The organism is Klebsiella planticola ATCC 33531, from assembly GCF_000735435.1.
GTDB classification, from domain to species: Bacteria; Pseudomonadota; Gammaproteobacteria; order Enterobacterales; family Enterobacteriaceae; genus Klebsiella; species Klebsiella planticola.
Map to the genome: position 1 here is coordinate 1 of NZ_JMPP01000054.1, position 53,759 is coordinate 53,759.

Genomic DNA, 53,759 nt, shown 5'->3' on the forward strand with positions numbered 1-53,759 from the left:
GCGGGCTTTTTTTTGCATGTTGCACCACCAGGGGGGATGAGAATCCCCGACCGGGGTTCGACAGCTGGCGCAGTCCTGCGAGCATCAGGGATCGCGCTGCGAGCAGGCCTCTCTTCCCCGCAGCAGATCCCCGTTGAAAGCATCATCAGTCATAAACCATAAACAGATTAACGGTGCCGCTGACTGGCCCGGTATAATTGACGGCAGATCGCGTGATCATTGCTCGCTGGATATAGCGTGCCTGGAAGGTTATCGGCACAAAACTTGTCGATGGCACAGCAAACATCTTATCCCCTCCCACAGACGTGGCCCCCGAACCATAACTCCCAATATTGACGGCCGACCCGTTGACATCAATATGGTTACCGTTGTACCGCAGCTCAATTTCCAGCCCATCAATTTTATGTCCACCGGCGGCATCGTAAAGACCGATGTTACTCACCGGAAGAGGCGACGCTCCCGCATCTTCAAATCGCATTCGGATATTCTCCGCCATCCCATTACACTCCAGTTCCACCGGAACCGGAACATCAGGCCCGAAGGCAGGGGCTCCCTCCCGGGAAATGGTGTTGGCATCCCACGTTCCCATGTTGACCGAATAATCCGTTGGACGCTGTGAGCTCAGTTTGCAGGTCGGCCGGACCAGCGTCACCCCCGTCCCCGTCAGAAAATGAATGGAAGGAGGCAGGACAACACTCGCCGAACCCGATGGAGATGGCGTTATCCACGAGTTAAACAGATGACTGAAGGAGACTGGACCATAATTCTCTACATAACCGGTTTTAATCAGTTCAGCCCGCAGGGAAATCGATAAACTCCGCGTTGGAATATACCAGAGGGTCGTTCCATTTTCTGTACGCGACCGCAGCATACTCATGGCCAGAGCCGCCTGCCCTACGGTAGGGCCAGCATACGGATACTCCACACCACTTGCGGCAAATACAGCTGAACCGGAAGAGTCACCAAACCCGGCCAGACGAATATAGGCAGGCGTATCAATCCCGTTCCCGAGGTCCGGCGTATCTGACTGTACATAAAACCGAATACCGATACCGGGGACGGTGGTGTTCAGGATCCCTGAATCCACTAATGACCCCGCAATATTATATCCCATAACGGTGAGGCTGCTTGAATTGGCAATAATCCCGCCATATGAAGAAGAGACGAGCGGGGTCGTACCTTCAATACCGCTCCCGCTACAACTCACCGACAGAGGGACATTTAAGTCAGCGTAACTCCACGAAGCAAGAATCGTTCCTGCCGGTACCGAGTTATCGGCAACAACGGAACGGGGAACAGAAAAAGGCTGATTATCCGGATAGGTGTAAGAACATTGTCCTGCCAGTTTATTCACATTTGGGTCACTGGCGGATGACCAGACGTAACTGATGGTATACGTCGTTGCCCTCGTTACTGTTGTAGTAAACATAAGCACGACAGCCATCAGAAAAAGGGACAGACCCCTTATTCTGATGAGTACGATACATGTGCCTGCCGCCCTCTTCATGGTATTAGCTCCGCCCGGTATTCTTCACCCGCACCGCCCCAGTCATGGATCCCACTCCAGGTCACGGTCACGCTGGTATGGTTAACTGAAGCAGGCAGACGGTAACGTTCGCTACCAAACGGCGGAGGCATACGATGACGATCCTCCAATGTAATCCCCTTGCCGGCCCCCACACTCAGGCGGGCAAAGCTGACAAAATAAGGCGTGGGATTGCTTGCTTTCAGCCAGACGGCATTACCGTCTTTCTCAAGACTCCAGCGAATTTGCTTTACCGCATCGCGGGCACCGGCAGAGTTAAGTCCGTCAGGACGGACAAAAACTTTAAGTCTGCTGCGTACGGCAATCACCAGCTTATTTGCACTGCCGGCTTTTGGCGGTATTTCCTGCAGCGATAGCCAGTATGCGGACTCTCTGTCCTTCGCAATCCCTCCCCTCAGAACCACGAGTCGGAATTTCCCCTGTTTTTTAGCCTCAAGCTTCATCACCGGCGGAGTCAGCACCAGCGGAAGATCATTGTCATTCCCCCGAAGATCTTCCAACCAGGCCTGCACCATATAGGTCTCCTGGCTGTCGTTTATCACGTCTACCGGAGTTTCTCTGTCCTGTGCATAGGCAACAATGCGTGTCAGTTGCGGCCTGACGCCGGCTGTCGCCGTACCGGCGAGGAAAATGACCGTCAGAAGCCCGGTGATATATAATTTCAGCAATTTCATTACGTTACTCTTTTTATGCAGTTTCATGGTGAAGAATCAGAGACACTCCGCTCTGATTTTTTTATGCCAGTTATCGGGTTTAAGCTGCTCTTCAGTGGGTGCGGAAAGCGCAATCTGGCATCGTTCTTCAGGCCGCTGGCCCCAGATCACATTCAGTACCTGCGCCCTGTGGGTATCCAGCCCGGTCAGCCAGACAAGTCCTTTCTGACCCACGATACCGGCCTCCTCGGTCTCATTAACACCGGGAGCACTTTCGGTGTACGCCAGCGCACCCAGCGGAATACTTTTTCGGCTGTAAATTTCCACCAGCGCTCTTCTACCCGACCGGGTGGCAAACCGGAGCAGCACGGCAGCACCTTCTGTAGGGACGATTTTGCGGGACGACTCCTGCAACTCAGCACCATCAGACTCCCCGGCGTCCAGGTTAATCTGGTTGTAGCGATAAGGCGTCAGCCAGGTCACCACCGCCCGGCCAGCTGAATCGGTCCGGGCATTATTGATACCTGAAACCCTGATATTTTCCGCGCCAGGGGTTTCAACAATCGCCACGGTGTTACCCAATGGCGGCGACATAATGACCCCTCCGCGGTACAGCGTCACACCGCCGGACATCCCGGCGGAGTACTGGCGATAATCCCTCGCGTGGCTAATTCCTGCGGTGATATTTGCCCTGCTGCTATTCCAGCCCAGAGATCCTGACTGACTGTATTCCCCCTGAGTATCCCGCTGGAGACTGGCCGAATAACTGAAGTCGTTGCCAGCGCTGTTGCCCGCATACCCCAGAGACTGGCCGTACTGGTTGTTTTTGTTGCGGCTGAGGCCATAGCTCAGAAAACCAGCATCCTGCCTGGCGGGGAGCCATACTGACAACGGCAGACTGAGGGAAAGAGTGAGTTGATTATCGCTGAGACGTTGGTAACGATTGTGCGTCAGAGCCAGGGATACGCTGGCCGAACCGACGGTGGTACCCGCTCCGGCACTCAGCGAGCTGTTTTTATCCCCCGTGCCGTAAAAGCTTTCCTGACTGATGGTCATATACAGATTGCCGACAGAGTTCATATTCTGGCTGACGGTCATCTCCATCCGGTTACGCCGGCGCCTCTGCCAGGTCGTCGTATCCGGAGCATATCCGTCAATCCAGCTCTGGTTCTGACGTGCAAGAAATTCCCCGGCATCAAGAAAGGACTCGGACTGATACTGGTAGCCCAACAGTTGCAATGATGTCCCGGTGACATCAAACTGACGGGCATAAAGCAGCCTGGCTGCCGTACCTTCGCGCTGGCGGTTATCTCTCCAGGTTTCGCTGTGGCGGGCATACGCCAGGTCGGCAGAGAAAGCCCCGATTGCACCGATATTCCATGCCGCTCCCGAGGAGAACATCTGATAATTTTCAGTCATCACAGATGCACTATTCAGGGTGAAATGTTCAAAACCGTATTCCAGAGTACCGGATAACAGCGCAGGTTCGGATGTCCCACCGTCCGGACCGCGCCAGGTACCGGCGGCCAGACTGTAGCGTATCGCGCCGGCACGAATCATGCCCGGCAGGGCCGTATAGGGAACCCGGAAGGACTGAATTTGCCCGTCCGATTCCTCCACCATAACGTCAAGATCGGCCCCCACCTGAGCGGTATACAGATCATCAATTGCGAATGCGCCAGGGGTCAACAACGTGCTGTAAATCACCGCATCACGCTGGCGCACAGTCAATCTGGCGTTAGTGCGCGCCACTCCCCGGATAACCGGTGCATAGCTGTACTGGTTATCGAGCGACATGCGTTCACTGGTTGCCAGCGAGATCCCCCGCAGAGGGATGGCTCCGGTCATCGTGCCTGAGGTTCGGGTGTAGATTTCACCTACCTGCAGGCTGCTGCGCAGTAACGCAATATCACGTGCCAGATAGGCTCTGTCATGATTGGATTTCCACTGATGCCGGTCATTACGATAAAACGAATCAATACTGTAGAGACGCCATGGGCCGGCATTTCCCGTGGTATTCAGGCTAAGCCAGGCACTCTCGGTGGTACTATCATCTACCTTCCAGCCCGGCCCGGATGCCCCCTTCAGCCGTGACGAGTAAAAATAGCCGCTGTAGGATGAGCGCAGACTGGGAGTGCCGTGATCCCATTCAGCTGGCGAGATCATGGTGAAGCGCTCGTTGTCCATGGCCTCCTGCGGTACGGTAATGTTCAGCACCTGGTGGGTGTGGTCATACTGAACAAAAGCAGCAGGTATTCGCAGCGCGAGATCTTCACAGCGGGAAGGCACGGAGGTTTCCGCGTCAGACGAACCAGCCGCTTCCCCTTCGCGGGTTTCCCAGCCGGAATAGTGGCTAACCCTGATGCCTGAGGCTTTCAGCTGGCGGTATGAAAGACAGGGGATAACCTTGTTATTGCCATTGCTGACGAAGTCAATTTCGGTCTTTTCCCTTAACCGATCGTTAATAACGATATCAGTCAGTCTCCTCCCGGGCATAACAGGATCCTGGTACATAAAAACATCCTGAGATACACCGTTTTTATCGCGCCGCAAAAACGCTTCCTCAAAATCGTTTCCGGCAAAAACACTGACGCTGACACTACTGAAAAGCACCGGGAGAATCATCGATATCCGGGATACCTGACTCCGTGGTTCTTCCGTGTGAATACAGCGCAGTAAAAAACGATACATATAATGATATTCCCCGGTATAGCGCGGTAGAAACCAGATACTGTCGTTACCCAGAAAAGCCGGTCGACCCGGCTTTAATCACAAATACAACAGTTATTCCGTATTATCAGAAATAGGAAATCACGTAGTCGGCAATGCCAGTGACAGGACCGGGGGTGACGGCTGTGCTGAGGGATTTGTATGCCGCCAGATAATTAAGAGTAACCGGACCGGCCGCCGCGGTAGGGAGCGCGGCACCGGGATCGAGCAATGTGCCACCGTTCAGATGAACCGGTGCACTTTGCGCGGTCAGAATCGCAACTGCCACGTCGGCCGCACCGGAAGGGGCGGTATTGCCCATTACCGTATTGTCTCCGGCAGCCGGAGAAGCGGTAGAAAACGTTGCGCGCACGCTGTTCAACGAACCGGCAGCCTGACATCCGGTCAGCTGAATGGTGAATGCGGTATGTCCGGCATAGGTACCGGCCAGGGCGTTCAGCGTGTCGGCAGATACCGGAGGAAGGTTAACGGTTGTGGTACTCCCGGCAGTCCCTCCAGCCGGAGCCGCCCCAACAATGGTGGTACAGGCGCTCGATGTTACTGTTCCCTGAAAGTTGATGGTACCGTCGGCAGCGTTTGCATTGGCTGACAAGCCCCCCACAATCACGAAAGCGGAAATTAAGGCTTTATATAAAGTATTTCTTTTCATACAGGTCCCTTTACTACTTAACTATGAATAATATTCACCTTTTGACAGATGATGTTGAGATGGCGGTACTTCAGCTTTCGTTACGTTATGCCTCCTTAATAAGGTCAATATGTCTCTGCAGAGAAGAACTTCATGATCCGTGGTTCCGGTAAGACCGCACCTCTTCAGCAATGCCGTTCGCTGGTAATAGAGTTTTTTCGCGGTCCAGCCCGTCGCCATGACCAGTTCATTAATTGTTTTACCGGACGTCAGAAACCCTATTGTTTCCATATGTTTATCGGTGATATTTCTTTTAGAGTATGTAGCGGTTTCCATTTTCTTCAGGAGAATAAAGAAAGCATCTTCTGTTACAGTACTATTCAGGACCCAGGGTAATGAACCCGTCGTTTTTTCAGATACTGTAAAAAAAGGCATAAATAATATTCGCCCAAACAATACGCATGATAACTTCAGTACATTCTGCCTAAGAATAATATCATTGAGTGCACAAACCAGTACATCACCAGGTTTCAGATGACCATTGATATCACGCATCAACTCCAGCGTAGACTGCTCACAGCTGTAATATATAAATGCAAACAACCCCTTCCGGTTAAATAGTCCTCTGACCCCCAGGAGAAAATATAAATTATCTGATACAATATGATATCGCATTTTCTCTCTGTTTATTCAACGCACACGAAATCAACGTGTCAAACAGACACATTCAAAATTGTTTAGTATTGTTTTCTTACACCTTTATTTAAATCATACCACCCAAATTTTTCCTAACAGTTTTTAACTCAAATCAACATGGGTTTTGATAGATAAAACAAATCATTTTTCAGCCTGTAAGCGCCACTGTATTCCAGGCCAATGATTAAATATGAAGTTTTCATCATTGTTTTTTTGAGGAAAAATCTTAATAAATAATGAGCAACAAAAAAATAACTCTTTGTTTATGCGATTCATTATAAAAATGACTTGATTTGAATCAATAAACAATCATTAGCGACTTTAAATAAAATGGCAACCTCCCCTTTAGTGACGAATAAGCAATCAGGCCCTCTCTGGTAGAGCGTCTCAGACATGATGCACGCTGAATTTTAGAAAAAAAACTCTCCGCTACAGAAAATTGCCAGCGCCGGCATAGGAATATTCCCCAATTCTTAGCGGACTAACCAATGTAAAGTTAAATAAAGTTATTGTCAGAAATATCTTTCCCGCCCCCTGTTTATAAATAAAGCCAGATGACAATCATGTGCATTTCATATGCGACAGAAATTAAACCATCTAATAAAAATCACAAAATCACATAAACTATCAAAACCAACATTTTGATAGTTTATTCCTATTGAAAAGTATCCCGCGGATCTTTTTATTAGCACGCATGTAACATGAGGAAATTTAATTTGTATATAATTCAATGATCTTCACTTCAGAAATACAGCACTACCGCAATGATTTCGTAAGTTAATTATAATAGTTGTAATATTTATAAAACAAACTAATTTGCTGGTGTTTGAATTCCGTTTAAGTTTCAAATCAAGCCAAATCTCAGTGTGAATGAAGCGCGCCTGGCAGAAAAAGTCAGACCCATAATGCGGGGACAGGATCATGCAATATCATGACGACAACGAAGTCGATTGTAGGGGTTTGTCACGCGCGGTCGCCGTATAGTTAAAAAGCGTGTTAGTAGAACCTGTACTATTTTTTCACGATATAGCAGATTTGGTCCTCAAACAGTCGAGTGGATGACCGTCCCTTTATTCAGCTTTTCGCGAAACAAAGTGGTGGCGTGAGTACAGTATTTTTCCTGCATTGCCATTGCCACTTCTACCCTGCTAATTCAATCAACACCACCCCCCCTTTTGTTAATACCAATGTCTGGAGTGTTAATTATATGTATGCAGCGGTTGCAACGCAGTTCTGCTTTAGCCCATCAGATACGGAAAGTTTTATCTTAAGTTTGTTTATCTCAGGTTTACCCGACTTCGTTAATATTAGAATTAAAATCTAAAGCATTGCCCCACCTCAGTGTTGATATATTTACTCCTTAAAGAGGATGTCAAATAGCGGAGCGCAGCATAGCAGGAATATCTGTTCTTATGACCGATGGCGCAATGATACATATCCTTAAAAGGAATAACCTTTATGCGGAAAAGAACTGTTCTTGTGGTCCCCTTCTTGATTGCCGGCTGCGCATCGCTTCAGCCGTACGGCAAGGATACTGAGGTCACCCAAAGCTACTTTTACAAGGATTCAGCAAAACCCAGAGCGATATACTCTTGCATGCAGGATAAGCTTTTTTCTCAGGGATACCTTCTGGAGTACGGAAAACTCAACAATGAAGTCGGCGTAAATCGTTTTGACGTGACGCGTCATGCAGAAAGCGTTGCCAGCCTTGAGATCTACACGGGCGGTTCATCGGTATCAAGCCAGGCATTTGCCAAAAGCCACCGTGTTCGCAAAGACCTCGATACCGCGCAGTCATATTGCTTGGAACATACCGGCCACAGTTCCTCAATGGCTGCCGCGATCGTTGAAGGACTATGGGAGGGGCTAAAATAACACTCAGTCCTTTCAGGGGTTGCCAACCTTAAGGCACAAACAAGATGGATGCGCGTACCACCTCATCGTCTGCAGCAAGTCCATACGCAGCCACGTTTTTTCCGCCTACCGCATCGCCCTGACCGACGGCAGCGCGCATGCCTTTTCCTGCGGTCGGCATTCTTGCCTTGCCCGGCCCCTTTTACCCCGCTTTGCCTGTAGATTGCGGCCGCCGACAAACTTATACTTGGCGCACAATTTTCACTCTAAGGTCTGGACATGACGTTCTCTTCTCCACTTAACAAACGCGGCGTCACGCCGGCGAAAGCGATGGTCGCGGCGATCAGCGGCTACGCAATGGATGGCTTTGACCTGCTGATCCTCGGTTTCATGCTGCCTGCGATCAGCGTTTCGCTGGCGCTCAGCACTTCTCAGGCCGGTTCCCTCGTGACCTGGACGCTGATTGGCGCGGTACTGGGCGGGATTTTTTTCGGTCATCTCAGCGACCGCCTGGGCCGTATTCGCGTCCTGACCTTCACGATCCTGATGTTCTCGGTCTTTACCGGCCTCTGTGCGGTTGCGCAGGGTTATTGGGATCTGTTGGCCTATCGTACTCTTGCAGGTATGGGGCTAGGCGGCGAATTCGGTATTGGCATGGCGCTGATTGCTGAAGTCTGGCCCGCCAGCAAACGCAATCGCGCCTCGGCATGGGTCGGTATCGGCTGGCAGCTTGGCGTGCTGCTTGCCGCCTTTATCACCCCTCTCCTGCTGGATATCATCGGCTGGCGCGGAATGTTCCTCGTTGGGCTGCTGCCCGCCCTGGTCTCATTTGCCATTCGCCGCGGCATGGGGGAGCCCGACGCGTTTACCAAAGATATCGCAGTCACCCAACAGGTCTCCTTCACGACCCGTCTCCGGATGCTGTTTGCTGACCGCGCCACCTCGAAGGCCAGTATCGGGATCCTCATCCTCTGCTCGGTACAGAATTTTGGCTACTACGGCCTGATGATTTGGATGCCCAGCTATCTCTCCTCCAGTTTTGGTTTTTCGCTCACCAAATCAGGACTCTGGACCGCGGTCACCGTCGTGGGGATGACCTTCGGCATCTGGCTGTTCGGCGTGCTGGCGGACCGTTTCGCCCGCTGGAAGATCTTTCTGATTTACCAGGTTGGGGCCGTCGTGATGGTCATTATCTATGCCCAGCTGCGGGACCCGACCCTGATGCTGTTTACCGGGGCGGTAATGGGAATGTTTGTCAACGGCATGATTGGCGGCTACGGGGCGCTTATTTCTGATACCTACCCGCTACAGGTCCGCGCTACGGCGCAGAACGTGCTGTTTAACCTTGGTCGCGGCGTCGGTGGTTTTGGGCCGCTGGTGATTGGTCTGTGCGTCAGCCACTGGTCGTTCACCGCTGCCATCACGCTGCTGGCCCTTCTGTATCTGCTGGATATTTTCGCCACCCTGTTCTTACTGCCGAAAACGCAGGGCAGCGAAGATGCGCTGGGCGCGATAGGTTAACAGGGGTTAGCGCTTCGCTGCCGGCCTCGTCGCCGCATCAAAATAACAAAGCCCGGGTTTCCCCGGGCTTTGCACACAAGATAGCGATCAGTAGTAGGCTTTCAGCGTTCGCTGGCAGAGCATCGAACGGACGCAATCATCGGCGGTAAAACGCACAATGCCGATCATCTCGTCTTCCTCAAAACGCGCCAGCGCATCGACCAGCCCGGACTTCACGCCAGAGGGTAAATCACACTGGGTAATGTCGCCGTTCACGATGACCGTCACGTTTTCCCCGAGGCGGGTTAAAAACATTTTCATTTGCGCAGCCGTCACGTTCTGGGCCTCGTCCAGAATCACCACGGCATTTTCAAATGTACGTCCGCGCATATAGGCGAACGGCGCGATTTCCACCTTGCCAATTTCCGGTCGCAGGCAGTATTGCATAAAGGAAGCGCCCAGCCTCTTCACCAGTACGTCGTACACTGGTCGGAAATAGGGAGCAAACTTCTCGGCGATATCTCCCGGTAAGAAGCCGAGATCTTCATCGGCCTGCAGAACGGGACGGGTAACAATAATCCTGTCCACATCTTTGTGAATCAGGGCTTCGGCGGCTTTTGCTGCGCTAATCCAGGTTTTACCGCACCCGGCTTCGCCCGTTGCAAAAATCAGCTGTTTATTGTCGATGGCATTCAAATAATGCGCCTGAGCGTCATTGCGCGCTTCAATTGGGGAAGTATCACGGCTGTCCCGCGCCATGCCAATTGCTTCTACGCCACTCATTTGCACAAGCGATGTGACCGATTCTTCTTCGCGTTGCTTATGGCTGCGCGAATCGCGTCTCAGCACACGTTTTGCCTCACGACGAGCTTTGATCACTGCTTTTTGTCTTCCCATGGATAGCACCTTGCGTTGTTGGTTTACATCACACGCGTCAGCATCGACGCGATTATGCGCACAAACGATTGAGGTTTGGCTTCCTTTTAAGCCATTGCTTGCCGGTTGAATTGACAACGAGTCACGGCTACGCGCACCGCGTACCCGGTCAGGGTTCGGATGTTCTGTGGGGGTGGAAAGAGGTGAATTTACGCTGACGAAATCGCTGCCGGAGGTTTTCCCTCCGTGCTGAAGAGTACGGTGTGTTGTTTTGCGTTGTCCGGTACAGGACCCTACCATTCGCGATCTCCATAGTGAAACGACATCACTGCCGGGAACTACCGCGTCTGTAATAAGTACATCAAAAATTATTCTTAATGCAACTTATTTTTTACATAGACGCAACAAATATTTCCCCGTACAGCTGGAGCGAGTTTCCGTCATTTAGATTACAGAAAAATAACACAAGGCAGGAAATACAAAAAAAGAATGGAAAAACAGCAGAAACGCCCTGCCCTTGCGGGCAGGTGCGTCAGGCTTCAAGCAGAGATTGCGCCAGGAAGTGCTGGCTGTCGATAACACCCGGTAACACAAAGAAGTAGCCACCGCCGATAGGTTTGACGTACTCCTCCAGCGCTTCGCCGTTAAGGCGTTTTTGCACCGTCAGGAATCCCTTCTCCAGATCATGCTGATAGCAGACAAACAGCAGTCCCATATCCAGCTGCCCGGAGTTGGTTACGCCCAGCGAATAACTGTAGCCACGACGCATCATCAGACTGGACTGCGTCTGCGGTGTCCGCGGGTTCGCCAGTCGAATGTGGCTGTCCAGGGCAATAATATCGCCGTCAGGATCCCGGCTGTAATCCGGCACGTCATGCTCATGCTGCATGCCCAGCGGCGCGCCGCTGTGCTTATCGCGCCCAAAAATGGTCTGCTGCTCTTTCAGCGGGGTACGATCCCAGAATTCCACGTGGAACTGGATGATTCGCGCCGCCTGATAGCTGCCGCCGGTTGCCCATGCCGGCTCACCCTGATCGGCGGTCACCCATACCACTTCATCCATCAGCGCCTTATCGCTGCTGACCGGGTTCGCGGTGCCGTCTTTAAAGCCCAGCAGGTTAACTGGCGTCTCTTTGCCTTTACTCCGCGCGGCGCTATCGGAAATAAACCCTTCACGCTTCCAGCGGACGCTGAGCAGATCCGGCGTATGTTTAATCACATCGCGCAGCGCATGGATAACCGTATCCTGAGTATTGGCACAGATTTGCAACAGCAGATCGCCATGGCAGAGCGCCGCATCCAGCGAATCGTTGGGGAAGCGGGTCATTTTTTGCAGCTTTTTCGGCGCCTGGTCCGCTAATCCATAGCGCTCATCAAACAGCGAATGGCCAACCGAAACGGTGACGGTCAGGTTATCCGGGGAGATCCACGCTCCGAGGATCCCCGAATCCATCGGCGGCAGACGCGGATTAGGCGTGTCCGGCGCCGGCCCCCCTTTGGTCAGAAAGACGATGCGCTGAGTCAGCAGACGAAACAGACGCTCCAGGTCCGCTTTATCGCTGGCCAGCACATCAAAGGCCACCAGCATCATCGATGCCTGCTGCGGCGTCAGCACGCCGGCCTGGTGCTGCCCGTAAAAAGGCTGCGCCTCGGCCCGCGCGTCCGGCGACAGCACACCCGGAGAGCTGCTGCCCTTCGCCGCGTGTGCCACCGGACAGCCGCCGGTAATAGCCAGCGCGCCGCCAAGCGCGCCGATCCCTTTTAATAATCGACGACGTGAAGGCTCATTCACGTCAGATTGCTTCTGTTCTGCCATCGACTTAGTCCAGCCCAAGGATCCCGCGCAGCTGAGACAGATCTTCCGCCAGCGTGGTGATCGGCCCTTTTAACGCATTACGATCCGCATCCGTCAGCTTGTCATACGTTTCGAAGCCGTCTTTAGTGCGGTATTTGCTGAGGATAGCGTCAACTTTCTTGAAGTTAGCATCCACTTTCGCCAGCAGCGCGCTGTTCTCTTTTTGCAGCTGCGGGCGCAGCAGGTCAACGATCTTCTGCGCGCCGTCGATGTTCGCCTGGAAGTCCCACAGATCGGTGTGGCTGTAGCGATCTTCTTCGCCGCTGATTTTGCTGGCCGCGACTTCTTCAATCAGGCCCGCCGCGCCACCCACCACTTTCGACGGCGGGAACGCCAGTTCGCTGATGCGTTTTTGCAGTTCAAGCACATCGCTGTTCAACTGGTCGGCATACTTTTCCATCCCCTTGACGCTGTTGTCGCCAAACAGGGCTTTTTCCAGACGGTGGAAGCCGGTGAATTTCGGGTCTTCGGCTTTTTTCTCGTAATCGTCTTCACGCGCATCAATACTGCCGTCCAGATCGGAGAACAGTTCTGCGATCGGTTCAATGCGCTCGTAGTGCTGACGCGTCGGAGCATACAGCGCTTTCGCTTTTTCAATATCGCCCGCTTTCACCGCGTCGGTGAAAGCTTTCGTGCCGCTAACCAGCTGTGCGGTTTCCGCCGTAACGTAGGCTTTATAGGCGGTGATCGCCTCGCCAAGGCTTAACAGCGCATCGGCTTTCGCCGCATCTTTGGTGGCGGCGCCGGTCACGATCAGCTTGCCTTTCGGGTTGGTCAGCAGACCGCAGGTCATGTCGTATTCGCCCGGCTGCAGGTTCGCCGTCAGCTTTTGCGTAAAGCCTGGCGCAATGTTCTCGCGCTCTTCCACGACCATCACGCCTTTGAGAATCTCCCACTCCAGCGCTTTCTGACTGTGGTTTTGAATAATGAACTGCGTTTTCCCCGCTTTGACGGTGACGTTCATCGGCTCACACTGTTTGTCGTTAACGGTGACTTTTACCTGCGGGATATCCGCAGCCTGAGCGTAGAAGGCAGAGCTGAACAACGCTGCGACGGCAAGCTGCAGCGCATTACGGCGAAAATGAATCATCATGATCATCCCTTTCGGTAAGTATGTTGTAACCATAATCCTGCGGCGCCCTACTTAAGCGGAGCGGTGCGCGAGGTTGCTGTATTGTTACGCGGCGGCAGCGCAAACAGCACCAGCGCCGGAATCAAATAGATAAAGTAGACCGCCACTTCACTGACGGTAGGCGTCTCCTGGTAACCGAAGATCCCTTCGAGCAGCGTGCCGAAAAGCGTGTGGGTCGACAGCACGCCGCTCAGGTCAAACGCCACGTCCTGGAAATGGTTCCACAGACCGGCTTCATGAAAGGCGCGAATTGCCCCGGCAGCCAGCCCGGCCGCCACCAGCAGAATGAACAGACTGGTCCATTTGAAAAATACGCCGAGGTTAAGGCGGATCCCGCCCCAGTAAAGCAGGAAGCCGAGGACAATCGCGGTAGCCAGTCCCAGCATCGCCCCGAGCGGCGGCCAAATTCCGACATCCTGCTGGAATGCCGCCAGCAGGAAGAACACCGACTCCAGCCCTTCCCGCGCGACGGCGAAAAAGACCATCATGATCAGCGCCCAGCCGTGATGATTACCGCGCTGCAGAGCATTATCCACCGCCTGTTCCAACTGCTGCTTCACGTTGCGCGAGACTTTACGCATCCAGAACACCATCCAGGTCAGGATGCATACCGCCACCAGCGCCACGATGCCTTCGAACAGCTCCTGTTCCCGCTGGGGAAACTCGCCGGTCGTTTCGTTGATAAAGATCCCCAGGCCCAGGCACAGCGCCGCCGCCAGGATAACGCCAATCCACATGACGCCAATCCAGCTGCCGCGCTGGGTGCGTTTGAGATAGCTGGCAATCAGGCTGACAATCAGCGCCGCCTCCAGCCCTTCGCGTAACATAATGAGAAATGGAACAAACATGCCGACACCCTTCAATGTGAATCGCAGTCAGTGGATGCAAAGATAAGTAAATATTTCTGATAGTGATTATCATTACAATAATCAGAAACACAAGTGAAATGTAGAGAGTTTGGTGACGAGTTGTAAATTAATTGCTGTAAAATAATCACTTAGGGGACTATCTGTCTGCGTCGCGTTCGGCCAGCCGGCGCGGCGGTTTTTTCGCTGCAGATATTTACCAGGTTGACCGGCTGTGGCTAAATAGCGGCCTTATTGACCTGCGAAATGAACAACATGACACAATTCTTGCACTTCCTGCTGGCGCTGGCGGTTATCCTCGGCCTTGCCTGGCTTGCCAGCTATGACCGACAAAAAATCCGCGTTCGCTATATTATCCAGTTAATTATCATTGAAATTGCGCTGGCATTCTTTTTCCTGCATGCCGAAAGCGGTCTGTGGATAGTTAAAAATATCTCTGGCTTTTTCACTTCGCTGCTCGGCTTTGCTGCCGAAGGCACCAACTTTGTATTTGGCGGCATGAGTGAAAAAGGGATGGCGTTTATTTTCCTTGGCGTGCTGTGCCCGATTGTCTTTATTTCGGCGCTGATCGGTATTCTGCAGCACTGGCGCATTCTGCCTGTTTTCATCCGCGTGATTGGCACCCTGCTCTCCAAAGTCAACGGCATGGGTAAACTGGAATCCTTCAACGCCGTCAGCTCGCTGATTCTCGGCCAGTCGGAGAACTTTATCGCCTACAAAGGCGTGCTGGGCGACCTCTCCTCACGTCGGCTGTTCACCATGGCAGCCACCGCGATGTCCACGGTATCGCTCTCCATCGTCGGCGCCTATATGAGCATGCTCGATGCAAAATATGTGGTCGCGGCGCTGATCCTGAATATGTTCAGCACCTTTATTGTGCTGTCGATTATTAACCCAACGCGTCCGGGTAGCGAAGAAGAGATTAAGCTGGAGAAGCTCCACGAATCACAAAGCTTCTTCGAAATGCTCGGGGAATATATTCTTGCCGGCTTTAAAGTAGCGATGATTATTCTGGCGATGCTGATTGGCTTTATCGCCCTGATCAGCGCCATTAATGCCCTGTTTGCCACGCTGTTTGGCCTGAGCTTCCAGCAAATTCTTGGCTATGTTTTCTATCCGCTGGCCTGGCTGATTGGTATTCCGCTCAGCGATGCGTTGAACGCCGGAAGTATTATGGCAACCAAGCTGGTGGCCAATGAGTTTGTGGCGATGATTGAGCTGCAAAAAATTGCCGCCGGCATGACTCCGCGTGGACTGGGCATCCTCTCGGTCTTCCTGGTCTCTTTCGCGAACTTTGCCTCCATCGGCATTATTGCCGGGGCCATTAAAGGGCTGAACGAACAGCAGGGCAATATCGTCTCCCGCTTCGGCCTGCGTCTGGTCTACGGCGCCACGCTGGTCAGTCTGCTTTCCGCCAGCTTTGCCGGCCTGGTGCTATAGAAGAGATACGGCGGGGACTTCCCCGCCGTTTTTTCAGAAGTGAACGCAGACCGGTTGGTCAACGCGCATCACCGACTCCTGGGCAAAGCGCGATTTATAGAGGTTACGTAACGCCTCGATCCCCTCTTCGCTGCTACCGTCCTTACCATGAATCAGCATCAGCGCTTTGCTCTGCTCGCGGGCCACGCTGCCATCATTCCCCAGCCACTGGCCTCGGGCGTCAAACACCGTTAATCCCTCACGAAAACGCGGCGTGACGTCGCGGTCAACAAACTGCTGCCACTCCTGGGGGGTGATATCTTTACCCGCCGGGCGGCTTAAACCGAAATAGAGCGTGGTCTGCACCATCGCATTCTCTGCCGGGCATACCGCTGCCGTGGCAACCGGCGTACTCTTCTTCGCCGGTGCTACGCAGCCGCCAAGCAGCCCTGCCATCACCAGCACCAGCGCACCCTGTCTGAACGTCATTTTGCTATCCTCATTGTTTTTTGTGCCCCCGATATCAGCGTATTTTCATGGAATTAGCAAGAGGTGGGAGCCGTGCCGGGCGCCTGGCCGGCTTTCAGCCACAAAAAAGCCCGCTGAGCGCGGGCTTGATTAACCGGTCGTGAGTTTACTCGGCGGTAGCCGGTGTCGGCGGAGCCGAATGATAATGGGCGTCCGCTTCGGCAAAGCGTTGCTGCATGGATGTCGACGGGGCTTTGCCCAGCAGGCTGAAGACCACGATGCCCAGACTGCCAAAGATAAAGCCAGGGATGATTTCATACAGGCCCAGCCAACCGAACTGTTTCCAGACAATCACCGTCAGCGCGCCAATCACCATCCCGGCCAGCGCCCCGTTACGCGTCATCCTCGACCACATCACCGAGAACAGTACGACCGGACCAAACGCGGCACCGAAGCCTGCCCAGGCGTAGCTCACCAGACCCAGCACGCGGTTGTTCGGGTTTGCCGCCAGCGCAATGGCGATCAGCGCCACCACCAGGACCATCGTCCGTCCGACCCACACCAGCTCTTTCTGACCGGCGTTTTTGCGCAGAAACGCTTTATACAGGTCTTCGGTAATCGCGCTGGAACACACCAGCAGCTGACAGCTCAGGGTGGACATCACCGCCGCCAGAATCGCCGACAGCAGAATACCGGCAATCCACGGGTTAAACAGGATTTGCGCCAGTTCGATAAACACGCGCTCGGAGTTCTGATTAACCGCGCCGGCCAGCGCCGGGTTATTATTGAACCATGCAATACCGAAGAAACCGACCGCCACGGCACCCGCCAGGCAGAGAATCATCCAGGTCATACTGATGCGACGTGCGTGAACGATGCTGTGGTGCGAATCCGCCGCCATAAAACGCGCCAGAATATGCGGCTGGCCAAAGTAGCCCAGGCCCCAGCCCATCAGCGAAATAATCGCCACAAAATTCAGTCCTTTGAGCATATCGACATTTTCAATGCTCTTCTGCTTGATCACTTCCAGCGATTCACCAAAGCCGCCAACGGAAATAATCACCATCACCGGCGTCAGAATCAGCGCAAAAATCATCAGGCTGGCCTGTACGGTATCGGTCCAGCTTACCGCGAGGAATCCGCCGACGAAGGTATAAATAATCGTCGCCGCCGCACCGGCCCACAACGCCGTTTCATAGCTCATGCCAAAAGTGCTTTCAAACAGACGGGCACCGGCAACAATCCCGGAGGCACAATAAATGGTGAAGAACAGCAAAATAACCAGCGCCGAAATAATACGCAGCACGCGGCTTTTATCTTCAAAGCGCCCGGTAAAATAATCCGGTAAGGTCAGCGCATTATTATTTACCTCGGTGTGTACGCGCAGACGACCGGCGACCAGTTTCCAGTTAATCCATGCGCCGAGCGTCAGACCAATGGCGATCCAGCTCTCGGAAATACCGGAGAGAAATATTGCGCCGGGCAATCCCATCAGTAGCCAGCCGCTCATATCGGAGGCGCCGGCGGAGAGCGCCGTCACAAATGGCCCGAGACTGCGGCCGCCGAGAATATAATCATCAAAGTTTTTTGTCGATCGCCAGGCAATAAAACCGATCAGTACCATGCCAAATATATAAATAATAAAAGTCACCAACATGGGGGTGCTAATAGCCATGTAAAATCTCCAGATTCTTTTGTCGACAACGTCCTGCTTTGTCATTTTATTCCACTACCGGAACGGGGTAGTGGCACAAGGATTGTATTGGGCGACCGTATCCTGACGGAAGCGTCGGCATTTCACAAACGATTTAACACAGCATTTACACTAATTTTTGTCCGTACCAAACTTCATTTTGTTATAGGTTGCACTCTCTCACGTTTTTATTGGTTGCACCTTGTAAAACTGTTAACTGACGCATAAAAAACCCCAGCGCAGAAAGGTTAATTTTCCGTTACATCCACCATCTCAATTAACAACTCACTCATTTCTCAGCTTGCTACACAGGTCACGATTAACAAGGTTGCACAAAGTTGCAACATAGTAGATATTTTCGCGTAACCGCAAAAAAGAACAACGATTCATAACAGGAGTGATAAGCATGGGCACCACCACCATGGGTGTTAAGCTTGACGACGCGACGCGTGAACGCATCAAGTTCGCCGCGAGCCGTATTGACCGCACGCCGCACTGGCTGATTAAACAGGCCATTTTCAACTATCTGGAAAAGCTGGAAAACGACGAGACGCTGCCCGAGCTGCCGGCCCTGCTTGCCGGCGCCGCCAATGAAAGCGATGACGTCAGCAGCCCGGTCGATGAGCCGTGGCAGCCATTCCTCGAATTTGCCGAGCAGATTCTGCCGCAGTCCGTCACCCGGGCCTCGATTACCGCCGCTTACCGCCGGGCAGAAACTGACGCCGTCCCTATGCTGCTGGAGCAGGCGCGCCTGCCGCAGCCGCTGGCTGAACAGGCGCATAAGCTGGCTTATCAGCTGGCGGAGAAACTGCGTAATCAAAAAACCGCCAGCGGTCGCGCCGGCATGGTGCAGAGCCTGCTACAAGAGTTTTCGCTCTCTTCACAGGAAGGGGTGGCGCTGATGTGTCTGGCGGAGGCGCTGCTGCGTATTCCGGACAAAGCCACCCGCGATGCCCTCATCCGCGACAAAATCAGCAACGGTAACTGGCAGTCGCACATCGGCCGCAGCCCGTCGCTGTTCGTCAATGCGGCAACCTGGGGCCTGCTGTTTACCGGCAAACTGGTCTCTACCCATAACGAAACCAGCCTTTCGCGCTCGCTGAACCGGATTATCGGCAAAAGCGGCGAACCGCTGATTCGCAAAGGCGTCGACATGGCGATGCGTTTGATGGGCGAACAGTTCGTGACCGGCGAAACCATCGCCGAAGCGCTGGCCAACGCCCGCAAGCTGGAAGAGAAAGGGTTCCGTTACTCCTACGATATGCTGGGCGAGGCCGCGCTCACCGCCGCCGATGCTCAGGCCTATATGGTCTCCTACCAGCAGGCGATCCACGCGATTGGCAAAGCCTCTAACGGCCGCGGCATTTATGAAGGTCCGGGGATTTCGATCAAACTCTCTGCGCTGCACCCGCGCTACAGCCGCGCACAATACGATCGGGTGATGGATGAGCTGTATCCGCGGCTGAAATCATTGACCCTGCTGGCGCGTCAGTACGATATCGGGATTAACATCGATGCCGAAGAGGCCGATCGCCTGGAGATCTCCCTCGACCTGCTGGAGAAGCTGTGCTTTGAACCAGAGCTAGCCGGCTGGAACGGAATTGGCTTCGTGATTCAGGCCTACCAAAAACGCTGCCCGTTCGTCATTGATTCCCTGATTGACCTCGCCACCCGCAGCCGCCGTCGCCTGATGATCCGCCTGGTAAAAGGCGCCTACTGGGACAGCGAAATCAAACGCGCGCAGATGGACGGCCTCGAAGGCTACCCGGTGTATACCCGCAAGGTGTACACCGACGTCTCCTACCTCGCCTGCGCGAAAAAGCTGCTGGCGGTGCCGAGCCTTATCTACCCGCAGTTCGCCACCCACAACGCCCATACCCTGGCAGCCATTTATCAGTTGGCCGGGCAAAACTACTATCCGGGCCAGTATGAGTTCCAGTGCCTGCACGGCATGGGCGAACCGCTCTACGAACAGGTAGTCGGCAAGGTTGCCGACGGGAAACTGAACCGTCCGTGCCGAATTTATGCGCCGGTCGGGACCCACGAGACGCTGCTGGCATACCTGGTACGCCGCCTGCTGGAAAACGGCGCCAACACCTCCTTTGTTAACCGTATCGCGGATACTACGCTGCCGCTGGACGAGCTGGTTGCCGACCCGGTCAGCGCCGTGGAAAAACTGGCCCGGCAGGAGGGTCAGGCCGGTCTGCCCCATCCGAAGATCCCGCTGCCGCGCGATCTGTACGGCAAAGGCCGCAGCAACTCCGCGGGCCTGGATCTGGCCAATGAACACCGTCTGGCCTCCCTCTCCTCCTCTCTGCTGAACAGCGCATTGCACAAATGGCAAGCGCTGCCGGCGCTGGAGCATCCGGTGATGGCGGGCGAACTGCAGGCGGTGATTAACCCGGCCGAGCCGAAAGATATCGTCGGCCACGTGCGTGAAGCCCACCCGGAAGAGATTGAACTGGCGCTGACCAGCGCAGTCAATAACGCGCCTATCTGGTTTGCCACCCCGCCGCAGGAACGAGCGGCGATCCTTGAACGCGCGGCGGTGCTGATGGAAGACCAGATGCAGACGCTGATCGGCATTCTGGTCCGTGAAGCCGGTAAAACCTTCAGCAACGCCATCGCCGAAGTCCGCGAAGCCGTCGATTTTCTCCACTACTACGCCGGTCAGGTGCGCGACGATTTCGATAATGAAACCCACCGTCCGCTGGGACCGGTAGTTTGTATTAGTCCGTGGAACTTCCCACTGGCGATTTTCACCGGTCAGATTGCCGCCGCGCTGGCCGCCGGTAACAGCGTGCTGGCGAAACCCGCCGAACAGACGCCGCTGATTGCCGCTCAGGGCGTAGCGATTCTGCTGGAAGCCGGCGTTCCGCCGGGCGTGATTCAGCTGCTGCCGGGCCGCGGGGAAACCGTCGGCGCCGCGCTGACCACCGACGAACGCGTGCGCGGCGTGATGTTCACCGGCTCCACCGAAGTCGCCACGCTGCTGCAACGCAATATCGCCAGCCGCCTGGATGCACAGGGTCGCCCGACGCCGCTTATCGCCGAAACCGGCGGGATGAACGCCATGATCGTCGACTCCTCGGCCCTTACCGAGCAAGTGGTGATCGACGTGCTGGCCTCCGCGTTTGATAGCGCCGGGCAGCGCTGTTCCGCCCTGCGTATTCTCTGCCTGCAGGAAGAGATCGCCGACCATACGCTGACCATGCTGCGCGGCGCAATGGGCGAATGCCGGATGGGCAACCCTGGCCGTCTGACGACCGACATTGGTCCGGTCATCGATGCCGAAGCCAAAGAGAATATTGAACGCCATATTCAGAGCCTGCGCGCCAAAGGCCGCACGGTGTTCCAGGCGGTACGGGAAAACAGCGAGGATGCGCGTGAGTGGCAAAGCGGGACCTTCATTCCGCCGACCCTGATCGAACTCGAGAGCTTTGATGAGCTGAAAAAAGAGGTCTTTGGCCCGGTGCTGCACGTGGTTCGCTATAACCGCAACGAGCTGGATCAGCTGGTCGAGCAGATTAACGCCTCCGGCTACGGTCTGACCCTCGGCGTCCATACCCGCATCGACGAAACCATTGCTCAGGTCACCGGCAGCGCGAAGGTCGGCAACCTGTACGTTAACCGCAATATGGTTGGCGCCGTGGTCGGCGTGCAGCCGTTTGGCGGCGAAGGTCTGTCGGGGACCGGACCGAAAGCCGGCGGCCCGCTGTATCTGTATCGTCTGCTCTCCAGCCGCCCGCAAAACGCCGTGGGAACCACGCTCGCCCGCCAGGATGCGGAACGTCCGCTGGATGCGCAGCTGAAAACCCTGCTGGAAAAACCGCTAAACGCCCTGCAGCAGTGGGCCGCCGGTCGTCCTGAACTGCAGGCGCTGTGTCAGCAGTACCGTGAACTGGCGCAAGCCGGCACCCAACGTCTGCTGCCGGGTCCAACCGGCGAGCGCAATACCCTGACCTTTATCCCTCGCGACCGCGTACTGTGCGTGGCGGATAACGAGCAGGATGCGCTGATTCAGCTGGCGGCGGTCACCGCAGTCGGCTGTGAAATCCTGTGGCCCGAGAGCGCTCTGCATCGCGAGCTGGCGAAGAAGCTGCCGCGCGAGGTCAGCGAACGTCTCCACTTTGCCAAACCAGAGATGCTGACCGCTCAGGCTTTCGATGCGGTTATCTACCACGGCGATTCCGATCAGCTGCGGGAACTGTGTGAACAGGTGGCGGCACGCGACGGCGCGATTATCTCGGTTCAGGGGTTCGCTCGCGGTGAAAGCAACCTGTTGCTGGAACGCCTCTATATTGAACGCTCGCTGAGCGTCAATACTGCGGCGGCAGGCGGTAACGCTAGCCTGATGACCATCGGCTAAGGGTCTGTTGCGACCGACATCCACGTCAGCTGATGACACCGGACGCCGGCTGTGGTTAATTAAAGCTCCCCCGACGGGAGCTTTTTTTATGGGAGTGGACCAATGAAACGAACTTTAATTGCCCTCGCAGCCCTGCTGGCAAGCGGACAGGCGCTGGCGGACGAATGTGCTAACGCCGGCAATCAGGCTGAGTTGAACCAGTGTACGGCAGCACAATATCAGGCGGCCGATAGCAAGCTGAATCAGACCTATCAGGAAGCGCTGAAACGCGCCGCGGGTAAACAGCAGGAACAGCTGAAAAAAGCGCAGCTGGCGTGGATAGCGCTGCGCGACGCCGACTGCACCTTCCTCGCTTCCGGCGCCGAAGGCGGCAGCGTCCAGCCGATGCTTATCAACCAGTGTATGGCAGACAAAACCGTGGAGCGTGAATCGTTCCTTGCTTCGCTGCTGCAGTGTGAAGATGGCGACCAGAGCTGCCCGCTTCCCCCCGCCAATTAACGTACCCGGATACCTTCAATGATCATCCGCTGGACGTTCTCTACGGTTTGTTGAAAAAACGCCTCGTCGCGCAACGTTGCGCCGGTGACCGCCTCAATCTGCGTGGCAAAATCGGCGTAATGTTGAGTGGTGGCCCAGATCATGAAGATCAGATGCTGAGGGTCGACCGGCGCCAGTTTCCCGCTATCGACCCAGCCAGAGACAATCGCCGACTTTTCATCCACCAGCGCTTTCAGATCGCCGGTCAGCTCGCCCATCAGCAGCGGCGCGCCCTGTAGCATCTCCAGACAAAACAGCCTGGAGGCCTGCGGATAATCGCGCGACACCTCCAGCTTGAGGCGAATATATTCGCGGATAGCGACCAGCGGGCTGATATCTTCGCGAAACGCCCTCAGCGGCGCCAGCCAGATGGTGAGGATCTGCTGCAGCACGGCGACATACAGCGCCTCTTTCGACGGGTAGTAATAGAGTAGATTCGTTTTCGATACCCCGGCCAGCTCTGCAACCTGCTCAAGCCGCGTACCGTGGATACCAAACTGGGAAAATGCGTCCAGCGCAGCGGCCAGGATAGCCTCTTTCTTTGCGCTCACCGCCTGCGAACGCTTCCCGGTTTTTTTCACAGCGCCCTCTGCCATCATCATCTCCTTCTTTCAACGCCATCAGCATAGCAAAAGCCCAACCTTGACACGACCTTATGCACCCCAATTGCGCATGACTGCCGTTTTTTCGTGCACTCATTTTGACCATTTAGTCCACTTTTATCACCTTCATTTTAAGCAACCAATACGCAACACATTAATAACATTGATTTTTGCAAAACTGGCATTCCCTTTGCTTTAGCTTTCTGGCGAGGTGACCCAGGAGATGCAGGATGCAGCACCGCGCGCCTTCTTCGTCAACGATTGCAGAGAGGTACGTATGAAAATTGGTGTCTTCGTTCCGATTGGTAATAACGGCTGGTTGATTTCAACCCATGCCCCGCAGTACATGCCGACGTTCGAACTGAATAAAGCGATCGTCCAGAAAGCGGAGCATTACCATTTTGATTTTGCGCTGTCGATGATCAAACTGCGCGGTTTCGGCGGCAAAACCGAGTTCTGGGATCATAACCTCGAATCCTTCACCTTAATGGCCGGCCTGGCCGCAGTGACCTCGCGGATCCAGATCTACGCCACCGCCGCGACGCTCACGCTGCCGCCAGCCATTGTCGCCCGGATGGCCTCCACCATCGACTCTATCTCCGGCGGCCGCTTCGGCGTCAATCTGGTGACCGGCTGGCAAAAACCGGAATATGAGCAGATGGGCATCTGGCCCGGCGACGATTATTTCGCCCGCCGCTACGACTATCTCACCGAATATGTCCAGGTGCTGCGCGACCTGTGGGGCACCGGGCGCAGCGACTTTAAAGGCGACCACTTCACGATGAACGACTGTCGCGTCAGCCCGCAGCCGTCGCAGCCGATGAAAGTGATCTGCGCCGGGCAAAGCGACGCGGGCATGGCCTTCTCCGCCCAGTATGCCGACTATAACTTCTGCTTCGGCAAAGGGGTCAATACCCCGACCGCCTTTGCGCCGACCGCCGCGCGCATGATGCAGGCGGCGGAAAAGACCGGTCGCGACGTGGGCTCCTATGTGCTGTTCATGGTCATCGCCGATGAAACCGACGAAGCGGCCCGCGCCAAATGGGAGCACTACAAGGCGGGAGCCGATGACGAAGCGCTGGCCTGGCTCACCGAACAAAGCCAAAAAGACACCCGCTCCGGCAGCGACACCAACGTCCGCCAGATGGCCGACCCGACCTCGGCGGTCAATATCAATATGGGAACGCTGGTGGGCTCCTACGCCAACGTCGCCCGAATGCTCGACGACGTCGCCTCCGTCCCCGGCACCGACGGCGTCCTGCTGACGTTTGATGATTTTCTTTCTGGCATCGATGCCTTTGGCCAGCGCATTCAGCCGCTGATGCGCTGCCGTGACCATATTGCCACCGTTACCCGCGAGGTTGCCTGATGATTACGCTTTCCGCCCGTCCGGAATCCCTGACCTTCCCGGCGCAAAATAGCGCGCTGATCGTCGTCGATATGCAAAACGCCTATGCCAGCCAGGGAGGATATCTCGATCTTGCCGGGTTTGATGTCTCCGCCACCCGGCCGGTTATCGACAACATTAATACCGCCGTTGCCGCGGCCCGCGCCGCCGGCATGCTGATCATCTGGTTCCAGAACGGCTGGGATGAGGAGTATATGGAAGCCGGTGGCCCGGGCTCGCCGAACTACCACAAATCTAACGCTCTGAAGACCATGCGCCGTCGTCCTGAACTGCAGGGCAAACTGTTGGCTAAAGGCGGCTGGGATTATCAACTGGTCGATGAGCTGCAGCCCCAGCCCGGCGATGTGGTGCTGCCGAAACCGCGCTACAGCGGCTTTTTCAACACTCAGCTGGACAGTATTTTGCGCAGCCGCGGCATTCGCCACCTGATCTTTACCGGCATCGCCACCAATGTTTGCGTGGAGTCCACCCTGCGCGACGGCTTCTTCCTCGAGTATTTCGGCGTCGTGCTGGAAGATGCCACCCACCAGGCGGGCCCGGCCTTCGCCCAGCAGGCTGCACTGTTCAATATTGAGACCTTCTTTGGCTGGGTCAGCGACGTCGCCAGCTTCTGCGATGCGCTGGCCCCCGCCGCCCCGCTATCTTTCCCGGAGGAGAAACGTTATGCCTAAACAGGTGATTATTCCGCCCGGCACCACCACGCCGATTGCCCCTTTCGTCCCTGGCACGCTGGCCGATGGGGTGGTGTATGTCTCCGGCACTCTGCCGTTTGACAAGCAAAATAACGTGGTCCACATCGGCGACCCAAAGGCGCAAACCCGTCACGTTCTGGAAACGATCAAAACGGTGATCGAAACGGCGGGTGGCAGTATGGAGGATGTGACGTTCAACAGCATCTTTATCACCGACTGGAAAAACTACGCCGCGATTAACGAAGTCTATGCCGAGTTCTTCCCGGGGGATAAACCGGCGCGCTTCTGCATCCAGTGCGGACTGGTCAAGCCGGAGGCGCTGGTAGAGATAGCGACCGTCGCCCATATCGGAAAAGCAGCATCATGAAACTGAATATCTCCCCGCCCCCCTTTGAGGGTGCACCGACGGTCGTGCTGAGCGCCGGCTTAGGCGGTGCGGGCAGCTACTGGCTGCCGCAGCGCGCGGCGCTGGAACAACGGTATCAGCTGGTGAGCTATGATCAAAACGGCACCGGTGAAAACGCCGGGCCGCTGCCCGCCGGCTACAGCATGGCGACTATGGCGCAGGAGCTCAATCAGGCGCTGCAGGCGGCGGGAATATCCCGCTTTGCCCTGGTGGGTCACGCCCTGGGGGCGCTGATTGCCCTGCAGCTGGCGCTGGACTTTCCGCAGGCGGTCAGCGGCCTGGTGTTGGTCAACGGCTGGCTAACCCTGTCTCCCCACACCCGCCGCTGTTTTCAGGTACGCGAGCGTCTGCTGCACGCGGGCGGTGCCCAGGCGTGGGTCGAAGCACAGCCTTTATTTCTCTACCCGGCGGAGTGGATGGCCGCGCGGATGCCGAGGCTAGAGGCGGAAGATGCTCTCGCCCTCAGCCATTTTCAGGGCAAGGAGAATCTGCTCAAGCGGCTGCAGGCGTTGAAGCAGGCCGACTTTTCTCGCCGGGCGTCCGCCGTGGCATGCCCGACCCTGATCGTCAGCGCCCATGACGATCTGCTGGTTCCTGCCTCCTGCTCGCGCACGCTACAAGCGGCGATAGCGGGCAGCCAGCGGGTCGAGATGGCCTGGGGCGGCCACGCCTGCAACGTGACCGATGCCGACACCTTCAACCCTATTTTATGCAACGGGCTGGCCGCCATGCTGGCCTGATATCAGGAGAATCTATGAGCGAAAGCATTAGCCAAAGCGCGCGCGACAGTCTGTTTACTCACGCCCGTACCCACAATGGCTGGCTGGATAAACCGGTCAGCGATAGCCTGCTGCACGAAATATACGATCTGATGAAAATGGGGCCGACCTCCGCCAACTGCTCCCCCGCACGGATCCTGTTTGTCCGCACGCCGGAAGGAAAGGAGAAACTGCGTCCGACGCTCTCCAGCGGCAACCTCGAAAAAACCCTGCGCGCGCCGGTGACCGCCATCGTGGCCTGGGATCGCGCCTTCTACGATCGCCTGCCGACGCTGTTCCCCCACGGCGATGCCCGCAGCTGGTTCACCTCCAGTCCGCAGCTGGCGGAAGAGACCGCCTTTCGCAACAGCTCTCTGCAGGCGGCATATCTGATTTTCGCCTGCCGCGCCCTTGGCCTGGATACCGGCCCGATGTCAGGGTTTGACCGCGATAAGGTTGATGCTGCGTTCTTTGCCAACAGCGGCTGGAAGAGCAACCTGTTGATTAATATTGGTTATGGCGACACTGCCAAACTGTATGGCCGCCTGCCGCGCCTGTCCTTTGATGATGCCTGCCAGCTGGCGTAAGGAGCCACTATGTCCGTAGCGGATAAACAGAGTTTTCGTGACGCCATGGCCCAGGTCGGCGCGGCGGTCAACGTGATTACCACCGATGGCCCGGCGGGTCGCGCCGGATTTACCGCCAGCGCGGTCTGTAGCGTCACCGATACGCCGCCAACGCTGCTGGTCTGTCTCAACCGCTCCGCCTCGGTGTGGCCAACCTTCCGCCAGCACCAGGCGCTGTGCGTCAACACCCTGGCGGCTGGCCAGGAGTCGCTCTCCAACGTCTTTGGCGGTAAAACGCCGATGGCGGAGCGTTTCGCCGCCGCCGAATGGCAAACCGGTCTCACCGGCTGCCCGCGCCTGGTCGATGCGCTGGTCAGCTTCGATTGTCGTATCAACCAGATAGTCAGCGTCGGCACCCACGACATTTTGTTCTGTGAAGTGGCCGCCATCGTCAGACATCCAGAGCCGCGCGGGCTGATGTGGTTCGACCGCGGCTACCACACGCTTATGCGTCCAGCCTGTTAACTTCAAACCCGGGATATCATCATGGCACTTTTCGATTTTCCTCGCTGGCAGTTGACCTCCCCTTCCGCCGCGTCCGGCGTGGTGGCCCCCGATGAACGCCTCTCCGTCGGACAAACGATGGTCATGGGCGTCCAGCACGCGGTCGCCATGTTTGGCGCCACCGTGCTGATGCCCATCCTGATGGGGCTGGATCCTAACCTGGCGATTTTATTGTCCGGTATCGGCACGCTGCTGTTTTTCCTGGTAACCGGCGGTCGGGTGCCAAGCTACCTGGGCTCCAGCGCCGCCTTCATCGGCGTGGTTATCGCCGTCACCGGCTTTAATGGTCAGGGACTCAATCCGCACCTTAGCGTCGCCCTCGGAGGAATTATCGCCTGCGGCCTGGTGTATACCCTGATTGGCGTGGTGGTGATGAAAATCGGTACCCGCTGGATTGAACGACTGATGCCGCCGGTGGTGACCGGCGCGGTGGTGATGGCCATTGGGCTCAATCTCGCCCCCATCGCCGTACACAGCGTCTCCGCCTCCGCCTTCGATGGCTGGATGGCGGTGCTGACCGTACTCTGTATCGGACTGGTGGCGGTCTTTACCCGCGGGATGATCCAGCGGCTGCTGATTCTCGTCGGCCTGATCGTTGCCTGCGGGCTGTACGCGCTGCTGGCGAATCTCCTCGGGCTGGGTAAACCGCTCGACTTTACCTTACTGCACCAGGCGGCGTGGTTCGGGCTGCCGCACTTTACCGCCCCGACCTTTGACGGCCAGGCGATGATGCTGATAGCCCCGGTGGCGGTGATTCTGGTGGCGGAAAACCTGGGGCATCTGAAAGCGGTCGCCGGCATGACCGGACGCAATATGGACCCTTATATGGGACGGGCGTTCGTCGGCGACGGGCTGGCGACGATGCTCTCCGGCGCGGTGGGCGGCAGCGGCGTGACCACCTATGCGGAAAATATCGGCGTGATGGCGGTGACCAAAGTCTATTCCACCCTGGTGTTTGTTGCCGCCGCGCTGATTGCCATTTTACTCGGCTTTTCACCGAAGTTTGGCGCGTTGATCCATACGATCCCCGGGCCGGTTATCGGCGGCGCGTCGATCGTGGTCTTTGGCTTGATTGCGGTCGCCGGCGCCCGTATCTGGGTACAGAATCGGGTTGACCTGAGTCAGAACAGCAATCTGATCATGGTGGCGGTCACGCTGGTGCTCGGCGCCGGAGATTTCGCCCTGTCGCTGGGCGGGTTTACCCTTGGCGGGATCGGAACGGCCACCTTTGGCGCGATTTTACTTCACGCGCTGCTGAACCGCCGCGCACGTGAAGCAGAACAGCCCGACGTCACCCCCGTTTAAAACGCTATGCTTACGGGGCGGCGAAGAACGTGTCGCCCCACAATCTCATGCGCTGCCAGGGGGGCTCGCGACAGGCAATAAAAACCGCCGGCGGAGGCCGGCGGCGAGGAGGATGTGGCAGGTGCCGAGGAGAGTAGAGCCACATCAAACACAGTCAGCCGGGCAGGTCAGCTATGACGATTGCCGTGACTGTTTTTCCCCCCTTTTTTGCCGGCTTCCGAGGCGCGCTGAGGATCGTTTTTGAAGTTCCCCCCGCTATGCTGGCCACCCTTACGACCTGCTTCTGATGCTCTTTCACGATCCTCAGCAAAGTTGCCGGAACCGCCACGATGGTTTGCCATCACTGACCTCCATTTGGTTAGACATCATCTTGCATTGCGTACAATACGAGGCCGCGACTCAGCGGCATATGGCATGGCCATTTTTCGTATTGCGTGCTGTTAAGCGTAGTGAAGGAAACTCATTCACCAGACAAATAGTAACATTCTGTAATAATTTGACGGCCACAACGGATTTACCGCCGCCCGCGCCGCGCTAAGCGTCTCTTATGGCTGATGAAAAGCGGGCAGATAAAGATGTTTCTTTTTGCGACAAACGCGTTCTTTGCAATTTTGTTATAAATCAAATAAATGATTGTTAGATTTGCACTCTTAGCCAGAGGCCTTATCTTTAAAGGTAGCCAGTCGTTTGGCTGGTCTCTAACGCAACCGAGGAGTGATGCAAATGGCTAAAATTCTGGTGCTTTATTATTCAATGTATGGACACATCGAAACCATGGCTCACGCTGTCGCCGAAGGGGCGAACAAAGTAGACGGCGTTGAGGTGGTCGTGAAGCGCGTGCCGGAAACTATGCAAGCTGAGGCGTTCGCCAAAGCAGGCGGGAAAACGCAGAATGCGCCCGTCGCCACGCCGCAGGAACTGGCAGAGTATGATGCCATCATCTTTGGTACCCCCACCCGTTTCGGCAATATGTCCGGACAAATGCGCACCTTCCTCGATCAGACCGGCGGCCTGTGGGCATCGGGCGCACTGTACGGCAAACTGGCCAGCGTCTTTAGCTCTACCGGTACCGGCGGTGGACAAGAGCAGACCATTACCTCTACCTGGACCACGCTTGCCCATCATGGGATGGTGATTGTCCCTATCGGCTACGGCGCCCAGGAGCTTTTTGATGTGTCGGCGGTGCGCGGCGGCACACCGTATGGCGCAACCACTATCGCCGGCGGCGATGGTTCTCGTCAGCCAAGTCAGGAAGAGCTGGCGATCGCCCGCTATCAGGGTGAACATGTCGCAGGACTGGCAGTTAAACTACACGGCTAACCTTCAGCAGGAGGATTTGCATGCCAACTCAAGAAGCGAAAGCCCACCACGTGGGTGAATGGGCTAGTTTACGAAATACCTCTTTAGAGATCGCCGAAGCGATTTTTGAATTAGCCAAATACGATGAAAAGCTAGCAGAGAAAATTTGGGAAGAAGGCAGCGATGAAGTGCTCTCTTTGGCCTTCGCGAAAACGGATAAAGACGCCCTTTTCTGGGGCGAACAGACCATCGAGCGCAAAAACGTGTAACCCGGAGTGCCCGGCGCATGACCGGGCCAACAAAACAAGACCCGGACCGACCAGCCATGGCCGGTCCGTTTTTTTTATTTCGCCGCGTCGTTCATCACCTGCTTAAAGGTCTCCATCGGACAGAAGCCGTTTGCATCCACCGGACAGCCGTTCAGCGCCAGGGTCACGCGCTGCGGCGGGGATTGCAGGGTTAAGGTTTCGGTATTGCGCAGCTGCGCCGTGCTTTGATACACATACTCAATTTTCATCAGCTCACGGTTGGCGCCGCTATCATGCCAGCGCTGGAAAACAATTTTCCCGCCGATCGGGGTCCGTTCATACTGGTCATGCAGCTGATAAGGTTTGAAGTCTAACGCCGTCAGCAGTGAGGCAATATTGGAATCGTGCCCCACCAACAGCGTCACTTTCGCCGCCTGAGCGGGATCGCTGACCAGCGCTTTATCGATATATTTCACCAGCGGTTTAGCCACGTTGCGCGCCACTTCCGCCGAGGTGAACAGGCTATCCTGATAGCCGTTTTTCAGCTTCGACAACACCTGCCACTGTTTGTCGGTTTTTATCTCGCCCCACGCCACCTGATCCAGCGGATACCCTTCGTAATACTGCAGCGTGAAGGCATCAACCAGCGAGTTGCCCACCTTTAACGGCCCGGAAACGCCAGGTTCCTGCTGATATTTTGCGCTGAAGGTATCCTTGCCGTCGCTCAACGAGCACTGCTGCTTCTCTTTGCAGGACGGTGAATTTTGATAGTCCGTCATCACTTCGAGTAGCTTGTAGCTGTCGGCCAGCTGCATGGTCTGCCGCTCTTTTTCCATCGCCTGTACGGCTTTTTCGCTGAAGGCGGCAGAATCGTCGGTAATCACCGGATTAAACGTCGGGTCCATGGTGCCCATTTGCGGCTGGTGATGAACCGTAACCCCACAGCCGGGGAACGCGCCGGTTATAAAGAACTGCGCGGTCGCCACGGTACGTTGCAGGCTGTTGGCGTAGGCGTAAACGCTATTCTCCGCCGGACACTCGCCGCGGGTGACCAGCCCCTGCTGCGCCAGCCATTCGCGCATATAGTGCCCCATATAGACCTCAAGCACGCCGCCCTTAGTGGTCAGCTGACCGCCGGGCACATCCCACTCCGGCCATGATTTCGGCGTTGACTGCTCCAGCACGCTGCCGTTGTTGGCCAGCGGCGCGCGCAGGTTGTGGCGACTCATGATCAACACCTGCTGTAGCTGATAGCCCTGCGGTGCCGTCTGTTCCTCTGCCTGGGCAGCCGTCGATAACAATACGGCGCCGGCCACGACGCTGGCGAGTAGACTCTTTTGCATCCCTTAATCCTCAGTCAGTGATTATCATCGCTTTCATTGTGACAAATTGATGACATTTTTCCGCACGACGGCTCGCAAACTCACGCAACGGGAGAAACTTTTCGCAGCCCGGGGAAATAGTTTTATAATAAAACGACTGAAGCCACAGGAGCTCTCGTGAAACGTACTCGTCTGGAAAACAGCAGTTGCCCCATTGCCCGCTCACTTGACGTCATTGGCGACTGGTGGTCGCTACTCATTGTCCGCGATGCCCTGGGGGGGACCCGGCGCTTCAGCGAATTTCAAAAGCACCTTGGCATTGCTAAGAACATGCTCGCCGGGCGGCTAAAAATGCTGGTGGAAGAAGGTATTCTCACGATGCAGCCCGCTTCGGACGGTAGCGCGTGGCAGGAGTACGTGCTTACCGAAAAGGGGCGTGGGCTGCAAACTGTGCTGGTGGCGCTGGCGCAATGGGCCGACGAGTATCTGTTGACGCCCGACGAACCCGCCACCGTGTTGATTGATAATCTCACGCGCCAGCCGCTGCGCAAGCTGGTGCTACAGGCCGCCGATGGCCGGACGCTCCGCCCCGACGATATTACCGCCAGACTGCCGCTAACAGAGTGATTTTAATTATTATTACTTTTTAATCATTCCTCATAACAAAATAACCTCCGCCAATTGGTTGCATTATTAAACCATTTAACGCATGCTGAATTTGGTTTAATAATGCAACCACATTACTTGAGGTAACTCCATGACGACCCCTTCTTATACCGCTTTGATTACCGGCGCATCTTCCGGCATCGGCGCCCTCTATGCCGAACGTCTCGCCGCTCGCGGCTATCACCTGATTCTGGTCGCACGTCGGGAAGAACGTTTGCAGGCCCTCGCCCAAGAGCTGCAGCGCCAGTACGGCATCCGGGCCGACGTGCTCAAGGCAGACCTGAGCGAAGAAAGCGGTATCCGCGCCGTTGAAGCGCGCCTGCAATCGGATCCGACGATTGCGCTGATGATTAACAACGCCGGCACGGCGAAAATGGGGGGGTTACTGACCACGGATGTGCGCGAACATCAGATGATTCATACCCTGAATACCACCGCTCTGCTGCGCCTGAGCTATGCGGCGTTGGCCGCCTTCAGCCCTCGAGGTCAGGGGACGCTGATCAATATCGCCTCCATTCTTGCGCTGCATGCGCTACCGGGCAGCGCCGTCTACAGCGCCAGCAAGGCGTGGGTGCTGAGCTTTACCCGCGCGCTTCAGGAGGAGTTTGCCGACAGCGGTTTGCGTATTCAGGCGGTGCTTCCGGCGGCAACCGCGACGGATCTGTGGCCCACCTCCGGCGTCGCTCTTGACGCACTGCCGGCAGGCTCGGTGATGACGACGGAAGATCTGGTGGACGCGGCGCTTAGCGGCCTTGATCAGGGCGAAAATATCACCCTGCCGCCGGTTCACGATCTGGCGCTCTGGACCCATTACGACCAGGCGAGGCTCGCGCTGTTCGGCAGCGCACGCACCGGCCAACCGGCGCCGCGCTATCGCCGGGCTTAACGTTTGAGCAGGTGGCCGTGCTGACTCATCCACTCCGCCAGCGGCTGAAGTGCGCTGCGCATCGACAGTCCCAGGTCAGTTATCTGATATTCAACGCGGGGGGGAATTTCGGGATAGACGCAGCGCGACACCAGCCCGCGCTGCTCGAACAGCCGCAGCTGGCGGGTCAGCTCTTTTTGCGTAATCGGCGCCGCCGCGCGCAGCAGTTCGCCGAAGCGCACCGGCGCATTAAGGACAATCAGCCGGTAGAGAATCGGGATCGCCCACTTCCCGGCAATCAGATTAACAAAATCGGTCATCGGGCAAGCATGCTGCACGAAATTATTTTCCCCGACGCGCGCCGCTGTCTTCGCCATAGCACACCTTTCGCCTCATTAGTATCCAATTGGTACCTGGTATCCTTTGGATACTAAAGCTTTTATAGTCCCTTTTCCACAGCACTGTCAGGAGAAGGTAATGGGACGTTTAGCAGGAAAATATGCGCTGATAACCGGCGGGACCAGCGGGATTGGTCTCGCTACGGCGCAGACGTTTATCGCCGAAGGGGCGCAGGTGGCGGTGACAGGGCGTAATCCGGTCGCCCTTGAGCAGGCGCAGGCGCTACTGGGTAACAATGGCTGGGTCATCGCCGCCGATTCCGGCGACGCCGCCGGGCAGCGCCAGCTGGCCGCAACCCTCGCCGACCGCTGGCCGCAGCTGGATGTGGTGTTCGTCAATGCCGGTGATGTCACCCATGCCCCTTTCGGCGACTGGCGCGAAGCGGAGTGGGATCGATTGATGAATATCAACCTGAAAGGGCCGTTCTTCTTGCTGCAGGCGCTGCTGCCGCTGCTCGCCAACCCGGCGTCGGTCATTCTTTGCGGATCGGTCAGCGCCCATATCGGCCTGCCCACCAGCAGCGCCTATGCCGCCAGTAAAGCCGGGCTGCTGTCGCTGGCGCGTACCCTGTCGGCGGAGCTGCTACCATACGGTATTCGGGTGAATGGCCTGAGTCCGGGCCCCGTGCGCACCCCGGCGCTGGATAAACTCGGCCTCAGCGCCCAGGCCTTGAGCGACCTGCAGGAGGAGATCAAAAACCTGGTGCCGCTGGGACGGATGGGCACGCCGCAGGAGCTGGCCAACGCCGCCCTGTATCTGGCATCGGATGAGTCCAGCTACGTACTCGGCAGCGAACTGCGGGTGGATGGCGGCACGGGAAATCTCTGAGCCGGCGGCGGCGGGCGTTACTCCGGTAGCGGTACCGCCGCCAGCGTGCAGATCGCCTCATGCTCGCCGCCGCGGCGATCGACCATCACCACTTTGTCCCCCGCTTTTTTGCCTTCACAGGGTTTTAGCACCTGATCCATGATTCGTTCGCGGGTTTGTTGGCGATCTGACTCCGCTGCGCCGGCAAATGAAGTCAGGATAAGAGTCAGCCCAACCAGGCCGACGATATGTTGATTACGCATGCATTACTCTCAGACAATTCTTACTCAAATGCAGGGTATCAGCCCGCGGGCCGTACGTCTGTAAAATCACTTAACGGAGTGTTACCCGGCCGACGAAACGGCGCTTCAGACCGGTCAGTATGATTTTATCATCCTGATTTTTTTCGATTTTAACCGTAAAACGAGTCATATTTCGGACACATCCTGATGCTATCTTACACGTAACTTAATAGAGTTCATGGTTTTCAACTCAAGCCCAGGATCGCTTATGTCCGGTATTATTCTCATTGTTGTCGCGGTCATTTTGCTGGGAGTGGCGATTTACAGTCTGGTGTCATACGTCAAAGAACGCCGCGCCAGCCAGCTCCCGACCCATAAGAAGAAAAAATAGCCCCTCCCGAGGTACCACGTTGCGCCACGACGCATCCAGGAAGAATAAAAGCAGGCGTTATGCCTGCTTTTATTCTTTACTTCCTGTTCAGTCTGAACGGTTACGACTCCCAGGCCTGCTCTGCTTTACGGGCGTCAAACTGCGGCGGAGGCTGACGGAAGCGACGGGTCAGCCAGGTCAGATACAGCAGCCCTAACGCCGCCCACACCAGACCCAGGGTCAATGATGTTGCCTCCAGGTTAACCCACAGGACCGCTACCGTCGCCGCGCCAATTAGCGGCAGAATCAGGTAGTGCACGCGATCCTTCCACGTTTTGTTATAGCCTTTACGCCGCCAGAAGTGGTTGAACACCGACAGGTTGACGAAGGTAAACGCCACCAGCGCGCCAAAGTTAATCAGCGCCGTCGCGGTCACCAGATCAAAGAACAGCGCCGACATCGCCACCACGCCCACCATCAACACGTTGAGGGCCGGGGTCCGCCATTTCGGATGGACATAGCCAAAAATACGCTCCGGAAAGACATTATCGCGCCCCATGACATACAGCAGGCGGGAGACGCTGGCGTGCGACGCCAGCCCCGACGCCAGCGTGTTGACGAAGGTAGTACAGAGGAAAATCGACTGGAACAGTTTCCCACCGACGTACAGCGCAATTTCCGGCAGCGCCGCATCCGGATCCTTAAAGCGGCTGATATCGGGGAAAAAGAGCTGCATAAAGAAGGAGGCGACGATAAAGATAATCCCGCCATAGACCGCCGTCAGGAAAATGGCTTTCGGAATGGTGCGTGCGGCATCCGGCGTCTCTTCCGACAGCGTGGTGACCGCATCAAAACCGAGGAACGAGAAACAGACAATCGTCGCCCCGGTGATAATCGGAATCAGATGGGCATTCTGGCTGATAAACGGTTGCAGCGACCAGACGGTCCCGACCCCTTCACCCTTATGCAGCCCCTGCACCACCAGGAAAATAAAGACGACCATGATCGCAATCTGCACCAGCACAAACAGCGTATTGAAGTTGGCCACCAGATTGACGCTTTTGATATTCGCCGCGGTCAGAATCGCCACAAATCCCACCACCCACACCCACGGCGGAACTTCCGGAAACAGCGCCGACAGATAGATCTTCGCCAGTAGCACGTTGATCATCGGTAAAAAGAGATAATCCAGCAGTGAAGACCAGCCCACCATAAAACCCACGTGCGGGCTGATCGACTTCTGCGCATAGGTATACGCCGACCCGGCCTCCGGGAACTGTCGCACCAGCTTACCGTAGCTGATAGCGGTGAACAGCACCCCGGCCAGCGCCAGAAGATAGGACGCGGGAACGTGGCCGTTACTGATTCCCGAGACAATACCAAAGGTATCAAACACCGTCATCGGGGTGAGATAGGCCAGCCCCATCATCACCACCTGCCAGAGCTTGAGCGACTTGCGTAAACGCGGTTTCCCCGCCGCGGATGAGATGTCGAGAGAAGTGTTAGCAGCCATAGTTATACCCCCCCATGTAAACGTGGGTTTGCGGGCGCAATGACCGGGTAACAAACCTGCTTAGCAAGGGGGTAAGGCATAAATAATCGGTTAAAACGTTTCGGCATACGGCGGTTGATTTCGCGTTATTACGGCATGCATCGCGGCCTTCATGGCCTCCTTCTCCCTGCGGATATTTGAACATCGGCGTCATCTCTTACCTCGTCACACACTGTGTCGTTAACTGAAGCCCCGTTATCGCCTGCGCTCCTTTACGCGACATCCGGGAAATGGCTGGACTCCCAGCAAAAACGTCCGACCAGGCTCCGCTCAGGCCGTATGATGCTACTTGTCTATCAAATCTACAGGTCCCTTGCGGGGCGGCAATCAGGCGTTTTTCAACATCCACTCAATTTCGGTTTCTGTGATAAGACGCTCAAACTGCAGTAATTCGTCATGTTTACAGGCGTGGTAAACGTGGCAGAAACGTTCCCCCAGGCGCTCACGCAGGCTATCGTTTTGCATAAACTCCCACAGCGCATCGCTTTGACGGATCGGGAACGGCAGCCCTTCCTGCTCCAGACCGTTGCCTTCCACCTCTTCCTGCAACGGCAGCGTATTGTCCAGACCGTGCAAGATGCCGGCAAAGATCGCCGCCATCACCAGATACGGGTTGGCGTCGGCCCCCGCCACGCGATACTCCACCCGGTGATTCTGGCGATCGCCGCAGGGGATCCGCAGCGCCACCGTCCGGTTGTTATGCCCCCAGGAGGCCTGCGTCGGCACATACATACCCGGCTGGAAGCGGCGGTATGAGTTGACGTTTGGCGCCAGCAGCGCCATCGACGCCGGCATCAGGTCAATCATCCCGGCGAGCGCGCGTTTCAGCAGCGCAGAATCTTCGCCACTGGCATCCGCGAGAACGTTTTCGCCCTTGTTGTTTTGCATGCTGATATGGATGTGCATCCCGCTACCGGCATGCTCTTCATAAGGCTTGGCCATAAAAGTGGCATGCATCTTATGCTTCTCTGCCATCAAACGCACGAGGCGTTTTAACGCCAGCGCATCGTCGCAGGCATCCAGCACGTTATCGGTGTGATGAAGGTTGATTTCGAACTGACCCGGCGACGCTTCCGCCACCGCGCCATCGGCCGGAATCAGCTGCAGCTGGGCCAGCTCATCAATGTCGTTGAGCACGTCGGCGAAGTGGTTGAGGTTATCCACGGAGTAGACCTGGCTTTGGGTGTTGCGATCGCCGGTACCCGGCGCGCAAGGCGGCTGGAGATAGCCTTCCGCATCGCGTTTACGATCGAGTAAATAGAACTCCAGCTCTACCGCTACCACGGGGAACAACCCACGCTGGCGCAGCTGCTGCCAGAGTCGATTGAGAACGTTCCGCGGCTCAACGTCAAAGGGAGCGCCATCTTCATCAACCATGGTCAGCTGCAGCTGCGCGATAGACTCCGGGTCGGCGGCAGAAGGGGTTAAGGTGCCCGGTACCGGTACGCAGGTACAGTCCGGTTCCCCCATCTCCTGGCCCAGACCGGCCTCTTCCACCACATTTCCCAGAATATCCATGGCAAAAACGGAGGCCGGGAAGTAGCACCCTTTTTCCAGTTTGCTCAGGCTGGAGACCGGGATGCGCTTACCGCGGAAACAGCCGTTCAGATCGGTCAGCAGCACATCGACGTACTGCGTATTCGGATACTGCTCAAGGTAGCGCTTCACTTCCCAGGTGAATGCGCTGCCCCGTCTCTCTTCTGACTGCTGAACAAAATTCTCAACTTCTACAATATTGGTTTCCATCATTCACCGCCGTTGTGTTGGTTTCGGAGCCGGGCTTTCTTGCCGTTAAATATAATGTCCACCATTCGAATGTGTATGCAAACAAAATGTTTGTCAAATGTTAAATTAAGTTTGCAAACGGCAATTCTCACTGCTAGATTGAGAAAATATTGAACGATATGGCCATTTAAAGCGCTAAACGGTCATAATTTAGTCCACTTTGTGAGGGCGATCATGGAAAATATAATGTACAAGCCAGTTATTGGTGTCGTGATGTGCAGGAACAGGCTGAAGGGTCACCAGACCCAGACCCTGCAAGAAAAATACCTGAATGCAATAATTAACGCCGGTGGATTGCCGATTGCCCTGCCGCATGCGCTGGCCGAACCGGAACTGCTTGCCGCGTTGTTACCGCAACTGGACGGCATTTACCTGCCGGGCAGCCCCAGCAATGTGCAGCCGCACCTTTATGGTGAAAACGGCGATGAGCCTGACGCCGATCCCGGGCGTGATCTTCTGAGCATGGCACTGATAAACGCCGCACTCGAAAGGCGCATCCCCATTTTCGCCATCTGCCGTGGGTTACAGGAACTGGTTGTCGCCACCGGTGGGACTCTGTATCGTCGTCTTTTCGAGCAGCCGGAGCTCCTCGAACATCGCGAAGATGCGGAACTGCCGGTAGAGCAGCAATATGCGCCGTCTCACGAAGTACAGGTTCAGCAAGGAGGATTACTTTCACAGTTAATACCGGGCTGCAACACGTTTTGGGTAAACTCGCTACATGGGCAGGGAGCAAAGACATTAAGCTCGCGTCTGCGCGTCGAAGCCCGTTCTTCCGATGGGCTGGCAGAAGCGGTCAGCGTCAATGACCACCCCTTCGCGCTGGGGGTACAGTGGCATCCGGAATGGAACAGTAGTGAATACGCCCTGTCGCGTTTGTTGTTTGAAGGTTTTATCACCGCCTGTCAGAACCGCATGGCTGAAAAGCCGCGGCTCTGACCATTACAGTTAAGGAAATGCAAATATGAGCGATGACGGACTGGCGCCAGGAAAACGTCTGTCAGCGATCCGCCAACAGCTGGGTCTCTCACAACGTCGTGCCGCCGAACTGTCTGGGTTAACACATAGTGCCATCAGTACCATAGAACAGGACAAAGTCAGTCCTGCCATCAGTACGCTGCAAAAGCTGCTGAAAGTTTATGGGCTGTCGCTCTCGGAATTCTTTTCTGAACCAGAAAAACCTGATGAACCGCAGGTGGTTATTAATCAGGATGACCTTATCGAAATCGGCAGTCAGGGGGTTTCGATGAAGCTGGTGCATAACGGAAATCCGAACCGTACGCTGGCGATGATTTTTGAAACTTACCAGCCTGGAACCACAACCGGGGAGAGGATCAAACATCAAGGTGAGGAAATTGGCACCATACTGGAAGGTGAAGTCGTACTGGTCATCAATGGTCAGTCGTATCATCTGGTTGCTGGGCAAAGCTATGCCATAAATACCGGCATACCGCACAGTTTCAGCAATACTTCGGCCGGCATTTGCCGAATTATCAGTGCCCATACCCCCACCACATTCTGATTTTTTAGCCTGAGCAGGTTTCAGGCTTTCTTCTGGCCTGCTCCGTCGGATGCCCTGTTTCCGGCGGAGCGAAGAACACGCAAATAATACGCAGCGTAGTGCGGAATCTTATTTCCTGCTGGCCGCAATAATACGCGCAAATAAAACGCGCTAAAGACGGTATCTGACTCCGGGGACGCCCTGCGCCCTGTGCTGTCTGAAATGCCCACTATTCGATTATGTGATTAAGGAGTCTTATATGGATTTCAAACATCTGGCCTGGTGGCAGGATAAAGCGAAAAGCATGGAGATTGAAACGCGGTTATTTATTAATGGCGAATACTGCTCTGCTGTCGATAATACCACGTTTGAAACCATCGACCCTGCCGCCCAGCACACGCTGGCGCACGTCGCCCGCGGTAAAAAGGCCGACGTCGACCTCGCCGTTCAGGCCGCGCGCCGCGTCTTTGAATGCGGCGACTGGTCACAGGCATCACCCGCGAAGCGTAAAGCGGTGCTCAATAAGCTGGCGGACCTGATGGAAAGCCACCGTGAAGAGCTGGCGCTGCTGGAGACCCTCGATACCGGAAAGCCGATCCGCCACAGCCTGCGCGACGATATCCCCGGCGCTGCCAGGGCCATCCGCTGGTATGCGGAAGCCATCGACAAAGTGTATGGCGAAGTCGCGCCGACCGGCGTCAATGAGCTGGCGATGATCGTCCGCGAACCGGTAGGCGTGATTGCCGCCGTGGTCCCGTGGAATTTCCCGCTGCTGCTGGCCTGCTGGAAACTCGGTCCGGCGCTGGCTACCGGCAATAGCATCGTGCTTAAACCGTCTGAGAAATCACCGCTCACCGCCCTGCGTCTTGCAGGCCTGGCGAAAGAAGCCGGGCTGCCGGACGGTGTGCTGAACGTGATCAGCGGTTTTGGCCATGAAGCGGGCCAGGCCCTGGCGCTGCACCCGGACGTCGAGGTCATCACCTTTACCGGCTCCACCCGCACCGGCAAACAGCTGTTAAAAGATGCCGGCGACAGCAATATGAAGCGCGTCTGGCTGGAAGCCGGCGGTAAAAGCGCCAATATCGTCTTTGCCGACTGCCCGGATCTGCAAAAAGCGGTCAACGCCACCGCCGGCGGCATCTTCTACAACCAGGGCCAGGTGTGCATCGCCGGGACCCGCCTGCTGGTTGAAGACAGCATTGCCGATGAGTTCCTCAGCCATCTGCAGGAGCAGGCTCGCCTCTGGCAGCCGGGCAACCCGCTCGACCCCAACACCACCATGGGCATGTTGATTGATAACACCCATGCCGACAGCGTCCACAGCTTTATCCGCGTGGGTGAGAGTCACAGCACCTTACTGATCGATGGGCGGAAAAATCCGTGGCCGGCCGCCGTCGGCCCGACCATTTTTGTCGATGTCGATCCGGCCTCCCCTCTGAGCCGGGAAGAGATTTTCGGCCCGGTACTGGTGGTTACCCGCTTCACCTGCGAAGAAGAGGCGTTACGGCTTGCCAACGACAGCCATTACGGCCTGGGCGCCGCGGTCTGGACGCGCGATCTTTCCCGCGCCCACCGCATGAGCCGGCGCCTGAAAGCGGGCTCCGTTTTTGTGAACAACTATAACGATGGTGATATGACCGTCCCGTTTGGCGGCTATAAGCAAAGCGGAAACGGACGCGATAAGTCTCTGCACGCGCTGGAAAAATTCACCGAACTGAAAACGATTTGGATGACTCTGGAGTCTTAATTATGACCGAACATACCACCAGTTATTACGCCGCCAGCGCCAACAAATACGCACCGTTTCCGACGCTGAGCGAATCCATCAGCTGCGATGTCTGCGTGGTCGGCGGCGGCTACACCGGCCTCTCTTCCGCCTTACATCTTGCCGAAATGGGCTACGACGTGGTGCTGCTGGAAAGCGCCCGGATCGGCTTTGGCGCCAGCGGGCGCAACGGCGGCCAGCTGGTAAACTCCTACAGCCGCGATATCGACGTGATTGAAAAAACCTACGGACCGGACGCGGCAAGAATGCTCGGCAGCATGATGTTTGAAGGTGGCGAGATCATCCGCGAACGTATCCAGCGCTATCAGATTCAGTGCGACTATCGTCCCGGCGGCCTGTTTGTGGCGATGAACCACAAACAGCTGGAAACCCTGGAAGAACAGAAAGCGAACTGGGAGCGCTACGGTAATAACCAGCTGGAGCTGCTGGACGCCAATGCCATCCGCCGCGAGGTCAACAGCGATCGTTACACCGGCGCCCTGCTCGATCATAGCGGTGGTCATATTCATCCTCTGAATCTGGCCATCGGCGAAGCGGATGCCATTCGTCTGAACGGCGGACGGATTTATGAACAATCGCCGGTCACCCGTATCCAGCACACCAGCCCGGCAGTGGTGAGCACCGCCAAAGGCCAGGTGACCGCCCGCTACGTGATCGTCGCCGGGAACGCCTACCTTGGCGACAAAGTGGAGCCGGAGCTGGCCAAACGCAGTATGCCGTGCGGTACCCAGGTGGTCACCACCGAGCCGCTGTCCGAGGAGGTCGCCCGCTCGCTGATCCCGAAAAATTACTGCGTGGAGGACTGCAACTATCTGCTGGACTACTACCGCCTGACCGGCGATAACCGTCTGCTGTACGGCGGTGGCGTGGTCTACGGCGCCCGCGATCCGGACGATGTTGAACGCCTGATCATGCCGAAGCTGCTGAAGACTTTCCCGCAGCTGAAAGGGGTGAAAATCGATTATCGCTGGACCGGCAACTTCCTGCTGACGCTTTCGAGGATGCCGCAGTTCGGTCGCCTGGACAACAACATCTATTACATGCAGGGCTACAGCGGCCACGGCGTCACCTGTACCCACCTCGCCGGTCGGCTGATTTCCGAGCTGCTGCGCGGGGATGCCGAGCGCTTCGACGCCTTTGCCAACCTGCCGCACTACCCGTTCCCGGGCGGACGAAGCCTGCGTATTCCGTTTACCGCAATGGGCGCGGCGTACTACAGCCTGCGCGACCGCCTCGGGGTGTAAGCCGGTACGCCGCCTGGGGTCGATAACTGCCGCCGGGTTCGTTGATCCCGCGCCCGGCGCGCCTGCGACGGCGCCAGGGCACCGTTTACTGGCGTCGGCTGTTTGACCGCACGCCCTGCGGCGTATCGTCGCCCGCACGCCCGGCAGCACCCGCCGCCGGGCGTGTTCTCGTCTTACGCATCAGGTTTCGCGGCTCACGATGCATTGCTGTGGATAGTGCTGCTGAAAGTAGTGGCGTAAAAACTCTACCGTGGCCCGGATTTTCGCCGAGGTCGCCAGCCGCGACACATACACCGCCCAGATATTGGCCGGTTGAGAGTATTCCGGCAGCAGATGCACCAGGTGGCCGCTGGCGATGTTGTCACGGACATCCCACCACGAGCGTAGCGAGATCCCCTGCCCGTCCAGACACCACTGATGCACGATCTCCCCGTGGTTAGAGGAGAGCGGGCCGGTCACCTTAATGGCCTGCTCCCCCTCTTTTCCGTGAAGCTGCCAGACACCAAACGGCCGATCGCGCTCTTTAATCACCAGACAGGGCAAGGTCGCCAGATCGCTAAGCTGCCTGGGCTGCGGATAGCGGGCCAGAAACGCCGGCGAAGCGCAGAGAATCCGCTGATTGGTCGCCAGTTTACGGGCAATCAGATTGGGGGCGATATCGTCACCCACGCGAATATCGAGATCGACGCCTTCGTTCACCAAATCTACCAGCCGGTCTGCAACATCAAACCGCAGCTCCAGCTGCGGATACTGACGAGCCAGCGCCGACAGCGCCGGTGCCACCACCCGGCGCCCAAAGCCAAAGCTGCTGATAATCCGCAGCGTCCCCTGCGGCACCTGACGCACATCGGACAGCTCATCCATCATCTGGTCGACGTCCTGCAAAATGCGCTGCGCCCATTCGTAGATGCGCTCGCCCTCTTCGGTAATCGTGACCCGCCGGGTGGTGCGGTGCAGCAGCAGCACATTCAGCGTCTGCTCAAGCAACGCAATGCGCTTGCTGACAAACGCGGGCGAAACGCCCAGCTCTTCGGCGGCTGAGGCAAAACCGGCGCGGCGGGCAACCAGCATAAACACGCGTAAATCATTTAGCAGCGGCAGATTATTCATGAACTGTGTTTTATGTTTCACCAGTTAGCGTGATTAATTATGAACCAGTCAATTATAGGATAGAAAGGAAGTCAATTTTCATCGCTGATAAGTGAGAACCGGTATGAAGAAAACCTGTCGTATTGCCGCCATCCCAGGGGACGGTATTGGTAAAGAAGTTCTGCCTGAAGGTATTCGCGTATTACACGCCGCGGCGGAACTCTGGGATTTGTCATTAAGCTTTGAACAGATTGAATGGGCCAGCTGCGACTATTACGCCCGCCACGGCAAAATGATGCCGGACGACTGGCATGAGCAGCTGAAGACCTTTGATGCTATCTATTTTGGCGCCGTCGGCTGGCCAGAAACCGTCGCGGATCACGTCTCACTGTGGGGCTCGCTGCTCAAGTTTCGCCGCGAGTTCGATCAGTACGTCAACCTGCGCCCGGTGCGCCTGTTTCCCGGCGTTCCCTGCCCGCTGGCGGGTAAAAAAGCCGGCGATATTGATTTCTACGTGGTGCGGGAGAATACCGAAGGGGAATACTCCTCGCTCGGTGGACGCGTGAACCCCGGGACCGAACATGAGATGGTGATTCAGGAGTCGGTATTCACCCGCCGCGGCGTAGACCGGATCCTGCGCTACGCCTTTGAGCTGGCGCAAAGCCGCCCGCGTAAGACCCTGACCTCCGCCACCAAATCCAACGGGCTGGCCATCAGTATGCCCTTCTGGGATGAGCGCGTAGAAGCCATGGCCCGGGAGTACCCTGACATCCGCTGGGATAAACAACATATCGATATCCTGTGCGCCCGCTTCGTCCTCCAGCCGGAACGCTTCGACGTGGTCGTCGGCTCAAATCTGTTCGGCGATATCCTCTCCGATCTTGGCCCGGCCTGTACCGGCACTATCGGCATCGCCCCGTCGGCGAACCTGAATCCGCAGCGTACCTTCCCGTCGCTGTTCGAGCCGGTGCACGGCTCGGCGCCGGATATTTATGGCCAAAACATCGCCAACCCAATAGCCACTATCTGGGCCGGCGCCATGATGCTGGATTTCCTCGGCGCCGGCGACGCGCGCTATCAGGCGGCGCATGACGGTATTTTACTGGCCATTGAGCAGGTTATCGCCAGCGGGCCGAAAACGCCGGATATGAAGGGGAATGCCTCGACCCGGCAGGTCAGCGACGCCATTTGCCAGGCGATTTTACGCTAACCCGCCTCCCCGGCGCCGTGCCGCCGGAGGAACTACAGCTCCAGCTCGCGCTGCAATAACCCGGCGATGGCCTCGCTGCTGTCGGCGGTGACCAGCGCGTGACGAAACGCCTCATGCATAATGCGCCGCGCCAGGCGAGAGAAGATGCGCATATGCTGATCCCCGGCGGCATGTTTGTTCAGCGTCAGCATAATTACAAATTGCGCTTCGTCATCTCCCCACGCCACCGGCCGGGCCAGGCGAGCCACGCTGATGGTCGACTGCTCAATATGCTCCGACTTGCTGTGAGGGATGGCAAAGCTGAAGCCCAGCCCGGTGGAAAATACCGCTTCGCGCGCCCAGAGATCGGCCTCCAGCTTACGCGGGTAGCGGCACCGCCCCGCCAACAGCAGATTGTCGGTCATGCCTTTCAGCACCTCTTCTTTACTGCGCCAGTCGCTGTTTAAGGTAATGCACTGCGTGGTAATCAGCGGCGCGTCCTGCTGAGCCATGCGGAACTGGGCTAATAAGTGTTCCACCTCCAGCGAGGTGCGACACTGCATGGCCTGGTTCAACAGCTGGCGACAGGCCCGGCTATCCAGCCGGGCCAGACGCGCTTTCGTCGCCGAAATTGCCGGCGCGCTCATGCTCAGTTCATCCAGCCCAAGCCCCACCAGCAGCGGCAGCACCGAACCTTTCGCCCCCAGTTCTCCACACAGGCCAATCCATTTCCCCTGGCGATGTACCGCCTGCACGGCGTAGTCCAGCGCGCGCAAAAAAGCCGGGTTGAGGCTGTTGTAGTGGCGCGTGACCTTACTGTTATCACGATCCACCGCCAGCAGATACTGCGTCAGGTCATTGCTGCCGATACTGAAGAAATCGATCTCTTCACAGCACTGGTCGATGATAAACATCACCGATGGCACTTCCAGCATGATGCCAAACGGGATCTTCTCATCGAACGGAATATGTTCATCGCGCAGGGATTGCCTGGCTTCGGCCAGCTGATCTTTCACCCACAGAATCTCTTCCATCGAGGAGATCATCGGAATCATAATTTTCAACGAGCCGTGCGCCGAGGCGCGCAGAATCGCCCTGAGCTGCGTGCGGAACAGCGTCTGGTACTCCTCGTAAATTCGCACCGCGCGATAGCCAAGGAAAGGGTTGTTTTCCGCCGGGATATTGAGATAGGCCACCGGCTTATCGCCGCCGATATCCATGGTGCGAATGATAATGCTGCGGCCGTTCGCCGGTTCCAGCGCCTGGCAAAAAATATTATAAAGTTCATCTTCGGACGGCGCGCCGGGCCGGTCCATATACAGCATTTCGGTACGGAACAGGCCCACCGCCTGCGCGCCGTTGCCAAACGCCGCGGCGGCTTCAACGGAGTGGGCAATATTGGCCGCCACCTCCAGACGCAGGCCATCTTTTGTGACCCCGTCTTTATCAAACCACGCCTGCTGTTGACGACGTAACTGCGCCGCGGTCCAGGCCTCCTGTTGGTAGTAGCGTTCCACCGCCTCATCCGGGTTAACCACCACCAGCCCGGCATTGCCGTCGATAAATAGCGGTTGCCCTACCCACGGCAGCAGCGCCGCCATCTCCACGCCGACCAGAGTCGGAATATTAAACGAACGCGCCAGAATCACGGTATGCGAAGTGGTCCCGCCGCCGCTCAGCAGTAGGCCTTGCAGCAGCGTTTTATCCAGCTCAAGAAACTGGCTGGGCGTTAACTCATCGGCAAGACAAATCGCCGGGACGGTCAGTTTACCCGGTGCCGGGAAGCGGGACTCACCGTAGATGTGCTGCAGAAGCTGGAAACAGACATCGCGTACGTCCAGCACCCGCTCCTGTAAATAGCGGTTGCCGGAGTCGTGGAACTGAGCGCAGAAGTGCTCGCCGCTGGCGACGATCGCCTGAGCACAGCTCAGGCCGGTCAGCAGCCCGCCCAGCAGATGCTGGCGTAGAGAAGCATCCGTCGCCAGCGAACGATGCGCCTCCAGAATGGCGCCGGCGGTTCCGTCGTTATCCAGCAGCCGCAGCTCGATATTTTTAACCAGCAGCAGCAATCCTTGATCCAGCAGCGCCTGCTCGTGCTCAATACTCCCGGCAGCAGGCAGCGGGCCCGGGTTGCGCAGATCGAAAGATTTCAGCCGGGTGAGCGTGCCCCCGGCGCTCCCGGCACACACCGGCCGGCCGTGAAACAAAACAGGATTCAGTCGGGACAGCGATTGCGGAACCGGCTGTACCTCTATACTTTCCGCCGCCGGCAACGGCGTATCGCAGTGCGGAAATTCATCCTGAATAAATGCCGACAGCGCAGCAAGCGCCCGCTGCTCATCCTCACCGCTGATCGTTAACTGACACTCGTCGCCCCGTATCGTGTTGGTTGCAATAATGGCCAGTGCGCTTTTCGCATTGCCGCGCAGGTCGCTGCGCGTATTCCACCAGTCAACAGAAGACGAAAAGGTATTGCATAGCGTTTCCACCAGACTGGCGGGACGGGCGTGGACGCCATTTGGCAAATCACAACGGAATTTAATGACCTGGGCCATTGGCTTTCTCCTGAGCAAGACATCATTGCCTCAACGGTAAAGAAAGCGCGCGGCAGGGACTACGCGAGAAAAGAGTGAATTACTGGAAAATTGTACACAGAGATCTTTTTTCTGCTCCGCCTCACAATTCTCTCTTTTTGTCGCAACATGACCCTATAGCACTTAAGATTTGAGGTGGATCGCAATTTCACGCGCACCTTACAAATATCCAGTAAATGCACTTTTTCTCTACTGTTTTCTCCCCCGCCATTTTCCTACTGTTGAAGCAACAATACTGTCACGAGCGCAAGCGCGCTCAGGAGCAAGCAATGAACGAACTGGTGCAAATACTAAAAAATACACGCCAGCATCTCATGACCGGCGTCTCACATATGATTCCCTTTGTGGTCTCCGGCGGGATCCTCCTCGCCGTCTCGGTCATGCTGTACGGCAAGGGCGCCGTGCCCGATGGCGCAACGGATCCCAACCTGAAAAAACTGTTTGATATTGGCGTCGCCGGACTGACCCTGATGGTGCCTTTTCTGGCGGCCTATATCGGCTACTCCATTTCTGATCGCGCGGCGCTGGCCCCGTGCGCCATTGGCGCGTGGGTCGGCAACAGTTTTGGTGCCGGCTTTTTCGGCGCCCTGATCGCCGGGATGATCGGCGGTCTGGTGGTTTACTACCTGAAGAAAATCCCTGTCCACAAAGTGCTGCGCTCCGTGATGCCCATTTTTGTTATCCCCATTATCGGCACCTTTATTACGGCCGGGATCATGATGTGGGGGCTGGGTGAACCTATTGGCGCGCTCACCGCCAGTCTGACAACCTGGCTACAGGGCATGCGCGAGGGCAGCATCGTGCTCCTCGCCATCATCATGGGGCTGATGCTGGCTTTCGACATGGGTGGCCCGGTCAATAAAGTGGCCTACGCCTTCATGCTGATCTGCGTCTCCCAGGGGGTTTATAGCGTGGTGGCTATCGCCGCCGTCGGGATCGCCATTCCGCCGCTGGGCATGGGGCTGGCGACGCTGATGGGGCGCAAATACTTCACGCCAGAGGAGCGCGAAACGGGCAAAGCCGCCCTGGTCATGGGCTGCGTTGGCGTGTCGGAAGGCGCAATCCCCTTCGCGGCCGCCGACCCGCTACGCGTCATCCCGTCCATCATGATTGGCGCCGCAAGCGGCTGCGCGACGACCGCTCTGCTCGGCGTTCAGTGCTACGCCGGCTGGGGTGGACTGATTGTCCTGCCGGTAGTTGAGGGTAAAGGCGGGTTCATTATCGGTCTGCTGGTCGGGGCATTTGTCAGCGCCGCCTGCGTCATCGTACTTAAAGCCCTCACGAAGAAGAAAGCGTCAGCAGCCAAAGCCGATGACGAACTGGATCTTGATTTCGAAATTAACTGAAACCGCAGAAGGAAGAGTTTATGACCAGGATTATCGCCGTTACCGCCTGCCCGTCCGGAGTCGCACACACCTACATGGCAGCGGAGTCGCTGGAGAGCGCCGCCAGAGCCAAAGGCTGGCAGGTCAAGGTGGAGACCCAGGGCTCCATCGGTATTGAGAATGAGCTGTCGGCAGACGATGTCGCCAGCGCCGATATCGTGATTCTGACCAAAGATATCGGCATCAAGAGTGAAGAGCGTTTTGCCGGTAAAACCATCGTTCGCGTCAATATCAGCGATGCCGTGAAGCGGGCTGACGCCATTATGAACAAAATCGACAGCCATCTTTCGCAGAAAGCCTGAATACCGTCACGCGCAGCGACGCTGCGCAAGACTCAGCGCCTCGCTCCACGAGCGTCATCGTGACCGGCAGTCCGTGCGCGAACCGCGTTGCGAATTGCCTCAATCCGCGCGTGGAGAGGGCGTTCACATGGAGTTTGTCATGACCAATCGTACCCAACGCTTAATAGCAAGCCTGTTCGCTCACCCCCGGGAAATCTCGCTCGAACGCGCCCTGCTCTATACCGAAAGCCACAAACGCACCGAGGGTGAGCCGACGATGATTCGTCGGGCGAAGGCCACCGCCTGGATCCTTGACCATGTACAGATTTCGATTCGTGATGATGAACTGATTGCCGGCAACCGGACAATCAAACCGCGCGCCGGCATCGTCTCCCCCGAGATGGACCCCTACTGGTTACTTAACGAGCTGGATCGCTTCCCGGTCCGTCCGCAGGATCGCTTCGCCATCAGCGACGAAGACAAGCGCATCTACCGTGAAGCGCTGTTCCCGTACTGGGAAAAACGCTCGATGAAAGATGTCATTAACGCACAGATGACCGACGAGGTGAAAGCAGCGGTACGCACGCAGATTTTCAGCATCAACCAGACCGACAAGGGCCAGGGACACATCATTATTGATTATCCCCGTCTGCTGAATAAAGGACTGGCGGCGCTGACGGTGGAAATGAAAACCCTGGCCCGGCAGCATCCGGAGAACGATTTTTATCAGGCGGTGCTGATTTTACTGGCGGCCTCACAGCGCCACATTTTGCGTTACGCCACCCTCGCCGCTGATATGGCCCGCCGCTGCAACGATCCGCAGCGACGCCAGGAGCTGGAGGCGATTGCCGCTCATTCGCGTCATAACGCCGAGCATCGCCCGGAGGATTTCTGGCAGGCCTGCCAGCTGTTCTGGTACATGAACATCATTCTGCAGTACGAGTCCAACGCCAGTTCGATTTCACTTGGCCGTTTTGACCAGTATATGCTGCCGTTTTATCAGGCGTCGTTAACCCGCGGCGAGGATCCCGCATTCCTGAAAACGCTGCTGGAATCGCTGTGGGTCAAGTGCAACGATATCGTCCTGCTGCGCTCATCCAGCAGCGCCCGCTACTTTGCCGGCTTCCCGACGGGCTATACCGCCTTGCTCGGCGGCCTGAGCGAGACCGGGCGCAGCGCGGTAAACGTGCTCTCCTTTCTCGCGCTGGATGCCTATCAGAACGTCCGTCTACCGCAGCCCAATCTCGGGGTGCGGGTCAACGAACTGATCGACCGCCCGTTCCTGCACAAAACGGCGGAAACCATCCGCTTAGGCACCGGGATCCCGCAAATTTTCAACGACGAAGTGGTGGTTCCGGCCTTTCTCAACCGCGGCGTCTCGCTGGAGGATGCGCGAGATTATGCCGTCGTGGGCTGCGTCGAACTCTCCATCCCCGGCCGTACCTATGGGCTGCACGATATTGCGATGTTCAACCTGCTGAAGGTGATGGAAATCGTGATGCTGGAGAACGAAGGTAACCCCGATATCAGCTGGGACGGGCTGATTCAGCAGATCCGCGAGAAGACCCGCTACTACATCAAGCTGATGGTCGAAGGCAGCAACATTTGCGACCTCGGCCATCGGGATCAGGCGCCGGTTCCCCTGCTCTCCTCGTTTATTCAGGATTGTGCGTTGCACGGAAAGGACATCACCGAAGGCGGCGCGCGCTACAACTTCTCCGGCGTGCAGGGGATTGGTATCGCCAATCTCAGCGACTCCCTGCATGCGCTCAAGGGGATGGTCTTCGACCAGCAGCGCATGAGCTACGACGAGCTGATTCAGGTCCTCAAGGCCAATTTCCAGACGCCGGAAGGCGAGAAAATCCGCGCCCGCCTGGTTCACCGCTTTGAAAAATATGGCAACGATATCGATGAGGTGGACAATATCAGCGCCGACCTGTTGCGCTTTTACTGTAAAGAGGTTGAGCAGTACCGCAACCCGCGCGGCGGGCATTTCACCCCCGGTTCGTATACCGTCTCGGCACACGTCCCGCTCGGCTCAGTGGTCGGCGCAACCCCGGATGGCCGCCTGGCCGGCGAGCAGTTAGCCGATGGCGGTCTGTCGCCGATGGTCGGCCAGGATTCTCAGGGGCCAACGGCGGTCCTGAAATCGGTCAGCAAGCTGGATAACTACCTGCTCTCCAATGGCACGCTGCTGAACGTTAAGTTCACCCCGGCGACCCTGAGCGGAGAGAGCGGGCTCAACAAGCTGGCCGATTTCTTACAGGCTTTCACCAGCCTGAAGCTACAGCATATCCAGTTTAACGTGGTCAACGCACAGACGCTGCGGGAAGCGCAGCAGCGCCCTCAGGATTTCGCCGGCCTGGTGGTACGCGTCGCCGGCTACAGCGCCTTCTTTGTGGAGTTATCGAAGGAGATCCAGGATGACATTATCCACCGCACCACGCATCAACTGTGACGTTATCGAGACGCGCGCCGACCGGGCGCGCATTTTCAATCTCCAGCGCTACTCGCTCAACGATGGCCAGGGGATCAGAACCGTCGTCTTTTTTAAAGGTTGCCCACACACCTGCCCGTGGTGTGCCAACCCGGAATCCCTCTCGCCCAAAATTGAAACCGTGCGCCGGGAAAGCCGCTGTCTCCACTGCGCGCACTGCCAGCGGGACGTCGAAGAGTGCCCTTCCGGTGCATGGGAGCAGATTGGCCGCGATGTCACTCAGGAAGCGTTGCTCAAAGAGGTGCTGAAAGATGAGATCTTTTTTCGCGCCTCGGGCGGCGGCGTCACGCTATCGGGCGGAGAGGTGTTAATGCAAGCCGGGTTTGCCACCCGCTTCTTACGCGCGTTGCGCCAGTGGGGGATCCACACGGCGATAGAAACGGCGGGCGACGCCGCCTTCAGCCGCGTCTACCCTCTTGCCCAGGCGTGCGACGAAGTGCTGTTTGATCTGAAAATCATGGATCCCGGGCAGGCCAGAGAGCAGCTCGCCATGGATCTCCCCCGGGTGCTGGAAAATTTCAGCCGGCTGGTGGAAAATGGCGTTCACGTCATTCCCAGAGTGCCGCTCATTCCCGGCTTTACCCTGTGTGAAAAGAACTTCAGCCAGATTCTCTCCTTCCTGGCGCCGTTTGCCCTGTCTGACATTCACCTGCTGCCGTTTCACCAATATGGCGAGCCGAAATACTCGCTGTTGGGCAAGAGATGGGCGATGGCAAAGGTCGGTGCGCCATCGGCAGCAGAAATTAACCGATTCACTCTCATGGCTGAACAAGCTGGTTTTCGCGTAACTGTCGGTGGCTAATGCCCGGAGGATGCTATGGTTCTCAAGATCGTTGCGGTCACGGCCTGTGTGAGCGGCGTGGCCCATACCTATATGGCGGCGGAACGTTTACAAAAAGTCGGCCACCACGAAAAGTGGCAGATTAAAATCGAAACCCAGGGCGCGCTGGGGATTGAGAATAAAATTACCCCCGACGATATTGCCCAGGCCGATGTCGTCCTGCTGGTCACGGATATTGAAATCGACGACGCCAGGCGCTTTTGCGGTCAACGCACGATTAAAACCAGCATCAAAACGTTTTTACTCCAGCCGCAGCACATCGCTGAAGCGGTAAAAAGCATCATGAAAAAGCCGATCGTTTATTTAGATATCCCCTGAGAACGGCCTGCTCATTCCACTGCCTCCCAGGGAAGACGAACCGCTAGCGTCTGCCGGGTTGTCGCCCGGGAGCCTCTCCCCGGTGACGCTGTGCTTACCGGGGCTACAGCCGATGCCACACCGTAGCCCGGACAAGGGATTTACCCCGCCGCCCGGGAATCTCTCCCCGGTGACGCTGTGCTTACCGGGGCGACAGCCGATGCCACACCGTAGCCCGGACAAGGGATTTACCCCGCTGCCCGGGAATCTCTCCCCGGTGGCGCTGTGCTTACCGGGGCTACAGCCGGTGCCACACCGTAGCCGGGCAAGGGATTTACCCCGCTGCCCGGGAGCCTCTCCCGGTGCGCTACGCTACC

At 56.6% G+C, this 53,759-nt stretch carries 49 protein-coding genes and 1 pseudogene; 29 read left to right on the forward strand and 21 right to left on the reverse strand.

Translation table 11 applies throughout. The annotated features are described in order from the left end of the window. Positions 1-145 precede the first annotated feature (145 nt). The 5 genes from GRPL_RS0125900 to GRPL_RS05540 form a co-directional block, all read right to left on the reverse strand. Positions 146-1,429 (reverse strand): fimbrial protein, encoded by a 1,284-nt coding sequence (locus tag GRPL_RS0125900; RefSeq protein WP_128320400.1) that lies wholly within the window; start codon positions 1,427-1,429, stop codon positions 146-148. Positions 1,430-1,503: 74 nt separating this feature from the next. Continuing rightward, the gene (locus GRPL_RS05550; protein WP_049267542.1) at positions 1,504-2,247 is read right to left on the reverse strand and encodes a fimbrial biogenesis chaperone; all 744 of its coding nucleotides are present in this window, start codon (positions 2,245-2,247) and stop codon (positions 1,504-1,506) included. A 9-nt stretch (positions 2,248-2,256) separates the two neighbouring features. After that, a complete protein-coding gene (locus tag GRPL_RS05545) occupies positions 2,257-4,890 on the reverse strand; it encodes a fimbria/pilus outer membrane usher protein (protein ID WP_080718643.1) in 2,634 nt (877 codons plus the stop codon). Positions 4,891-4,996: 106 nt separating this feature from the next. Next, positions 4,997-5,578, reverse strand: a complete 582-nt coding sequence (locus GRPL_RS26295; RefSeq protein ID WP_048619527.1) for a fimbrial protein — start codon at positions 5,576-5,578, stop codon at positions 4,997-4,999. A 21-nt stretch (positions 5,579-5,599) separates the two neighbouring features. Further along, positions 5,600-6,112, reverse strand: coding sequence for a hypothetical protein (locus GRPL_RS05540; RefSeq protein WP_123618898.1), 513 nt, complete (start codon positions 6,110-6,112; stop codon positions 5,600-5,602). Between the two features lie 1,599 nt (positions 6,113-7,711). On the opposite strand from GRPL_RS05540, the gene GRPL_RS0125910 reads away from it, so the two are divergent. Further along, positions 7,712-8,128, forward strand: coding sequence for a hypothetical protein (locus GRPL_RS0125910; protein ID WP_032700329.1), 417 nt, complete (start codon positions 7,712-7,714; stop codon positions 8,126-8,128). Positions 8,129-8,386: 258 nt separating this feature from the next. After that, complete coding sequence (locus tag GRPL_RS05535; protein WP_032688405.1) at positions 8,387-9,628, forward strand: MFS transporter; 1,242 nt, start codon at positions 8,387-8,389, stop codon at positions 9,626-9,628. Positions 9,629-9,715: 87 nt separating this feature from the next. On the opposite strand, the gene phoH is transcribed toward GRPL_RS05535, so the two are convergent. The 4 genes from phoH to efeU all read right to left on the reverse strand — a co-directional run bounded on the left by phoH (position 9,716) and on the right by efeU (position 14,318). Next, a complete protein-coding gene (phoH, locus tag GRPL_RS05530) occupies positions 9,716-10,504 on the reverse strand; it encodes a phosphate starvation-inducible protein PhoH (RefSeq protein ID WP_032695716.1) in 789 nt (262 codons plus the stop codon). A gap of 511 nt (positions 10,505-11,015) precedes the next feature. Next, on the reverse strand, positions 11,016-12,299 hold the full coding sequence (gene efeB / locus GRPL_RS05525; protein WP_032700330.1) for an iron uptake transporter deferrochelatase/peroxidase subunit: 1,284 nt from the start codon (positions 12,297-12,299) through the stop codon (positions 11,016-11,018). A 4-nt stretch (positions 12,300-12,303) separates the two neighbouring features. After that, positions 12,304-13,431 (reverse strand): iron uptake system protein EfeO, encoded by a 1,128-nt coding sequence (gene efeO, locus GRPL_RS05520; protein ID WP_032688609.1) that lies wholly within the window; start codon positions 13,429-13,431, stop codon positions 12,304-12,306. A 47-nt stretch (positions 13,432-13,478) separates the two neighbouring features. After that, entirely contained in the window at positions 13,479-14,318 is an 840-nt protein-coding gene (gene efeU, locus GRPL_RS05515) for an iron uptake transporter permease EfeU (RefSeq protein WP_032688407.1), read from the reverse strand. A gap of 273 nt (positions 14,319-14,591) precedes the next feature. Between efeU and GRPL_RS05510 the strand changes: the two genes are divergently transcribed. After that, positions 14,592-15,776: a NupC/NupG family nucleoside CNT transporter gene (locus GRPL_RS05510; RefSeq protein WP_032688408.1), complete on the forward strand. Its 1,185-nt coding sequence runs from the start codon at positions 14,592-14,594 to the stop codon at positions 15,774-15,776. Between the two features lie 33 nt (positions 15,777-15,809). Here the strand turns inward: GRPL_RS05510 and GRPL_RS05505 are convergent, their stop codons facing one another. Continuing rightward, a complete protein-coding gene (locus tag GRPL_RS05505; RefSeq protein ID WP_032700331.1) occupies positions 15,810-16,244 on the reverse strand; it encodes a DUF3574 domain-containing protein in 435 nt (144 codons plus the stop codon). 145 nt (positions 16,245-16,389) lie between these two features. After that, positions 16,390-17,898: a sodium/proline symporter PutP gene (gene putP / locus GRPL_RS05500; protein WP_032688410.1), complete on the reverse strand. Its 1,509-nt coding sequence runs from the start codon at positions 17,896-17,898 to the stop codon at positions 16,390-16,392. A 424-nt stretch (positions 17,899-18,322) separates the two neighbouring features. On the opposite strand from putP, the gene putA reads away from it, so the two are divergent. Both putA and GRPL_RS05490 read left to right on the forward strand, forming a co-directional pair. Then, entirely contained in the window at positions 18,323-22,285 is a 3,963-nt protein-coding gene (gene putA, locus GRPL_RS05495; RefSeq protein WP_032688411.1) for a trifunctional transcriptional regulator/proline dehydrogenase/L-glutamate gamma-semialdehyde dehydrogenase, read from the forward strand. Between the two features lie 102 nt (positions 22,286-22,387). Then, complete coding sequence (locus GRPL_RS05490) at positions 22,388-22,783, forward strand: lysozyme inhibitor LprI family protein (protein ID WP_032700332.1); 396 nt, start codon at positions 22,388-22,390, stop codon at positions 22,781-22,783. Here GRPL_RS05490 and rutR read toward each other — a convergent pair. Next, the gene (gene rutR / locus GRPL_RS05485) at positions 22,780-23,418 is read right to left on the reverse strand and encodes an HTH-type transcriptional regulator RutR (RefSeq protein WP_032688413.1); all 639 of its coding nucleotides are present in this window, start codon (positions 23,416-23,418) and stop codon (positions 22,780-22,782) included. The two genes, GRPL_RS05490 and rutR, sit on opposite strands and share 4 nt — an antisense overlap. A 283-nt stretch (positions 23,419-23,701) precedes the next feature. Here rutR and rutA point away from each other — a divergent pair, with 283 nt between their 5' ends. Genes rutA through rutG form a run of 7 tightly spaced genes read left to right on the forward strand, consistent with a single transcriptional unit; the run spans position 23,702 to position 29,123 of the window. Next, the gene (gene rutA / locus GRPL_RS05480) at positions 23,702-24,793 is read left to right on the forward strand and encodes a pyrimidine utilization protein A (protein ID WP_032688611.1); all 1,092 of its coding nucleotides are present in this window, start codon (positions 23,702-23,704) and stop codon (positions 24,791-24,793) included. After that, complete coding sequence (gene rutB, locus GRPL_RS05475) at positions 24,793-25,503, forward strand: pyrimidine utilization protein B (protein ID WP_032695714.1); 711 nt, start codon at positions 24,793-24,795, stop codon at positions 25,501-25,503. Before rutA ends, rutB begins: the two co-directional genes overlap by 1 nt. Further along, on the forward strand, positions 25,496-25,891 hold the full coding sequence (gene rutC / locus GRPL_RS05470; protein WP_032688415.1) for a pyrimidine utilization protein C: 396 nt from the start codon (positions 25,496-25,498) through the stop codon (positions 25,889-25,891). The genes rutB and rutC overlap by 8 nt, the downstream gene beginning before the upstream one ends. Beyond that, positions 25,885-26,670 (forward strand): pyrimidine utilization protein D, encoded by a 786-nt coding sequence (gene rutD / locus GRPL_RS05465; RefSeq protein ID WP_032695975.1) that lies wholly within the window; start codon positions 25,885-25,887, stop codon positions 26,668-26,670. The genes rutC and rutD overlap by 7 nt, the downstream gene beginning before the upstream one ends. Positions 26,671-26,684: 14 nt before the next feature. Continuing rightward, positions 26,685-27,275: a malonic semialdehyde reductase gene (locus tag GRPL_RS05460; protein WP_032700333.1), complete on the forward strand. Its 591-nt coding sequence runs from the start codon at positions 26,685-26,687 to the stop codon at positions 27,273-27,275. 9 nt (positions 27,276-27,284) lie between these two features. Beyond that, positions 27,285-27,779: an NADH-dependent FMN reductase RutF gene (gene rutF / locus GRPL_RS05455; RefSeq protein ID WP_004860416.1), complete on the forward strand. Its 495-nt coding sequence runs from the start codon at positions 27,285-27,287 to the stop codon at positions 27,777-27,779. 21 nt (positions 27,780-27,800) lie between these two features. After that, the gene (gene rutG, locus GRPL_RS05450; RefSeq protein ID WP_032700334.1) at positions 27,801-29,123 is read left to right on the forward strand and encodes a pyrimidine utilization transport protein G; all 1,323 of its coding nucleotides are present in this window, start codon (positions 27,801-27,803) and stop codon (positions 29,121-29,123) included. Positions 29,124-29,290: 167 nt separating this feature from the next. Here the strand turns inward: rutG and GRPL_RS05445 are convergent, their stop codons facing one another. After that, complete coding sequence (locus GRPL_RS05445; protein ID WP_004860412.1) at positions 29,291-29,464, reverse strand: con-10 family general stress protein; 174 nt, start codon at positions 29,462-29,464, stop codon at positions 29,291-29,293. Positions 29,465-29,846: 382 nt separating this feature from the next. On the opposite strand from GRPL_RS05445, the gene wrbA reads away from it, so the two are divergent. Together wrbA and GRPL_RS05435 are read left to right on the forward strand one after the other, a co-directional pair. Further along, the gene (wrbA, locus tag GRPL_RS05440; protein ID WP_004860410.1) at positions 29,847-30,443 is read left to right on the forward strand and encodes an NAD(P)H:quinone oxidoreductase; all 597 of its coding nucleotides are present in this window, start codon (positions 29,847-29,849) and stop codon (positions 30,441-30,443) included. 20 nt (positions 30,444-30,463) lie between these two features. Further along, positions 30,464-30,691, forward strand: coding sequence for a YccJ family protein (locus GRPL_RS05435; protein ID WP_004860407.1), 228 nt, complete (start codon positions 30,464-30,466; stop codon positions 30,689-30,691). Positions 30,692-30,765: 74 nt separating this feature from the next. Here the strand turns inward: GRPL_RS05435 and agp are convergent, their stop codons facing one another. Continuing rightward, positions 30,766-32,013 (reverse strand): bifunctional glucose-1-phosphatase/inositol phosphatase, encoded by a 1,248-nt coding sequence (agp, locus tag GRPL_RS05430; RefSeq protein ID WP_032695711.1) that lies wholly within the window; start codon positions 32,011-32,013, stop codon positions 30,766-30,768. Between the two features lie 156 nt (positions 32,014-32,169). Between agp and GRPL_RS05425 the strand changes: the two genes are divergently transcribed. Both GRPL_RS05425 and GRPL_RS05420 read left to right on the forward strand, forming a co-directional pair. Then, a complete protein-coding gene (locus GRPL_RS05425; RefSeq protein WP_032700335.1) occupies positions 32,170-32,619 on the forward strand; it encodes a winged helix-turn-helix transcriptional regulator in 450 nt (149 codons plus the stop codon). Between the two features lie 130 nt (positions 32,620-32,749). Then, positions 32,750-33,544 (forward strand): SDR family NAD(P)-dependent oxidoreductase, encoded by a 795-nt coding sequence (locus GRPL_RS05420; RefSeq protein ID WP_032700336.1) that lies wholly within the window; start codon positions 32,750-32,752, stop codon positions 33,542-33,544. Here GRPL_RS05420 and GRPL_RS05415 read toward each other — a convergent pair. Further along, positions 33,541-33,900, reverse strand: coding sequence for a winged helix-turn-helix transcriptional regulator (locus GRPL_RS05415; protein WP_032688422.1), 360 nt, complete (start codon positions 33,898-33,900; stop codon positions 33,541-33,543). The genes GRPL_RS05420 and GRPL_RS05415 overlap by 4 nt on opposite strands. Before the next feature lie 100 nt (positions 33,901-34,000). Between GRPL_RS05415 and GRPL_RS05410 the strand changes: the two genes are divergently transcribed. Continuing rightward, entirely contained in the window at positions 34,001-34,750 is a 750-nt protein-coding gene (locus GRPL_RS05410; protein WP_032700337.1) for an SDR family oxidoreductase, read from the forward strand. Between the two features lie 17 nt (positions 34,751-34,767). On the opposite strand, the gene GRPL_RS05405 is transcribed toward GRPL_RS05410, so the two are convergent. Continuing rightward, entirely contained in the window at positions 34,768-34,992 is a 225-nt protein-coding gene (locus GRPL_RS05405) for a hypothetical protein (RefSeq protein WP_032688424.1), read from the reverse strand. A gap of 247 nt (positions 34,993-35,239) precedes the next feature. On the opposite strand from GRPL_RS05405, the gene GRPL_RS27880 reads away from it, so the two are divergent. Beyond that, on the forward strand, positions 35,240-35,362 hold the full coding sequence (locus GRPL_RS27880) for a small membrane protein (protein WP_004860391.1): 123 nt from the start codon (positions 35,240-35,242) through the stop codon (positions 35,360-35,362). A gap of 100 nt (positions 35,363-35,462) precedes the next feature. Here the strand turns inward: GRPL_RS27880 and GRPL_RS05400 are convergent, their stop codons facing one another. From GRPL_RS05400 to GRPL_RS05395, 3 genes are all read right to left on the reverse strand, one after another. Next, positions 35,463-36,854: an APC family permease gene (locus tag GRPL_RS05400; RefSeq protein WP_032688425.1), complete on the reverse strand. Its 1,392-nt coding sequence runs from the start codon at positions 36,852-36,854 to the stop codon at positions 35,463-35,465. Then, positions 36,844-37,047, reverse strand: a complete 204-nt coding sequence (locus GRPL_RS28605; protein ID WP_072000007.1) for a YmjE family protein — start codon at positions 37,045-37,047, stop codon at positions 36,844-36,846. The genes GRPL_RS05400 and GRPL_RS28605 overlap by 11 nt, the downstream gene beginning before the upstream one ends. 173 nt (positions 37,048-37,220) lie before the next feature. Then, positions 37,221-38,639 carry a glutamine synthetase family protein gene (locus GRPL_RS05395; protein WP_032688426.1) on the reverse strand — a complete coding sequence of 473 codons (1,419 nt, stop codon included), beginning with the start codon at positions 38,637-38,639 and terminating at the stop codon, positions 37,221-37,223. Positions 38,640-38,864: 225 nt separating this feature from the next. On the opposite strand from GRPL_RS05395, the gene puuD reads away from it, so the two are divergent. The 4 genes from puuD to GRPL_RS05375 all read left to right on the forward strand — a co-directional run bounded on the left by puuD (position 38,865) and on the right by GRPL_RS05375 (position 43,209). Continuing rightward, positions 38,865-39,617 (forward strand): gamma-glutamyl-gamma-aminobutyrate hydrolase, encoded by a 753-nt coding sequence (gene puuD, locus GRPL_RS05390; protein WP_181890568.1) that lies wholly within the window; start codon positions 38,865-38,867, stop codon positions 39,615-39,617. 25 nt (positions 39,618-39,642) lie between these two features. Continuing rightward, a complete protein-coding gene (gene puuR, locus GRPL_RS05385) occupies positions 39,643-40,200 on the forward strand; it encodes an HTH-type transcriptional regulator PuuR (RefSeq protein ID WP_032688428.1) in 558 nt (185 codons plus the stop codon). A gap of 238 nt (positions 40,201-40,438) precedes the next feature. Then, on the forward strand, positions 40,439-41,926 hold the full coding sequence (gene puuC / locus GRPL_RS05380; RefSeq protein WP_032700338.1) for an aldehyde dehydrogenase PuuC: 1,488 nt from the start codon (positions 40,439-40,441) through the stop codon (positions 41,924-41,926). Positions 41,927-41,928: 2 nt separating this feature from the next. Next, positions 41,929-43,209: an NAD(P)/FAD-dependent oxidoreductase gene (locus GRPL_RS05375; protein WP_032688430.1), complete on the forward strand. Its 1,281-nt coding sequence runs from the start codon at positions 41,929-41,931 to the stop codon at positions 43,207-43,209. A gap of 180 nt (positions 43,210-43,389) precedes the next feature. Here GRPL_RS05375 and GRPL_RS05370 read toward each other — a convergent pair whose 3' ends face one another. After that, complete coding sequence (locus tag GRPL_RS05370; protein ID WP_162180108.1) at positions 43,390-44,340, reverse strand: LysR substrate-binding domain-containing protein; 951 nt, start codon at positions 44,338-44,340, stop codon at positions 43,390-43,392. A gap of 82 nt (positions 44,341-44,422) precedes the next feature. On the opposite strand from GRPL_RS05370, the gene GRPL_RS05365 reads away from it, so the two are divergent. Further along, positions 44,423-45,508 carry a tartrate dehydrogenase gene (locus tag GRPL_RS05365; protein ID WP_032700339.1) on the forward strand — a complete coding sequence of 362 codons (1,086 nt, stop codon included), beginning with the start codon at positions 44,423-44,425 and terminating at the stop codon, positions 45,506-45,508. A gap of 32 nt (positions 45,509-45,540) precedes the next feature. Here the strand turns inward: GRPL_RS05365 and ptsP are convergent, their stop codons facing one another. After that, complete coding sequence (ptsP, locus tag GRPL_RS05360; RefSeq protein WP_032700340.1) at positions 45,541-48,042, reverse strand: phosphoenolpyruvate--protein phosphotransferase; 2,502 nt, start codon at positions 48,040-48,042, stop codon at positions 45,541-45,543. Between the two features lie 308 nt (positions 48,043-48,350). Here ptsP and GRPL_RS05355 point away from each other — a divergent pair, with 308 nt between their 5' ends. The 6 genes and pseudogenes from GRPL_RS05355 to GRPL_RS27885 form a co-directional block, all read left to right on the forward strand. Further along, complete coding sequence (locus GRPL_RS05355; protein ID WP_032695703.1) at positions 48,351-49,427, forward strand: PTS fructose transporter subunit EIIC; 1,077 nt, start codon at positions 48,351-48,353, stop codon at positions 49,425-49,427. Between the two features lie 20 nt (positions 49,428-49,447). Beyond that, complete coding sequence (locus tag GRPL_RS05350) at positions 49,448-49,768, forward strand: PTS fructose-like transporter subunit IIB (RefSeq protein ID WP_032688436.1); 321 nt, start codon at positions 49,448-49,450, stop codon at positions 49,766-49,768. Between the two features lie 139 nt (positions 49,769-49,907). After that, positions 49,908-52,205 (forward strand): formate C-acetyltransferase, encoded by a 2,298-nt coding sequence (locus GRPL_RS05345; protein WP_032700341.1) that lies wholly within the window; start codon positions 49,908-49,910, stop codon positions 52,203-52,205. Further along, a complete protein-coding gene (locus GRPL_RS05340) occupies positions 52,171-53,046 on the forward strand; it encodes a [formate-C-acetyltransferase]-activating enzyme (protein ID WP_032700342.1) in 876 nt (291 codons plus the stop codon). Before GRPL_RS05345 ends, GRPL_RS05340 begins: the two co-directional genes overlap by 35 nt. 15 nt (positions 53,047-53,061) lie before the next feature. Next, positions 53,062-53,403: a PTS fructose-like transporter subunit IIB gene (locus tag GRPL_RS05335; protein WP_032688439.1), complete on the forward strand. Its 342-nt coding sequence runs from the start codon at positions 53,062-53,064 to the stop codon at positions 53,401-53,403. Between the two features lie 82 nt (positions 53,404-53,485). After that, positions 53,486-53,759 (forward strand): annotated as a pseudogene (locus tag GRPL_RS27885) (hypothetical protein); the annotation flags it as partial.

Coding starts and splice junctions, on each gene's coding strand:
- ptsP (WP_032700340.1), bottom strand. CDS start 48,042: ATGGCCCAGGTCATTAAATTCCGTTGTGATTTGCCAAATGGCGTCCAC.
- GRPL_RS0125900 (WP_128320400.1), bottom strand. CDS start 1,429: ATGTTTACTACAACAGTAACGAGGGCAACGACGTATACCATCAGTTAC.
- GRPL_RS05375 (WP_032688430.1), top strand. CDS start 41,929: ATGACCGAACATACCACCAGTTATTACGCCGCCAGCGCCAACAAATAC.
- rutC (WP_032688415.1), top strand. CDS start 25,496: ATGCCTAAACAGGTGATTATTCCGCCCGGCACCACCACGCCGATTGCC.
- wrbA (WP_004860410.1), top strand. CDS start 29,847: ATGGCTAAAATTCTGGTGCTTTATTATTCAATGTATGGACACATCGAA.
- GRPL_RS05410 (WP_032700337.1), top strand. CDS start 34,001: ATGGGACGTTTAGCAGGAAAATATGCGCTGATAACCGGCGGGACCAGC.
- GRPL_RS05400 (WP_032688425.1), bottom strand. CDS start 36,854: ATGGCTGCTAACACTTCTCTCGACATCTCATCCGCGGCGGGGAAACCG.
- GRPL_RS27880 (WP_004860391.1), top strand. CDS start 35,240: ATGTCCGGTATTATTCTCATTGTTGTCGCGGTCATTTTGCTGGGAGTG.
- rutA (WP_032688611.1), top strand. CDS start 23,702: ATGAAAATTGGTGTCTTCGTTCCGATTGGTAATAACGGCTGGTTGATT.
- GRPL_RS05345 (WP_032700341.1), top strand. CDS start 49,908: ATGACCAATCGTACCCAACGCTTAATAGCAAGCCTGTTCGCTCACCCC.
- rutF (WP_004860416.1), top strand. CDS start 27,285: ATGTCCGTAGCGGATAAACAGAGTTTTCGTGACGCCATGGCCCAGGTC.
- GRPL_RS05355 (WP_032695703.1), top strand. CDS start 48,351: ATGAACGAACTGGTGCAAATACTAAAAAATACACGCCAGCATCTCATG.
- GRPL_RS05340 (WP_032700342.1), top strand. CDS start 52,171: ATGACATTATCCACCGCACCACGCATCAACTGTGACGTTATCGAGACG.
- GRPL_RS26295 (WP_048619527.1), bottom strand. CDS start 5,578: ATGAAAAGAAATACTTTATATAAAGCCTTAATTTCCGCTTTCGTGATT.
- agp (WP_032695711.1), bottom strand. CDS start 32,013: ATGCAAAAGAGTCTACTCGCCAGCGTCGTGGCCGGCGCCGTATTGTTA.
- puuC (WP_032700338.1), top strand. CDS start 40,439: ATGGATTTCAAACATCTGGCCTGGTGGCAGGATAAAGCGAAAAGCATG.
- GRPL_RS05350 (WP_032688436.1), top strand. CDS start 49,448: ATGACCAGGATTATCGCCGTTACCGCCTGCCCGTCCGGAGTCGCACAC.
- GRPL_RS05415 (WP_032688422.1), bottom strand. CDS start 33,900: ATGGCGAAGACAGCGGCGCGCGTCGGGGAAAATAATTTCGTGCAGCAT.
- GRPL_RS05540 (WP_123618898.1), bottom strand. CDS start 6,112: ATGCGTGATATCAATGGTCATCTGAAACCTGGTGATGTACTGGTTTGT.
- rutB (WP_032695714.1), top strand. CDS start 24,793: ATGATTACGCTTTCCGCCCGTCCGGAATCCCTGACCTTCCCGGCGCAA.
- GRPL_RS05510 (WP_032688408.1), top strand. CDS start 14,592: ATGACACAATTCTTGCACTTCCTGCTGGCGCTGGCGGTTATCCTCGGC.
- putA (WP_032688411.1), top strand. CDS start 18,323: ATGGGCACCACCACCATGGGTGTTAAGCTTGACGACGCGACGCGTGAA.
- GRPL_RS05405 (WP_032688424.1), bottom strand. CDS start 34,992: ATGCGTAATCAACATATCGTCGGCCTGGTTGGGCTGACTCTTATCCTG.
- GRPL_RS05435 (WP_004860407.1), top strand. CDS start 30,464: ATGCCAACTCAAGAAGCGAAAGCCCACCACGTGGGTGAATGGGCTAGT.
- GRPL_RS05335 (WP_032688439.1), top strand. CDS start 53,062: ATGGTTCTCAAGATCGTTGCGGTCACGGCCTGTGTGAGCGGCGTGGCC.
- GRPL_RS05505 (WP_032700331.1), bottom strand. CDS start 16,244: ATGACGTTCAGACAGGGTGCGCTGGTGCTGGTGATGGCAGGGCTGCTT.
- GRPL_RS05420 (WP_032700336.1), top strand. CDS start 32,750: ATGACGACCCCTTCTTATACCGCTTTGATTACCGGCGCATCTTCCGGC.
- putP (WP_032688410.1), bottom strand. CDS start 17,898: ATGGCTATTAGCACCCCCATGTTGGTGACTTTTATTATTTATATATTT.
- efeU (WP_032688407.1), bottom strand. CDS start 14,318: ATGTTTGTTCCATTTCTCATTATGTTACGCGAAGGGCTGGAGGCGGCG.
- GRPL_RS05535 (WP_032688405.1), top strand. CDS start 8,387: ATGACGTTCTCTTCTCCACTTAACAAACGCGGCGTCACGCCGGCGAAA.
- rutG (WP_032700334.1), top strand. CDS start 27,801: ATGGCACTTTTCGATTTTCCTCGCTGGCAGTTGACCTCCCCTTCCGCC.
- efeO (WP_032688609.1), bottom strand. CDS start 13,431: ATGATGATTCATTTTCGCCGTAATGCGCTGCAGCTTGCCGTCGCAGCG.
- puuD (WP_181890568.1), top strand. CDS start 38,865: ATGTACAAGCCAGTTATTGGTGTCGTGATGTGCAGGAACAGGCTGAAG.
- GRPL_RS28605 (WP_072000007.1), bottom strand. CDS start 37,047: ATGACGCCGATGTTCAAATATCCGCAGGGAGAAGGAGGCCATGAAGGC.
- puuR (WP_032688428.1), top strand. CDS start 39,643: ATGAGCGATGACGGACTGGCGCCAGGAAAACGTCTGTCAGCGATCCGC.
- GRPL_RS05365 (WP_032700339.1), top strand. CDS start 44,423: ATGAAGAAAACCTGTCGTATTGCCGCCATCCCAGGGGACGGTATTGGT.
- GRPL_RS05550 (WP_049267542.1), bottom strand. CDS start 2,247: ATGAAACTGCATAAAAAGAGTAACGTAATGAAATTGCTGAAATTATAT.
- rutR (WP_032688413.1), bottom strand. CDS start 23,418: ATGGCAGAGGGCGCTGTGAAAAAAACCGGGAAGCGTTCGCAGGCGGTG.
- GRPL_RS05460 (WP_032700333.1), top strand. CDS start 26,685: ATGAGCGAAAGCATTAGCCAAAGCGCGCGCGACAGTCTGTTTACTCAC.
- GRPL_RS0125910 (WP_032700329.1), top strand. CDS start 7,712: ATGCGGAAAAGAACTGTTCTTGTGGTCCCCTTCTTGATTGCCGGCTGC.
- GRPL_RS05545 (WP_080718643.1), bottom strand. CDS start 4,890: ATGTATCGTTTTTTACTGCGCTGTATTCACACGGAAGAACCACGGAGT.
- GRPL_RS05395 (WP_032688426.1), bottom strand. CDS start 38,639: ATGGAAACCAATATTGTAGAAGTTGAGAATTTTGTTCAGCAGTCAGAA.
- GRPL_RS05445 (WP_004860412.1), bottom strand. CDS start 29,464: ATGGCAAACCATCGTGGCGGTTCCGGCAACTTTGCTGAGGATCGTGAA.
- efeB (WP_032700330.1), bottom strand. CDS start 12,299: ATGGCAGAACAGAAGCAATCTGACGTGAATGAGCCTTCACGTCGTCGA.
- phoH (WP_032695716.1), bottom strand. CDS start 10,504: ATGGGAAGACAAAAAGCAGTGATCAAAGCTCGTCGTGAGGCAAAACGT.
- GRPL_RS05490 (WP_032700332.1), top strand. CDS start 22,388: ATGAAACGAACTTTAATTGCCCTCGCAGCCCTGCTGGCAAGCGGACAG.